26 protein-coding genes (2 of these 26 cut by a window edge) are annotated in these 57,671 nt (G+C 73.3%); 18 read left to right on the top strand and 8 right to left on the bottom strand.

What is annotated here, in order from left to right; translation table 11 throughout:
- The 4 genes from argJ to BIV23_RS13550 form a co-directional block, all read right to left on the bottom strand.
- On the bottom strand, positions 1–768 hold the 5' portion of the coding sequence (gene argJ, locus BIV23_RS13565) for a bifunctional glutamate N-acetyltransferase/amino-acid acetyltransferase ArgJ (protein WP_071381066.1). 384 nt of this gene lie to the left of the window's left edge; 768 of the gene's 1,152 nt are visible here — the first part of the coding sequence; its start codon is at positions 766–768; its stop codon lies beyond the left edge, outside the window.
- 28 nt (positions 769–796) lie between these two features.
- Entirely contained in the window at positions 797–1,825 is a 1,029-nt protein-coding gene (gene argC, locus BIV23_RS13560; protein WP_071381065.1) for an N-acetyl-gamma-glutamyl-phosphate reductase, read from the bottom strand.
- A 149-nt stretch (positions 1,826–1,974) separates the two neighbouring features.
- On the bottom strand, positions 1,975–3,156 hold the full coding sequence (locus BIV23_RS13555; protein WP_071381064.1) for a serine hydrolase domain-containing protein: 1,182 nt from the start codon (positions 3,154–3,156) through the stop codon (positions 1,975–1,977).
- 75 nt (positions 3,157–3,231) lie between these two features.
- On the bottom strand, positions 3,232–3,981 hold the full coding sequence (locus tag BIV23_RS13550) for a thioesterase II family protein (protein ID WP_071381063.1): 750 nt from the start codon (positions 3,979–3,981) through the stop codon (positions 3,232–3,234).
- Between the two features lie 473 nt (positions 3,982–4,454).
- Here BIV23_RS13550 and BIV23_RS13545 point away from each other — a divergent pair, with 473 nt between their 5' ends.
- The 10 genes from BIV23_RS13545 to BIV23_RS13500 all read left to right on the top strand — a co-directional run bounded on the left by BIV23_RS13545 (position 4,455) and on the right by BIV23_RS13500 (position 29,948).
- On the top strand, positions 4,455–4,670 hold the full coding sequence (locus BIV23_RS13545; RefSeq protein ID WP_071381062.1) for an MbtH family protein: 216 nt from the start codon (positions 4,455–4,457) through the stop codon (positions 4,668–4,670).
- A gap of 152 nt (positions 4,671–4,822) precedes the next feature.
- Positions 4,823–5,506, top strand: a complete 684-nt coding sequence (locus tag BIV23_RS13540) for an LmbU family transcriptional regulator (protein ID WP_245790515.1) — start codon at positions 4,823–4,825, stop codon at positions 5,504–5,506.
- Positions 5,507–5,658: 152 nt separating this feature from the next.
- Positions 5,659–7,215, top strand: coding sequence for an amino acid adenylation domain-containing protein (locus BIV23_RS13535; protein WP_071381061.1), 1,557 nt, complete (start codon positions 5,659–5,661; stop codon positions 7,213–7,215).
- Between the two features lie 30 nt (positions 7,216–7,245).
- Positions 7,246–7,479: an acyl carrier protein gene (locus tag BIV23_RS13530; protein ID WP_079173129.1), complete on the top strand. Its 234-nt coding sequence runs from the start codon at positions 7,246–7,248 to the stop codon at positions 7,477–7,479.
- A 13-nt stretch (positions 7,480–7,492) separates the two neighbouring features.
- Positions 7,493–8,680, top strand: a complete 1,188-nt coding sequence (locus tag BIV23_RS13525; protein ID WP_071381060.1) for an NAD(P)/FAD-dependent oxidoreductase — start codon at positions 7,493–7,495, stop codon at positions 8,678–8,680.
- 40 nt (positions 8,681–8,720) lie between these two features.
- Positions 8,721–16,487, top strand: a complete 7,767-nt coding sequence (locus BIV23_RS13520; RefSeq protein WP_071381059.1) for a non-ribosomal peptide synthetase — start codon at positions 8,721–8,723, stop codon at positions 16,485–16,487.
- A gap of 10 nt (positions 16,488–16,497) precedes the next feature.
- Positions 16,498–24,285: a non-ribosomal peptide synthetase gene (locus BIV23_RS13515; RefSeq protein ID WP_071381058.1), complete on the top strand. Its 7,788-nt coding sequence runs from the start codon at positions 16,498–16,500 to the stop codon at positions 24,283–24,285.
- A gap of 4 nt (positions 24,286–24,289) precedes the next feature.
- Positions 24,290–28,177, top strand: coding sequence for a non-ribosomal peptide synthetase (locus BIV23_RS13510; protein ID WP_071381057.1), 3,888 nt, complete (start codon positions 24,290–24,292; stop codon positions 28,175–28,177).
- Positions 28,178–28,215: 38 nt separating this feature from the next.
- Complete coding sequence (locus BIV23_RS13505) at positions 28,216–28,950, top strand: thioesterase II family protein (protein WP_071381056.1); 735 nt, start codon at positions 28,216–28,218, stop codon at positions 28,948–28,950.
- A 23-nt stretch (positions 28,951–28,973) separates the two neighbouring features.
- A complete protein-coding gene (locus BIV23_RS13500; protein ID WP_071381055.1) occupies positions 28,974–29,948 on the top strand; it encodes an ATP-binding cassette domain-containing protein in 975 nt (324 codons plus the stop codon).
- A gap of 105 nt (positions 29,949–30,053) precedes the next feature.
- Here BIV23_RS13500 and BIV23_RS13495 read toward each other — a convergent pair whose 3' ends face one another.
- Entirely contained in the window at positions 30,054–31,571 is a 1,518-nt protein-coding gene (locus BIV23_RS13495) for an FAD-dependent monooxygenase (RefSeq protein ID WP_245790514.1), read from the bottom strand.
- A 299-nt stretch (positions 31,572–31,870) separates the two neighbouring features.
- Between BIV23_RS13495 and BIV23_RS13490 the strand changes: the two genes are divergently transcribed.
- The 8 genes from BIV23_RS13490 to BIV23_RS13455 are packed head-to-tail and all read left to right on the top strand — an operon-like array spanning position 31,871 to position 55,959.
- Positions 31,871–32,101: a phosphopantetheine-binding protein gene (locus BIV23_RS13490; RefSeq protein ID WP_079173127.1), complete on the top strand. Its 231-nt coding sequence runs from the start codon at positions 31,871–31,873 to the stop codon at positions 32,099–32,101.
- Complete coding sequence (locus BIV23_RS13485; RefSeq protein WP_071381053.1) at positions 32,098–33,348, top strand: cytochrome P450; 1,251 nt, start codon at positions 32,098–32,100, stop codon at positions 33,346–33,348. Before BIV23_RS13490 ends, BIV23_RS13485 begins: the two co-directional genes overlap by 4 nt.
- Positions 33,345–34,076: a thioesterase II family protein gene (locus tag BIV23_RS13480; RefSeq protein WP_071381052.1), complete on the top strand. Its 732-nt coding sequence runs from the start codon at positions 33,345–33,347 to the stop codon at positions 34,074–34,076. Before BIV23_RS13485 ends, BIV23_RS13480 begins: the two co-directional genes overlap by 4 nt.
- A 52-nt stretch (positions 34,077–34,128) precedes the next feature.
- Positions 34,129–37,233 carry a type I polyketide synthase gene (locus BIV23_RS13475; protein WP_079173126.1) on the top strand — a complete coding sequence of 1,035 codons (3,105 nt, stop codon included), beginning with the start codon at positions 34,129–34,131 and terminating at the stop codon, positions 37,231–37,233.
- Positions 37,224–42,839 (top strand): type I polyketide synthase, encoded by a 5,616-nt coding sequence (locus BIV23_RS13470; protein WP_425443485.1) that lies wholly within the window; start codon positions 37,224–37,226, stop codon positions 42,837–42,839. Before BIV23_RS13475 ends, BIV23_RS13470 begins: the two co-directional genes overlap by 10 nt.
- Positions 42,840–42,847: 8 nt before the next feature.
- A complete protein-coding gene (locus tag BIV23_RS13465; protein ID WP_071381050.1) occupies positions 42,848–49,462 on the top strand; it encodes a type I polyketide synthase in 6,615 nt (2,204 codons plus the stop codon).
- Positions 49,463–49,467: 5 nt separating this feature from the next.
- Positions 49,468–52,650 carry a type I polyketide synthase gene (locus BIV23_RS13460; RefSeq protein ID WP_079173125.1) on the top strand — a complete coding sequence of 1,061 codons (3,183 nt, stop codon included), beginning with the start codon at positions 49,468–49,470 and terminating at the stop codon, positions 52,648–52,650.
- Positions 52,651–52,674: 24 nt separating this feature from the next.
- On the top strand, positions 52,675–55,959 hold the full coding sequence (locus BIV23_RS13455; protein WP_342746364.1) for a non-ribosomal peptide synthetase: 3,285 nt from the start codon (positions 52,675–52,677) through the stop codon (positions 55,957–55,959).
- A gap of 42 nt (positions 55,960–56,001) precedes the next feature.
- Here BIV23_RS13455 and BIV23_RS13450 read toward each other — a convergent pair whose 3' ends face one another.
- The 3 genes in view from BIV23_RS13450 to BIV23_RS13440 are tightly spaced (at most 22 nt apart) and all read right to left on the bottom strand, a layout consistent with a single transcriptional unit that may run on beyond the window.
- On the bottom strand, positions 56,002–56,778 hold the full coding sequence (locus tag BIV23_RS13450; RefSeq protein ID WP_071381049.1) for a MerR family transcriptional regulator: 777 nt from the start codon (positions 56,776–56,778) through the stop codon (positions 56,002–56,004).
- Between the two features lie 2 nt (positions 56,779–56,780).
- A complete protein-coding gene (locus tag BIV23_RS13445) occupies positions 56,781–57,581 on the bottom strand; it encodes an alpha/beta fold hydrolase (RefSeq protein ID WP_071381048.1) in 801 nt (266 codons plus the stop codon).
- 22 nt (positions 57,582–57,603) lie between these two features.
- On the bottom strand, positions 57,604–57,671 hold the 3' end of the coding sequence (locus tag BIV23_RS13440; protein WP_071381047.1) for a thioesterase II family protein. The gene runs 718 nt beyond the window's last position; 68 of the gene's 786 nt are visible here — the last part of the coding sequence; its start codon lies beyond the right edge, outside the window — the gene reads right to left on this strand; the stop codon is at positions 57,604–57,606.

Genomic DNA, 57,671 nt, shown 5'->3' with positions numbered 1-57,671 from the left:
CCCGATGAGCTGCCGGGCCAGATCCGCGCAGACCGTGCGGACGGCCTCGGCGAACTCGGCGTAGTCCGGGGTGAGTCGGGACGCACCGGAGGAGAGCAGCAGCACGGTGTCGTTGGTGGACATGCAGCCGTCGGAGTCGACCCGGTCGAAGGTGACCCGGGTGGCGTCCCGCAGTGCCCGGTCCAGGGCCGCGCTGTCCAGGGCGGCGTCCGTGGTGAGCACGACGAGCATGGTGGCGAGGCCGGGGGCGAGCATCCCGGCGCCCTTGGCCATGCCGCCGACGGTCCAGGCGCCCCGGGTGACGGCGGCCGTCTTGGGCACCGTGTCGGTGGTCATGACGGCCGCCGCCGCGTCCTGGCCGCCGGCGGCGGACAACCGGGTGACGGCGCTCGCGACGCCGTTCAGGACCCGGTCCATGGGCAGCGGTACGCCGATGAGCCCGGTGGAGCAGACCGCCACGTCCGCCGTCGCCAGACCCAGCAGTTCGGCGGTCCGTTCGGCGGTGGCGCAGGTGTCCGTGAAGCCCTGCGGCCCGGTACAGGCGTTGGCGCCACCGGAGTTGAGCACCACGGCGCGGATCCCACCGTCCGCGAGGACCTGCCGGGACCACCGGACGGGGGCCGCCTGCACACGGTTGGCGGTGAAGACGCCCGCCGCGGCGCGGCCCGGCCCGTTGTTGACGACGAGAGCCAGGTCCCGGTCGCCGTTCTGCTTGATTCCCGCGGCGATGCCCGCCGCCGTGAAGCCTCGTGCTGCGGTGACGCTCACTGCATCTCCTTGTGCGCCCGTGGGTCGTTCACGGTGCGACTCCGATCGTGGAAAGCCCCAGCTCCTCGGGGAGGCCGAGCGCGGCGTTCATGCTCTGCACGGCCCCGCCCGCGGTGCCCTTGGTGAGGTTGTCGATGGCGCTGATCGCGATGATCCGGCCGGCCGCCGGGTCGAGGGCCACCTGGATGTGCGCGCAGTTCGCTCCGCGCACGGCCGCGGTGCCGGGCCACTGCCCCTCGGGCAGCAGCCGTACGAACGGTTCGTCGGCCAGCGCCTTCTCGTACGCGGCCCGTACGTCGGCCGCGCCGACCCCGGGCCGTGCCGCGGCGGAGCAGGTGGCGAGGATGCCGCGCGGCATGGGGGCCAGGGTCGGGGTGAAGGAGACGGTGACCGGGCGGCCCGCCACGGCGCTCAGGTGCTGCCTCATCTCGGGAGTGTGCCGGTGGCCGCCTCCCACGCCGTACGCCCGCACGGAGCCCATGACCTCGCTGCCGAGCAGGTCCGCCCTGGGCGCCTTGCCGGCGCCGGACGTGCCGGACGCCGCGACGACCACCGCATCGGGTTCGGCCAGCCCCGCCGCGTACGCGGGAAAGAGGGCCAGCAGGACCGCGGTCGGGTAGCAGCCCGGCACCGCGGCGCGCCGGGTGCCCGCCAACGCGGCGCGGGCGCCGGGCAGTTCGGGCAGGCCGTAGGGCCAGGTGCCCGCGTGCGGCGAGCCGTAGAACGTCTCCCAGTCGGCCGCGTCCGCGAGCCGGAAGTCCGCGCCGCAGTCGATGACGAGCGTCGTGTCTCCCAACTGCTGTGCGACGGCGGCGGACCGGCCGTGCGGCAGGGCGAGGAAGACGACGTCATGGCCCTGGAGGACGTCGGCGGTGGTGGGCCGCACCTCCCGTTCTGCCAGCGGGGTCAGGTGCGGCTGCAGTGTGCCAAGACGCTCTCCCGCGCTGGAACTTCCGGTCAGGGCGCCGATCTCCACTTCGGGGTGGGCCAGGAGCAGGCGGAGAAGCTCGCCACCCGCGTATCCACTCGCTCCCGCCACGGCTGCTCGCACGGTCATAGACCCTCCCGTTGACAGACATGCCGTTCTAGCGCGGTTCGGGGCCTGTCATCAATCGTATATGCCATGCTCATGTCAATCATGTGCGTGACGCGTTCACGGTGCCGGCCGGGCCCGCAGCAAAGGGCGCGGGCCCGGCGTCCTCCGCCTCAGCCCGAGGCGGCAGGCGTGTCGCAGAACTCGGCGTCCAGGACGGGCAGCAGGGTCTCCGCTCCCCAGTCGCCGTTGTAGTTGAAGGTGAGTTGGTGGCTGCCGTCCTCGGTGAAGGCGGCCATCGAGAGCCACCCCGTCGTGCCTCCGTCGCGGAACCAGACGGTGGTGCCGCAGCTCAGCGTGAGCCGCTCGATGTCGAGTCCGTAGGACGCGCCCGGGAAATCCGGGTTGTCGACGGTCGTCGTCAGTTCCTTCAGCTGCCGCGCCGGCAGCAGCTTCCCGCGCATCAGGGCCCCGTAGAACCGGGTCAGGTCGTCCGCGCTGGAGATGATGTCGCCGTTGCCCCAGCTCTGTGACCCGTTCAGCTCGGTGACGTCGTCGATCCGGTCCGGCTGCGACAGGAAGAGCTTGGAGTAGCCGCGACCGCTCGGCCGGGGCAGGCGGATGCCGGTCCCGGGGTTGGAGGTCGCCTTGAGTCCCAGGGGTTCGATGATGCGCTCGCGCACCTCGTCCTCGTACGGCCGGCCGCCGACCTTCTGCACGATCAGCGCCGCCAGGACGTCGTTGGTGTTGGAGAACGAGAACCGGGTACCGGGCGCGAACAGCGGCGCGTGGGCGAGAGCCACCCGCACCCGCCGCTCGGGCGTCAGAGTGTCGTACCGGTGCTGGAGAAAGCCGTCACCCAACGAGTATGTCTCGTAGAAGTCCTGGTCGGCGAGGTAGTCGAACAGGCCGCTGGTGTGGTTGAGGAGCTGCCGTACGGTGATCTTGCGGCCGTCGTTGCCGTTGCCCGTCACCAGGCCGGGCAGGTAGTGCTCCACCGGGTCGTCGAGACCGAGCCTGTTCTCCGCCTCCATCTGCAGCAGGACGGTCGCCACGAACGTGTTGGTGAGGCCGCCGATGCGGAACCTGTCGTTCGTGCCGCGCGGCGCCCCGGTCCGCCGGTCGCCCACGCCCGAGGCCGACTTCCAGACGCCGTCGGCGTCCCGTGCCTCGACGGTGACCCCCGGGACGCCGGCCCCGACGGCCGCGTCGATCGCCCGTTGCGTCGCCTGATGGGCGGCCGCCGTGGGAGCCGCGTCCCGCGCCGCCGCGGCGGGACCCGTGAAGGCGGTGGCCGTGATCGCGACTGCCGCCAGACCGACCACGCCGGCCCTCGGTCTCCTCGGTCTCGTCATTCCTCGCTCCTGACTGTCGTCTGTCCTGCATGGTGATGTCGTGTGTGCGCGGTCCGGCGACGGTGGGCCGTCGGCTCACCGCACCGGCACAGCGGTCGGTTCCGCGGCGAGCGCCGTGGTCACGTCCCGCTCGATCCGCCGCAGCAGCGGTCCGGGATCGTCCTGGAAGTAGAAGTGACCGCCGTCGAAGACCCGCAGACCCAGGAAGCGCTCGGTGTGCTCCGCCCAGCCGGTCATCTGCCGCGGCGAGGCGGAGCCGTCCGCGCCGCCCGCGAAGGCGGACAGCGCCACGGGCAGGGCGGTGGCGCCGGGAGCGGGGCACCAGTTCTCCACCAGGCGCAGGTCGGCCCGGATGACCGGTTCGAACAGGGCCCACAGCTCGGGGTCGTCGAAGACCTCGTCGGGCGTGCCGCCGAGCAGCCTCAGCCGCGTCCGCAGCTCGGCGTCGGACAACTCGTGGTACCGCGTCGGCGGCCCCGCGAGCTGCGGTGCGGATCGCGCCGACAGACCGACCCACACCGGCGGCGGAAGCCCCAGGTCGACGGCCCGCCGGGTGATCTCGTAGGCCACGAGGGCGCCCATGCTGTGCCCGAAGAGGGCGTAGGGGCAGGCCCGTTCGGGCTCCATGTCACGCAACAGGCGGTCCGCGAGGCGGCCGGCGTCCGTGATCTGCGGGAGATCGAGGAGGAGGCCGTGGCCCGGGGCGTCGAGCAGCCGCACGTCCCAGGTGTCCGGCAGCTCGGCCGGCCAGTGGCGGTAGGGCAGATGTGAGCCCCCTGCGTGGTGCAGGACGAACAGACGCAGGTCGGGTCGGATGCCGTCCATCGCTCTCCCTCGGGATCGGGTCGCACACAGCCGGACCAGGGGACGGGGCGCGGCCGGCGGGGCCGGGGCGGACCTCGTGCGGTGTGTGTCCGCTCGGGAGCCCCGGCTCCCCGCAGGCCGACCGCGCCCGCACTCCCTCGCGTCGGCGACAGGACGCAACTGACGTACGCAGGCCTCGACCGGCCTGTCCACGGCCCACGGAGCGGCATCGTGGCACAGGAACCCGGCGGGGTACAGCGGATCCCGGTGGGGTGCGGGTCCGGGCGGACGCCCGGGACGCCGGTGGGCGCGCCGCCCTTGTAGCGCCGACGGCCGAGTCCCTACGGTGACGGCAACGCTGGAGTCGCCGCCGACGCCGGGTGTCCTGTCGACCGGACAACGCCCGTCGTCGCATCCGCGCCCGGTGCCCTCTCGCACCCGGCCCGGCGACTTCCCATCCCGAGTCACTCCGTGACGGTTAAGGACGGTGCCAGTTGAGCACGAACCCCTTCGACGACGAGGACGGCCGCTTCTACGTCGTGGTCAACGACGAGGAGCAGCACTCCCTGTGGCCGGTGTTCGCCGAGGTCCCCGACGGCTGGCGGGTGGTCTTCGGCGAGGCGGCCAGGTCCGAGTGCCTGCAGTACGTCGAGCAGAACTGGACCGACCTGCGGCCCAGGAGCCTGCGGGAGGCCATGGCGGCGGAGTGAACGCCGCGGGAACCGACGTCGGATCGACCCGACGGACCCGGTAGGCACGGTAGGTCGCCGTCCGTCCGCACCGCTGTGGGTGCTCCGGCAGGAGGTCGGTCAATACCCGTGAAGTCAATCTGAGTTGGGAGATGAGGGTGGTGACGGGGGCTGTGAGAACCGCGAGCACGTACAAGGCGAGGCCGGTGGTCGACCGCGGTGAGCCGGCGCCGCGCGATGTGGTCCTGTCCTTCGTGGGGACACAGGCCAAGGTGCAGAAGTCGGGGATGGTCTTCCCGCAGAACCTGCCGGAGCGCTCCTGGGAGCAGATCGGCACCAATCTGCGCGAGCTGGTGAACTCCTCGGCCTGGTGGCTCGCCGACTGGCTGATCTACGGGGAGGCCGCCTACGGCTGGCGGCGGTACAAGGAGGCGATCGAGCGCACCGGACTCGACTACCAGACCCTGCGCAACTACGCGTGGGTGGCCCGGCGGTTCGAGCACCACCGCAGGCGGGACAACCTCAGCTTCGCCCACCACGCCGAGGTGACCCGGCTGTCCCCACCGGAGCAGGACTACTGGCTGCGCAAGGCCGAGCAGCAGAAGTGGTCGCGCAACGAACTGCGCAGGGCGGTCCGCGCCAGCCTGGCCGTGCAGAGCGACACGGACGAGATCGCCCCGGGCGGTGGCGACGAGAAGCGCCGGCAGGAGGTCACCACGCTCACCATCGAGCTGTCCACCGGGCAACTGGAGTACTACGCGAAGGCGGCCGCCGCACACGGTCTGCCCGTCGACAAGTGGGTGACCCGCATGCTCGACACCGCCGATCCGCACATCGCCGACAAGCGCACCGCCTAGACACACATCGCCCGTACACACACATCGCCTGGGCACACATCGCGCGGACACACATCGCTCACAGGCACATCGCCCGCAGGTGCCGGCACGCCCGTTCCCGTGATGTGCCGGCGGCTCGTCCGACCGGACACCTCTCGCATCGGAGTCAGTTGATGATCCTTCAGGGAAAGCGGGTCGCCCTGCCCCCGGCACCCGTCGTCCACCGGCAGTTCGAGGCGCATGCGCGCGCCACCCCCGACGCCGTCGCCGTGCGCTGTGCCGGTGAGCGGGTGACGTACGCGGAACTGGACGCGAGGGCCAACCGGTTCGCGCACTTCCTCGCCGCGCGCGGGCACGGCCGGGGCGCCAGGGTCGGCATCTGTCTCGACTACTCGATCGACCTGCTCGTCGCCGTCCTCGGCACGCTGAAGGCGGGCGCGGCCTACGTACCGTTCGACCCGGCCTATCCGTCGGCGCGGCTCCGGCTGCTGCTCGGCCAGGTCCCCGGCCTCGCCCTGATCGTGGCCTCCCCGGCGACGGCCGCCATGGTCGAGTCGGCGGCCGCCGAGGTCGTCGATCTGCAGCGGCTCTCCGGTCACCTGGCCGGACTCCCGGCGACCTCAGCCGACATCCCGGTCACCGGGGACGACCTGTGCTACGCCGTCTTCACGTCCGGCTCCACCGGTACGCCGAAGCTGACCGCGGTGCGGCACGAGGGCTGGTTCAACCTGATGAACTGGCTGAAGCTCGAGTACGGCCTGCACAGCGGGTCGCACAACCTGGTCGTCAGCGCGTTCGGGTTCGACCTCTCCCAACGTGCCCTGATGACACCGCTGTTCTGCGGCGCCACCCAGCACCTGGTGCCGAGCCGGAACTTCGACGCCATGCTGGCCTACCGCGTCCTGACCGAGCACGAGATACGCGTCGTGCACTGCGCGTCGAGCACCCTGTACGTGCTGGTGGACTGGGAGACCGCCCGCGGCGGCGACGCGCTCACCCGGCTCGACCACGTGCTCTTCGGCGGGGAGGCGCTGAAGGTCGAACGGCTCGCGGACTGGGCGCGGCGCGAGGGCAACACCTGCACCCTCCTGCACCAGTACGGCGTCGCCGAGTGCACGGACGTCGCGACGTCGTACGACCTCGCCGCGTACTGGCGCGGCGAACACGACATCGCACCGGTCGGCAGGCCGGCCCACAACACCGACATCCACCTCCTCGACGAGCGGCTGCGCGGTGTCGGGGCGGGGGAGCAGGGCGAGATCTGCATCTCCGGGGCCGGTGTCGGCGCGGGCTACCTGGGCGGCACGGGCCCCGAGAACGCGAGGTTCACGACGATCGAGGTCGACGGCGCGCCGCGCAGGCTGTACCGCACGGGCGACCGCGGCTACGTGACCGAGGCCGGCGAACTCGTCGTCGTCGGCAGGATGGACGCGCAGGTGAAGGTGCGGGGCATGCGCATCGACCCCACCGATGTCGAGCGCGCGCTCGGCAGGCTGGCCGGGGTCCGGGAAGCCGCCGTGGTGGTCACCTACACCGACTCCGGCGAGGCGGAGCTGACCGCGTTCGTCGTCCCGTCGGGGGCCGATCTCGCCGCGGACGACGTGCGCACCCGCCTCCTGGAGACGCTGCCGCGGAACATGGTCCCGGCCAGGTTCACGAACATTGCGCGGATTCCGCTGAGCCCGCACGGAAAAGTCGACCGCGCGGCGTTGGCCGAGGCCTGTGCCTAGTCGGCGGACGTGATGACAACAGGGAGGAACATGATGATTTCCGAGGCCGTGCACGCTGTCTGGTGCCGGGAACTCCGGCGCGCCGACCTTGCGGACGACGACGACTTCTTCGCCCTGGGCGGGGATTCCGTGGTCATGGTCAGGATCCAGGGCGCGTTCATCGAGGAGTTGGGCGTCGAGGTCCCGATGGACCAGCTGTTCCTCAACCCGACGGTGGCGTCGATCTCCGCGTACATCGAATCCCTGGGTGCGGTCACCCGATAGAAGGAGAGGCGCCATGTACGACGTGATTGTCATCGGTGCCCGTTGTGCGGGTTCGCCGACGGCCATGCTGTTCGCGCGGCAGGGATATCGCGTGCTGCTCCTGGAGAAGGCGCGGTTCCCGCAGGACACGCTGTCCTCGCACTACATCCATCAGCAGGGCGTCGCGCTGCTCCACCGGTGGGGACTGCTCGACAGGCTCCGCGAGGCGGGCTGCCGGCCGATCACCCGCCAGAGCTACGAGGCGCCCGGCGTCCGCATCGAGGGCTTCTCCCTGCCGATCGACGGCCTGCGGACCACCTACGCGCCGCGGCGGTACGTGCTCGACCCGATCCTCGCGGACGGTGCCGTCGCGGCCGGTGTGGAGTTCCGGGAGTCCTGCGCGGTCAACGACCTCGTGTTCGAGGGCGACCGGGTCGTCGGGGTGCGGTACACCACGCCCGGCGGCACCGAGGCGACGGACCGGGCACGCCTGGTCGTCGGCGCGGACGGCATGCGCTCGCTGGTGGCCCGCAAGGCCGGCGCGCGCAACGTCATCGAGCATCCCCGGATGACCTGCACCTACTACAGCTACTGGTCCGGGGTCCCGGCGCACTTCGAGCTGTACGAGCGGCCGGGGCGCTGGATCGGCGTCCTGCCCACCAACGACGACCTGACGCTGCTCATGACCTACTTCCCCCAGGCGGACTTCGGCGAGATCCGCACGGCGGTGGAGCCCGCCTACCTCGAGGCCTTCCGCACGACGGCACCCGAGCTGTGGGAGCGGATGCGGGCGGGCAGGCGCGAGGAGCAGCTGTACGGCACGGGGCACCAGGAGAACTACTTCCGCAAGGCCTACGGGCCCGGGTGGGTCCTGGTCGGGGACGCGGTGAACCACAAGGACTCCATCACCGCCCGCGGCATCACCGAGGCCTTCGTCCAGGCCCAGTCGCTCACCGACCGCATCGGGGAGCGGCTGCACGACGACGACGCGCTCCGGGCGGCGCTGCGGCGCTACGAGAACGACCTGGGCGGCGAGGCGCTCAACCACTACCAGGGCGCGCTCAACGTGGCCGAGCTCAAGCCCGAGGGGCGCACGGACATGCTGCGGAAACTGGTCGGCCACCAGGAGCACATCGACCGGTACTTCTCGACGCTGTCGGGGGCGTGCTCCATCGACGACTTCTACAACGACGAACTCTTGACCCTGCTCGACCAGAGCTGAGTGACGACCCGCTCCCTGGTTCCGCCGATTTGGAGACACAATGATCCCGTTGTCGTTCGCGCAGCGTCGGCTGTGGTTCGTGGACCGGTTCGAAGGCCCTTCGCCGACCTACAACGGCGCGTTCGCCCTGCGGCTGACCGGTGAGCTGGGCGTGGGCGCGCTGCAGGCCGCGTTCCGCGATGTCATCGACCGGCACGAGGTGCTGCGCACGGTGATCGTCGAGGACGACGACGGCGTCCCGCACCAGCAGGTGCTGCCGTCCGGGGACAAGCCGTTCGTGCTGCCGGTCGTCGAGGTCGCGCCGGAGCAGCGGGCGGCGGCGGTCGACGAGACGGCCAGGCAGACCTTCGACCTGGCCGCCGACGCGCCGATCCGCGCCAGGCTGCTGCGGTGCGGACCGCGCGAGCACACCCTGGTGCTGGTGGTGCACCACATCGCGCTGGACGGGGAGTCCCTCGGGCCGCTGCTCCGCGATCTCAGCACCGCGTACTCGGCGCGCAGGCAGGGCGGGGCCCCGGTGTGGGAGCCGCTCCCGGTGCAGTACGCGGACTACACGCTGTGGCAGCAGGACGTGCTCGGCGACGAGTCCGACCCGGACAGCCTGGCCGCCCGGCAACTGGCGTACTGGCGCGAGACCTTGGCCGATCTGACGCAGCCGCTGGCGCTGCCCACGGACCGCCCGCGCCCGAGGACCATGAGCTCCCGCGGCGACCTGGTCCGGTTCCCGATCGCCCCGGACCTGCTCGGGGCGGTGGAGAAGCTGGCCGCGGCACAGGACATCACCGTGTCGATGGTCATGCACTCGGCGCTCGCGGTGCTCCTGCACCACCTCGGGTGCGGCGACGACGTGACCATCGGCGCGCCCATCGCGGGCCGCACCGACGAGGAGCTGCGGGACCTCGTCGGGTTCTTCGTCAACACCTGGGTGCTGCGCGTCGACCTCTCCGGCAACCCGAGCTTCCTGCGGCTGCTGGAGCGGGTACGGGACCGGTCGCTCGGTGCCTACGACCACCAGGACATGCCGTTCGAGCGGCTGGTGGAGCTGCTGAACCCGGACCGCTCCACCGCCTACCACCCGTTCTTCCAGGTGATGCTCGCCTGGCAGGAGCCGCTGGGCGAGCTGGAGTTCGCCGGGCTCGACGTCGAGGCCGAGACGCTGGAGACCAGAACGGCCAAGTTCGACCTGTTCTTCAATATGATCCCGGACGGCTCGGGCGGCGCGGGAGTCCGCCTGGAGTACGCCACCGACCTGTTCGACAGGGACACCGTCGAGGGCCTCGCGCAGCGCTTCGTGCAGGTGCTGGGCCGGCTCGTGGCCGACCCGCGGCGCGGCGTCGGCGGCATCGACGTGCTCGACGAGGCCGAACGCGACCGGCTCCTCACGCGGTTCAACGACACCGCCACGGCGCTGCCCGACCTGACGGTCCCGGAGCTCTTCGAGAGCCAGGTGGCCAGGACCCCGGACGCCCCGGCGCTCGTGTGCGACGGCCGCACCCTGACCTATCGCGAGCTCGACGACCGGGCGAACGGCGTCGCGGGGGAGCTGGTCCGGCGCGGCGCCGGACCGGAGGACCTGGTGGTGCTGGCGCTGCCGCGCACGCAGGACCTGGTCGTCGGCCTGCTGGGGATCCTCAAGTCCGGCGCCGGATACCTGCCGTTGGACCCGCGGTATCTCGCCGGACGGGCACAGAGCGTGCTGTCCGAGGCACGCCCGCGCTTCGTGGTCACCGACACCGCGACATGGGGGGACCTGCCGCAACACGACATGGCGTGCGTCAACCTCGACCACCGCGCCGCGTGGGGTGCGCCCGAGGGGACGCCGGGCGACACCGGCCGCGCCGCGTCGCTCCGTCCGGACAACCTGGCCTACGTGATGTACACGTCCGGCTCCACGGGCCGGCCGAAGGGCGCGGCGATCACCCATCGGAGCGTCGTCAACGGAGTGCGCGAACTGGCGCGCGTCCTCGACACGCCGCCCGGATGGCGGATGCTGGCCGGCACCTCCGTGAACTTCGACGTCTCGGTCTTCGAGCTGCTGACCACCCTGTCCACCGGCGGCACGGCCGAGCTGGTGCCGAACGCGCTGGCGCTCGGCGAGCGGGAGCACTGGGACGGCCAGGTGATCAGCGGGGTCCCCTCGGTGCTCGGGGAACTGGCGGGCCACCTGGGCAAGGCGCCCGACGTGCGCACGGTCGTGCTCGCGGGCGACGTGCTCCCGGCCCGGCTGGTGCGGCAGCTGCGCGAGGCCCTGCCCGGCGCGCGGATCGTCAACTCCTATGGACAGAGCGAGAGTTTCTACGCCACCGCGTTCTCCCTCGCGGCGTCCGAGGAATGGGCGGACGGCGACGTCGCGCCCATCGGCACCCCGCTGGGAAACATGCGAGCCTACGTGCTGGGCCCGGGACTCGCCCCGGTGCCGCAGGGCGTGGTCGGTGAGCTGTACGTGGCCGGGACCTGCCTCGGCCGCGGCTACCACGACCGGCCGGGCCTGACCGCCGAGCGCTTCGTGGCGAACCCGTTCGGCCCCGCGGGCGAGCGGATGTACCGCACCGGCGACCTGGCCCGCTGGAACGCGCGGGGGCTGCTGGAGTGCGTCGGCCGCGGCGACGGCCAGGTGAAGGTGCGCGGCTTCCGCATCGAGACGGCCGAGGTCGAAGGGGCGATCACACAGCACCCCGGGATCAGCGAGGCCGTGGTGATCAGCCGGGAGGTGCCCTCGGGCGGGCGGCGGCTCGTCGCGTACGTGGTGCACACCGGCGAGGGGGCCGTCGGTGACGACGGCGCCGGCGGTATCGGCGACGTGGATGTGCAGTCCGGCGCCTCCGCCGCCGAGTTGCGCACGTTCGTCGCGGCGCGGCTGCCCGACTACATGGTGCCGTCGGCCTTCGTGGCCCTCGGCCGGCTGCCGCTCGGCCCGACCGGCAAGCTGGACCGCAAGGCGCTGCCCGAGCCGGAGTTCCTGGGCGGTGCCTACCGCGAGCCGCGCACCGAGGCAGAGCGGATCATCACCGCGGCGTACGCGGACGTGCTCGGTGTCGACCGGGTCGGTGTCGACGACGACTTCTTCGCGGTGGGCGGGGACAGCCTGCGCTCGATCCAGGTGGTGGCGCGCTCCCGGGCCCGGGGCCTGGAGCTCGGCACACGGGAGATCTTCGAGTGCCGCACGGCGGCCCGTCTCGCCGAGGTGGCCTCCGCCCGCAAGGACCGGGTGCCCGTGCTCGCCGAGCCGGCGGGCGGCGGCGTCGGTCCGATGCCGCTGCAGCCGGTGGCGCGGCATGTGTTCGAGCACGGCGGCGGCACGGACCGGTTCGCCATGTCCATGGTCCTGGAGTTGCCCACGGGCATCGACGCGAGCGGCCTCGCGGCGACGCTGGACGCCGTGTTCGACCGGCACGACCTCCTGCGCGCGCGGCTGGTGCGCGGTGACGAGCCCTCCCTCGTGGTGCGTGAGCGGGGCGCCGTGCGGGCGTCGGACCTGATCCACCGCGTCGACTGCGACGGCCGGTGGGACGAGCCGGCCGCGCTGCGGGCGGCCGGGGCCGAGCTCGACGCCTCGGTCGGCCGACTCGACCCGGAGGCCGGGACCATGGCGGACTTCGTCTGGTTCGCCGCCGAGTCGGGCGCGGGCCGGCTGCTCGTGGTGCTGCACCACCTGGTGGTGGACGGCGTCTCCTGGCGCATCCTCATGTCGGACCTCGCCGAGGCGTGGCAGCGGGTGCGCTCCGGACGGTCGCCCGAGCTGCCCGCGGTCGGCACCTCGGCCCGCCGGTGGGCGTCGGCGCTGTCGAGCGAGGCGCTCTCCCCGGAGCGGGAAGCGGAACTGACGTACTGGCGCGACCTGCTCGAGGCGCCGAACCCCCCGCTGGGCAGCAGGGCGTTCGACCCCGCGGTGGATGTGATGTCCACGCTCGACACCGTGCGGGTGGAGCTGTCCGCCGAGGTCACCGAGGCGGTGCTGACCAGGCTTCCCGCGGCGTTCAGGGGCACCGGGACCGATGTCCTGCTCGCCGCGCTCGCCCTGGCGGTCGACCGCTGGCGCGGTGCCGACTCCTCGACCCTGGTCCGGCTGGAGGGACACGGCCGAGAGGAGGACGTCGTCCCCGGGGCCGATCTCTCCCGGACCATCGGCTGGTTCACCAGCATGTACCCGGCCCGCATCGACGTGCGGGGGGTGGACCTGGCCGACGTGCTGGCCGGCGGCCCCGCGGCCGGCCAGGCGGTCAAGCTGGTCAAGGAGCAGCTGCGCGGGGTTCCGGACAAGGGCCTGGGATACGGGCTGCTGCGCTGGCTGAACCCGGAGACCGGCCCGCAGCTGGCCGAGTACCCGGTGCCGCAGATCGGGTTCAACTACCTCGGCCGGATCTCCGCCAGCGACGTCCCCGAGCAGCTGCGCGCGCACGGGTGGGGACCGGCGCCCTGGACCGCCGAGCTGATCCCGGCGCCCGACCCGGACCTGCCCGCGCTGTCCGCGCTGGAGGTCAACTCGGTCGCCCTGGACACCGCCGACGGCACCCGGTTGCAGGCCGCGTTCATGTTCCCCACCGGGCTGCTGTCCCGCGAGCGGGCCGCCGAACTGGCCGAGCTGTGGGTCGAGGTGCTGCACGGCATGGCCGTACACGCCGCGCACCCGCGAACCGGCGGGCTCACGCCCTCCGACGCCCCGCTGGTCCGGGTGCGCCAGGACGAGATCGAGGTCTGGGAGGAGGAGTACGGCAGGCTGGTCGAGGTGTGGCCGCAGGCCCCGGGCCAGTCCGGCATCCAGTTCCAGGCCGCGCTCGCCGACGGCGCCTTCGACGTCTACCACATGCAGTTCGTGCTGCACCTGTCCGGACACGTCGACCCGGCGCGCATGCGGGCCGCCGGGCAGGCGCTCCTGGAGCGGTATCCGAACCTGCGCTCCGCGTTCCTCACCGCGGCCGGCGGCGATCCGGTGCAGATCGTGGCCGAACACGTCGCCCTGCCCTGGCGGCACCTCGACCTGACCGGCCGCAGCGAAGCCGAACAGGACGCGGCACTCGACCGTGCCCTCGCCGACGACCGGGCCGACCAACTCGACCCCGTCCGCCCGCCGTTGCTCCGCCTGGCCCTGCTCACCTGCGGGCCGCGGCAGGCGAAACTCGTCATCACGGCGCACCACACCCTCTTCGACGGCTGGTCGTCGCCGCTGGTGATCAAGGACCTGGTCCGGCTCTACGCCGGGACCCGCGACCTCGCTCCGGTCCGCGGCTACGGCGACTACCTGGCCTGGCTGGCCACGCGGGACCGGGAGGTGTCGGCCGCCCGGTGGAAGGCCGAGTTCGCCGGTTTCGACCAGCCGACCCTCATGGCCGCGGAGCGCGCCTCCCAGGGGGAGGCGTCCTCCCTCGGGCGGGTCGAGGTACCGCTGTCGATCGACCAGGGGCGGGAACTCGCCCGGCGCGCCGCGGAACTCGGGGTCACCCTGAACACGCTCCTGCAGGGCGCGTGGGCGATCCTGCTCTCGAAGCTGACCGGCAGTCAGGACGTGGTGTTCGGCGCCGCCGTCAACGGCCGCCCGGCGGACCTGCCCGGCTCCGACGAGATGGTCGGCCTGTTCGTCAACACCCTGCCGACCAGGGTGTTCTGCCGGCCGGACCACAGCGTGGGCGACGTCATCACCGAGCTGCAGAACCGCCAGATCACCCTGCTCGACCACCACTACTACGGGCTGGCCGACATCCAGCGCGGCGTCGGGCTGCCCGCCCTGTTCGACACGATCGTCGTGTTCGAGAACTACCCGATCGACCGCGACGGCATCGTCGAGGCGAACGCCTCGGCCGGCTTCACGATCGACGCCATCCGGCCGTTCGCGGGCTCGCACTACCCGCTCACCCTCAACTCCTCCGACCCCTATCTGCGGCTCTCCCTCGACTACCAGCGGGACCTCTTCGACCGCGACGCGGCCGAGACCATCGCCGCCCGGCTCGTCCGGGTGCTGGAGCAGGTGCTCGACGACCCGGCGACGCCCGTCGGCGCCATGGAGGTGCTGTCGGTGCCGGAGCGGGACCGGCTGGTGCGGGGCGTCAACGACACGGCGCACCCGGTGCCCGCGGACACCCTGCCGGGCGCGTTCGAGGCCCAGGTGGAGCGTGACCCCGACCGTGTGGCAGTGATCGGCGAGCAGGAGACGCTGACCTACGGGGAGTTCAACCGGCGTGCCAACCGGCTGGCTCACTGGCTGGTCGAGCGGGGCGCGGGCCCCGAGCGGCTCGTCGCGGTGCGCATCCCGCGTTCCGTCGACCTCATGGTGGCGATCTACGCCGTGGTGAAGGCCGGCGCGGCCTATCTGCCCATCGACCCCGAGCTGCCCGCGGACCGGGTACGGCACGTGCTGGACAGCGCGACGCCGCTGCTGGTGCTCGACGAGACACTGCCGGACGTGTCCGGGTACCCGGCGGGGAACCCGGAGCGCGCCCTGTCGCCGGACAACGCCGCGTACGTCATCTACACCTCGGGCTCCACCGGGGGCCCCAAAGGCGTGCAGGTGGCGCACCGTTCGATCATGAACCGGCTGGCCTGGGGTCTGGCGCACTTCGACGTCGGTGACGAGGACCGGGTGCTGCTGAGCACGACGGCGAGCTTCGACGTGTCGGTGCCGGAGCTGTTCGCGCCGCTGCACGCCGGGGCCGCCGTGGTCGTCGCACGTCCGGACGGGCGCCGGGACCCGGCCTACCTCGCCGGCCTGATCCGGCGCGAGCGGGTGACCGGCGCCGACTTCGTGCCCTCCCTGCTGGAGGCGTTCGTCGCCGAGCCCACGGCCAAGGAATGCGACAGCCTGCGCTGGATCGAGGTCGCGGGCGAGGCGTTCCCCCCGGCGCTGGCCGACCGGGCCGTCGACGTGCTGCCGGCCTGCGGGGTGCACAATCTCTACGGGCCCACCGAGGCATCGGTGGAGGTCACGGTGTGGCAGCACGTGCCGGGCGCGGACCGGGTGCCGATCGGCGCACCGGTGTGGAACACCCAGGTGTACGTGCTGGACGCGGCGCTGCGTCCGGTCGCGCCCGGCGTCGCCGGCGAGCTGTACCTGGCCGGCACCGGGCTCGCCCGGGGCTACCTGGGGCAGCCGGGGCTGACCGCGAACCGGTTCGTCGCCTGCCCCTTCGGCGAGCCGGGAACCCGGATGTACCGCACCGGCGACGTCGTGCGGTGGAACCAGGACGACCAGGTCGAGTACCTCGGGCGGTCCGACTTCCAGGTCAAGGTCCGCGGGTTCCGCATCGAACTCGGGGAGATCGAGCAGGTGCTGACCACGCATCCGGACATCGACAGCGCGGTGGCCGTGGTGCGCGAGGACCGCGCCGACGACCAGCGTCTGGTCGCGTACGTGGTGCCGGCGGGCGGCACGGCGGACCCGGCCGCGCCGGACCTCACCGCCCTGACGGACCTGGTGCGCGAACACCTGCCGGAGTACATGGTTCCCTCGGCGATCGTGCCGCTCGCCGCGTTGCCCACGACACCGAGCGGGAAGCTCGACCGGGGCGCGCTGCCCGCACCCGACCGCACCGAGGCCGCGGCCGGACGAGGGCCGCGCAACCCCGAGGAGGAAGTCCTGTGCCGGCTGTTCGCCGAACTGCTCGGCGTGCCGGAGGTCGGCATCGACGTCGACTTCTTCGGCCACGGCGGGCATTCGCTGCTGGCCACCCGGCTTGTCGGCCGCATACGCAACGAGCTCAACGCCGACGTGAAAGTCACGACAGTGTTCCGCAATCCCACCGTCGCCCAGCTGGCGGCCCGGATCGGGAAGCCGGCCACGTCGAACCGCCCCCAGCTGCGCCCGATGAACGTGTAGGAGTGCGTCGATGATCCCGTTGTCCTTCGCCCAGCGCCGGCTGTGGTTCCTGCACCGGCTGGAGGGTCCGTCCGCGACCTACAACATCCCGTTCGTGCTGCGCCTGGACGGGCCGCTGGACACGGCGGCCCTGGCCGCGGCGGTCAGCGATGTCGTCACGCGGCACGAGAGCCTGCGCACCCTGGTCGCCGAGCACGCGGACGGCACACCGGAGCAGCGGATCCTGCCCCCGCAGGAGGCGGTCCCGCTCTTCCGGGTGGCCGACGTGACCGCGGACGCGGTGGCCGCCGCGCTGCACGAGGCCGCGTGCGAGGGCTTCGACCTGGACACGGAACTCCCCCTGCGGACCACCGTGCTCCGGGTCTCCCCGCAGGAGCACGTGCTGGTGTTCGTGTTCCACCACATCGCCGCGGACGGTGCGTCGATGGCGCCGTTCCTCCGGGATCTGCTGGCGGCGTACGCGGCCCGCCACCGAGGGAGCGCACCGCAGTGGGCGCCGCTCCCGGTGCAGTACAAGGACTACACGCTGTGGCAGCGGCAGCTGCTGGGCGACGAGGAGGACCCGGAGAGCATCGCCGCGGCACAGCTGGACCACTGGCGCACCGAACTCGCCGGTGTCCCGCAGCCGGTGCAGCTGCCGCTGGACAGACCACGGCCGACGGCCGCCGACCACCGTGGCGGCCATGTCGACTTCGAACTGGACGCGGAACTGCTCGCCGGGATCGGGAAGCTGGCCGCGGAGCACGGCGGCACGCCGCCCATGGTCGCCCAGGCCGCGCTCGCGGTGCTCCTGCACCACGTCGGAGCCGGCAACGACCTGACGATCGGCAGCCCCATCGAGGGCCGCGCCGACGAGCAGCTCGACGATCTGATCGGGTTCTTCGCCAACACCTGGGTGCTGCGCGTCGACCTGTCCGGGAACCCCTCGTTCGGCGGCCTGCTGGAGCAGGTGCGGGACCGGGCCCTCGCCGCCTACGACAACCAGGACGTTCCGTTCGAGCGCCTGGTGGAGCTGCTCGGCCCGGACCGCACCACCTCGTACCAGCCGCTGTTCCAGACCATGCTGGCCTGGCAGTTCGAGTGGTCGCGGATCGAGACACCGGGTCTGCGGATCACGCCCGTCCCGGCCGGTACCGGTACCGCGAAGTTCGACCTGTTCTTCAACATCGTCCCGGCCCCGTCCGGGGGTGCGTACGGCCGCCTGGAGTACGCGACGCAACTGTTCGACCACTCCACGGCCGAGCGCCTCGCCGACCGCTATGTGCGCGTACTGCGGCAGGTGACCGCCGATCCCGGCACGCGGCTCGGCGGGGTGGACGTGCTCAGCGAGGCCGAGCGGGACCTGCTGGCGGGGCTGAACGAGACGGCGGCGCCGGTGCCGGGGGTGACGCTGCCGGAGCTGTTCGCCGTCCAGGCGACCCGTACACCGGACGCGACGGCGGTGGTGTCCGGCCGGACCGCGCTGTCGTACCGGGAACTGGACGCCCGCGCGGGCCGGCTGGCCGCGGTGCTGCGGGACCGCGGGGTCGGGCCGGACGTCCTGGTCGCCGTGGCCCTGCCGCGATCCGCGGACCTGGTCGTCGCGCTGCTCGCGGTGCTCAAGGCCGGCGGCGCCTACCTGCCGATCGACCCCGGCTATCCGGCCGCGCGCGTCGACCTCCTGCTGACCGGCGCCGATCCGGCGCTGGTCGTGACCGACTACGCGACGGCGGCGACGGTCGCCAGGAGCCGGCAGCCGCTGCTCCACCTCGACGACCTGTGCCTCGAAGGCCCCTCCGTCCCGGCCCCGGACGTCCGGATCGGCCCGGACAACCTGGCCTACGTGATGTTCACCTCGGGCTCGACCGGCACGCCCAAGGGCGTCGCCGTCACCCATGCCGCCGTGGTCAACGGCGTGCTCGAGCTGCGCCGTACCGTGCACGCCGGGGCCGGGGCCCGGATGCTCGCCGCGACCTCGGTGAACTTCGACGTCTCCGTGTTCGAGGTCTTCACGGCGCTCACGAGCGGAGCGAGCGTCGAGATCGTCCGTGACGTCCTCGAACTCGGCGAACGCGGCCGGTGGTCGGGCACCACCGTCAGCGCGGTGCCCTCGGTGTTCTCCGCGCTGCTCGACCAGATCGGCACCGGCACCCCGGGCAGCCTCGAACTCGACGTGGAAACCGTCGTCCTCGCCGGTGAGGCGCTCTCGGCCGATCTCGTCCGCAGGGTCCGCGACACCCTGCCCGGCGTGCGCGTCGTCAACGCCTACGGGCAGACCGAGAGCTTCTACGCCACCACGTACACGCTCCCGCACGAGCCGCCCGGAACCGGTGCGGTACCGGTCGGTCGGCCCCTGGCCAACCTGCGCGCCTACGTTCTGGGCCCGGAGCTCACCCCGGTCCCGCCGGGAGTGATCGGCGAACTGTACGTCGGCGGACTGCTCGCCCGCGGCTATCACCGAAACGGCGCGGCGAGTGCGGAACGGTTCGTCGCCAGCCCCTTCGGCCCCGCCGGCGCGCGTATGTACCGCACCGGCGACCTGGCCCAGTGGGACGAGAACGGTCGGCTGAAGTACGCCGGACGGGCCGACACGCAGGTGAAGGTGAACGGCATCCGCGTCGAGCCGACCGAGATCGAGACGGTCCTCGCCCGGCATCCCGCGATCGGCCGGGCCGTGGTCACCGTGCACGCGGACCACACCGGCACCGCACGGCTCGTGGGCTATGTGGCACCGGCGCGGACCCCGCACGGCGACGCCGCCCCGGACGTCCGTGTCCCGGACGCGGAGCTGCGCCGGTTCGTGGCCGAGCGGCTGCCGGACTACATGGTGCCCGCCCAGTTCGTCGTGCTGGACCGGCTGCCGCTGAACGCGAACGGCAAGCTGGACCGGTCCGCACTGCCCGAGCCGGAGTTCGCCGGCACCGTGTACCGGGCGCCGCGCAGCGAGGCGGAGCGGATCCTCGCCGAGGTGTACGCCGACGTGCTCGGTGCCGGGCAGGTCGGCATCGACGACGACTTCTTCACCAGCGGCGGGGACAGCATCCGTTCGATCCAGGTCGTCGCGCGGGCCAGGACCCGGGGTGTCCGGGTCAGCACGCGGGAGGTCTTCGAGCACCGTACGGTCGCCCGGCTCGCGGAACTGGCCCAGGGCCGCGGGGAGGACGAGCGCGTGAGCCTGGCGGAGCTGCCGGGCGGCGGCGTGGGCTGGGCCCCGCTGCCGCCGACCGCCGCGCACGTGCTCGCGCTGGGCGGGGGCATCGGCCGGTTCTGCATGTCCGCGATGCTGACGCTGCCCGAGGACATCGACCGGGCCGGCCTGCTCGCCACGGTGCAGTCCGTGCTGGACCGGCACGACGTGCTGCGGTCCCGGCTCGACCGCGCCGGGCAGGGCCTGCGGATGGCACCGGCCGGCAGCGTGGCCGCCGGCCCGCTGGTCCGGGAAGTCCCCTACGGCGACGCCGATGTGCAGGCCGAACTCGACGCGGCCGCGGACCGGCTCGACCCGGACGCGGGCGTCATGGCGCAGTTCGTGTGGTTCACCTCCGACACCGACGCGGACCGCCTGCTGATCGTGCTGCACCACCTGGTCGTCGACGGGGTGTCCTGGCGGATCCTGCTGCCGGACCTGGCGTCCGCCTGGCAGGGTGTCCGCGACGGTCTCACCTCGGCACGGCCTGCGGTGGGCACCTCGCTGCGCCGGTGGGCGCACGCCCTGGCCGACGAGGCGGCAACCCCTGAGCGGGTGGCCGAGCTGCCCGTCTGGCAGGAGGTTCTGCTCGCGGACGAGCCGGTGCTGGGCGCGCGGGAGCTGGACCCCGCCCGCGATGTCACGGACACCGTGGACACGGTGCGCGTCCAGGTGCCGGCGGACGTGACGCAGACCCTGCTGACCACGGTGCCCGCCGTGTTCCGCGGCGGTGTCGACGACGGGCTGCTGGCCGCACTGGCACTGGCACTGGCCCGCTGGCGTGCGGCACGGGGTGTTTCCGCGTCCCAGACGCTGGTGCGGCTGGAAGGACACGGCCGGGAGGAGCACCTGGTGCCCGGCGCGGACCTGTCGGGCACCATCGGCTGGTTCACCGCGATGTACCCGGTGCGGCTGGACCTGGCCGGCATCGACGTGGCCGACGCGTTCGCCGGGGGCGCGGCCGCCGGACGGGCCCTCAAGGCCGTCAAGGAACAACTGCGGGCGGTGCCGGACCACGGCATGGGCTACGGCCTGCTGCGCCACCTCAACGAGGAGACCGCCGCCGCCCTGCGCGGGCAGCGCGCACCGCAGATCGGGTTCAACTACCTGGGCCGCTCCTCCGGTGCGGACATCCCCGAGGACCTGCGCGGCCTGGGCTGGGCGCCGGACACCACGCACCGGGAGCTGATCGCCGCGCCCGACGCGGACATGCCGGTGCTCTCGGCGCTGGAGATCAACGCGGTGGCCGCCGGCGACGGGCTGACCGCCTACTTCGGCTTCCCGACCGGAGTGCTCTCCCGTGCCGAGGTGACCGAGCTGGCCGGGCTCTGGGTCGAGGCGCTGACCGCCCTCGCCCGGCACGCCACGACCCCGGGCGCCGGCGGACTGACCCCGAGCGACGCGCCCCTGGTCGAGGTGGGCCAGGACGAGATCGACACCTGGGAGGCCCGGTTCGGCGAGCTGGCCACGGTGTGGCCGACGACACCGGTGCAGTCCGGGATGCTGTTCCACACGGCGCTGGCCGGATCCTCCTTCGACGCCTACCACATGCAGCTGGTGTTCCACCTGTCCGGCGACGTCGGCCCGGAGCGGATGCACCGGGCCGCGCAGGCCCTCCTGGCGCGTCATGCCGGCCTCCGTGCGGGGTTCGTCGACCGTGCGGACGGCGATGTGGTGCAGGTGGTGCCGCAGGCGGTGTCCCTGCCCTGGCGGTACCTCGACCTGACCGCCGTCGAAGAGGCCGAGCGGACCGGGACGTTCGAGCGGTTCCTCGCCGAGGACCGGGCCGCCCGCTTCGACCTGGCCGACCCGCCGCTGATCCGGCTGGCCCTCGCCGTCCTCGAACCCGGCCGCGCCGAACTCGTGCTCACCGCCCACCACGTGCTGCTCGACGGCTGGTCCACGCCCCTGCTGATGCGGGACCTGCTGCTGCTCTACGCCTCCGACGGCGAGGCGGCCGCGCTGCCCGCGCCCCGCGACTTCGGCGCGTTCCTCGCCTGGCGCGCGCAGCAGGACGAGGCGGAGTCCGCCCGGGTGTGGGCGGCCGAACTCGACGGTGTGGCGGAGCCGACCCTGCTCGCCCCCGGATCCGACGGCGTGGGCGCGGCGGGCGTCGACCAGCTCGACGTCGCGCTCCCGGCCGACGAGGCACGCGAACTGGTGTGGCGCGCCGCCGAGTTGGGAGTCACCGTCAACACCCTGGTGCAGGGCGCCTGGGCGCTGCTGCTCGGTCAGCTCACCGGCCGCCAGGACGTGCTGTTCGGCGCGACCGTCTCCGGGCGCCCGCCCGCCGTGACGGACGTCGACTCGATCGTCGGCATGTTCATCAACACCCTTCCCGTGCGCGTCGCGTACGCACCCGGCGACACCCTCGCCGAGGTCCTCACCCGGCTGCAGAACCGGCAGGCCGGTCTCCTGGAGCACCACTATTACGGGCTCACCGAGATCCAGCAGGCTGCCGGGCTGCCCTCCCTCTTCGACACGCTGGTCGTCTTCGAGTCGTACCCGGTCGACCGGGACGCGCTGAGCGCCGCCTCCGCGGCGGCGGACGGGATCGCCTTCACCGGCCTGCGCCCGTCGACGGCCACCAACTACCCGCTGACCCTGATGGCGGCGGCCGAACCGCACCTGCAACTCGTCCTCCAGTACGCGCGGGGTGTCTTCGACCGGGACACGGTGGAGGGGTTCGCGGCGCGCCTCGTGCGCGTCCTGCGGCAGCTGGCGGCCACCCCCGGGCTGCAGGCCGCGCGGGTCGACATCCTGGCCCCGGCCGAACGAGACCGGCTGCTCGGCGAGTTCAACGACACGGCCGTACCGACGCCGGACGTCACGATCGACCGGCTCGTCGAGGCACAGGCGGCGCGGACCCCGGACGCGGCCGCGGTGGTCGCCGAGGGCGCGTCGCTCACGTACCGCGAACTGGACGCACGGGCGGGTCGCCTGGCGCGCGAACTGACCGCACGCGGGGTGGCCCCGGAGTCGTTGGTCGCGGTGTCCCTGCCGCGGTCGGCGGACCTGGTGGTCGCGCTGCTCGCGGTCCTGAAGGCGGGCGGCGCGTATCTGCCGGTCGACCCCAGGTACCCCGGCCACCGCCTGGCGGCCATCCTCGACGAGGCGCGGCCGTGCCTCGTCCTGACCGGGTCCACGACGGCCGCGGTGCTGCCGGAGCACGACGCCCCGGACGTCCTCCTCGACACGCTCGACCTGTCCGGCGACGGCACCGGGCCCGAAGTACCGCTCCATGCCGGTCAGTTGGCGTACGTGATGTACACCTCCGGCTCCACGGGCAAGCCCAAGGGCGTCGCCATCACCCATGGATGCGTGGTCAACGGCGTGCTGCGGCTCGCCGAACGCGTGGGGGCGGCGCCGGGCGGGCGACTCCTCGCGGGCACGTCGGTCAACTTCGACGTCTCGGCGTTCGAGATCTTCACCACCCTCGCCACCGGGGGCGTCGTCGAGGTGGTCCGGGACGTCCTGGTGCTGGGCGAGCGGAAGGACTGGAGCGGCAGCGTCATCTCCACCGTGCCGTCCGCCTTCGCGGAACTCGTCGACGAGATCTCCGGCCGCACCCGCGTGGAGACCGTCGTCTTCGCCGGCGAGGCCCTGCCCGCGTCGCTCGTCGAGCGGACCCGCAACGCCTTTCCGGGCGTGCGGATCGTCAACGCCTACGGGCAGAGCGAGTCGTTCTACGCCACCGCCTGCACCGTCGACGGCGACCCGCGGGACTGGCCGGGCAGCGCGCCCGTCGGCACCCCGCTCGGCAACATGCGGGCCTACGTCCTCGGCCCCGGCCTGGCTCCGGTGCCGCCGGGCACCGTCGGCGAGCTGTACGTCGGCGGGCACACGGGCCGCGGCTACCACGGCCGGGCCGGCCTGACCGCCGAGCGCTTCGTCGCCGACCCGTTCGGCCCGTCCGGTGCGCGCATGTACCGCACCGGTGACCTGGCCCGCTGGGGCGAAGACGGGCAACTGGAGTACGTGGGCCGCTCGGACGCGCAGGTCAAGGTGCGCGGCTTCCGTGTCGAGCCCGGCGAGGTCGAGGCCGCGCTCACCGCACACCCCGGGGTGGCACAGGCCGTCGTCCTCGCCTGCGACGGGCGCGGCGGCGGCACGGGCAGGCAACTGGTCGCGTACGTCGTGCCCGCCGTCACCGGCGACGGGACGACCACCGGCCTCGCCACCGGCGACCTCCGCCCCGGACTGGAGACGAGCGACCTGCACGGCTTCGTCTCGCAGCGGCTGCCGGACTTCATGGTGCCCGCGGCCTTCGTGGTCCTCGACCGGCTGCCGCTCGCCCCGAACGGCAAGCTGGACCGGGCCGCGCTGCCCGAGCCGCAGTACACCGGCGCCGCCTACCGGGCGCCGCGCACCACCCGCGAGGAGACCCTGGCCACCCTGTTCGCCGAGGTGCTCGGCGTGGACCGGGTCGGTGTCGACGACGGCTTCTTCGAGCTCGGGGGGCACTCCCTGCTCGCCACCCGGCTGATCAGCCGGGCCCGCGCCGAGCTCGGGATAGAGATACCCATCCGCATGATCTTCGACCTGCCGACGGTGGCCGCGCTCGCGGCGTGGTCGGAGGAATCGGCCGCTCCGCGTCGCCCCAGTCTGCGCCAGATGATCGTCAAGGAGTGAAGCGATGATCCCGCTGTCATTTGCCCAACGCCGTATGTGGCTTCTTCACCAACTGGAGCGGGGGGCGGCGACCTACAACATATCGGCGGCGTTCCGGCTGACCGGATCCCTGGACCAGAGCGCCCTCGTCGCGGCGATCCGCGACGTGGTCGACCGGCACGAGATCCTGCGCACCACGTACGCGACGGACGACGGCGGTGAGCCCACCTCGCGCATCCTGCCGGCGGGGCAGGCGGAGCCGCGGGTGCGGGTGGCCGAGGTGGCGCCCGAGGACGTGCCCGGCGCGCTCGAGGAGGCCGTCGCGCACCGCTTCGACCTCGCCGCCGAACTCCCCCTGCGGGCCACCCTGTTGCGCTGCTCCCCGCAGGAACACGTCCTGGTCGTGGTCGTGCACCACATCGCCTCGGACGGCAGCTCGAGCGCGCCGATGATGCGCGACCTGATCGAGGCCTACACCGCCCGCCGGGACGGCCGCGCGCCGCAGTGGGAACCGCTGCCCGTGCAGTACAAGGAGTACGCGCGGTGGCAGCGTGAGGTGCTCGGAGAGGTGAGCGACCCGGAGAGCCTCGCCGCGGCCCAGATCGAGTACTGGCGCAAGGAACTGGCCGGGGTGCCGCAGCCGTTGAGCCTGCCCACGGACCGCCCGAGGCCCGCGCAGGCGAACTCGCACGGCGACACGGTCGCCCTCGCCGTGCCGGCGGAGACGGCGGCCGGGCTGCAGAGGCTCGCCGACGAGCGCGGCGCGACCATGTCGATGGTCCTGCAGGCCGCGCTGGCGGTGCTGCTGCGCACGCTCGGCGGCGGGGACGACGTGACGATCGGCAGTCCGATCGCCGGGCGCACCGACGAGGCGCTGGCCGATCTGATCGGCTTCTTCGTCAACACCCAGGTGCTGCGGGCGGACCTGTCCGGCAACCCGTCCTTCACCGAACTGCTCGCGCAGGTACGGGACAAGGCACTGACGGCCTACGAGTACCAGGACGTGCCGTTCGATCTGCTGGTCGAGGCCATCAATCCCGAACGCTCCGCGTCCTACCAGCCGCTGTTCCAGGTGATGTTCGCCTGGCAGAGCTACCGGAAGCCGGACCTCCGGATCCCCGGGCTCGACGTGCGCTTCGAGCAGGCGATCCCGTCGACCGCCATGGTGGACCTGTTCTTCAGCCTCACCGTGGACGAGTCGGGGGCGCTGCGGGGCGACCTGCAGTACGCGACCCAGTTGTTCGACCGCGACTCGGCCGAGGTGATCGCCGCCCGGCTCGTCCGCGTGCTGGAGCAGCTGGCCGCCGATCCGGGCCTGCGCGTCGGGGACGTCGACGTGCTCGGTGCCGAGGAGCGCAGCCACCTGCTGACCGAGGTGAACGCCGCCGGCGGCGCCATTCCCGAGGCCACCCTGGTCGAGCTGTTCGAGCGGCAGACGGCGCGCCGGCCGGACGCGGTCGCGGTGTCCTGCGACGGCGCCACGCTCACGTACGGCGAGCTGAACGCCCGGGCCAACCGGCTCGCGCGCCACCTCGTCGCGCGCGGCGTGGGACCCGAGTCCCTGGTCGCGGTCTGCCTGGAACGCTCGGCCGAGCTGGTGGTCGCGCTGCTCGGGGTGCTCAAGGCGGGCGGTGCCTACCTGCCGATCGACCCCGACTCCCCGGCCGACCGGATCGCCTACATGGTCCAGGACGCCCGCCCGGTCCTGCTGGTCACCACCGGCGCGACGGCCGCCGCGCAGGACCTGCCCGAGGACCTCCCCCTCGTCCTTCTCGACCGGGCCGAGGCCTTCGCCGGGGAGACGGCCGCCGACCTCACCGACGCCGAGCGGCCGGCGGCCCTGCGCCCCGAGCACCCGGCGTACGTGATCTACACCTCCGGATCGACCGGCCGCCCCAAGGGTGTGCTGATCCCGCACCGCAACGTGGTCGGGCTCTTCACCGCCACGCAGGACTTCGCCTTCGGCGCGGACGACGTGTGGAGCCTCTTCCACTCCTACGCCTTCGACTTCTCGGTGTGGGAGCTGTGGGGGCCGCTGCTGCACGGCGGCCGCCTGGTCGTCGTGCCCTACGACGTCTCCCGTTCCCCGGCCGACTTCCTGCGACTCCTCGCCCGCGAACGCGTCACCGTCCTCAACCAGACACCCTCGGCCTTCTACCAGCTCGTCCAGGCCGACGCCGAGGCCCCCGGCCAGGAACTGGCCCTGCGGTACGTGGTGTTCGGCGGCGAGGCCCTCGACCTGAACCGCCTCGCGGACTGGTACGCGCGCCACCCCTGTGAAGCGCCGGTGCTGGTGAACATGTACGGCATCACCGAGACCACCGTGCACGTCACCCGCGTCGACCTCGACGAGCACTCCGCCGCCCGCTGCCGGGCCAGCGTGATCGGCCCGGCGGTGCCGGGCCTCGCCGCCTACGTCCTGGACGCCGACCTCAGGCCGGTGCCCGTCGGCGTGACCGGCGAGCTGTACGTGGCGGGCTACGGACTGGCCCGCGGCTACCACGGCCGGCCGGAGCTGACCGCGGGACGGTTCGTCGCGTGCCCCTTCGGCGCGGCGGGCGAGCGGATGTACCGCAGCGGCGATCTGGTCCGCTGGAGCAAGAACGGCCGACTGGAGTACGTGGGGCGGGACGACTCCCAGGTGAAGATCCGGGGGTTCCGGATCGAACTGGGGGAGATCGAGCAGACGCTGGCCGGGCATCCGGGCGTGGCGCAGGCCGTCGTCGTGGTGCGCGACTACCAGGAGGGCGACCAGCGCATCGTGGGCTATGTGGTGCCCGAGCCCGACGCCCGGATCGGCGCGGACGAGCTCTCCGCGTACCTGCGCGAGCGCCTGCCGCAGTACATGGTGCCCGCCGCGGTGATCTCGCTGGCGGAGATTCCGCTGACGTCGAACGGAAAGCTCGACCGGCGCGCACTGCCCTCGCAGGACTCGGACACCGCGGGCAGCCGGGAGCCGCGCAACGCCTACGAGGAGAGGCTGTGCGCCCTCTTCGCCGAGCTGCTCGGCCGGGAGCGGGTCGGCGTCGACGACGGCTTCTTCGCGCTCGGCGGGCACTCGCTCCTGGCCACCCGGCTCAGCGTCCGCATCCGCAAGCAGTTCGACATCGACATTCCCATCAGGACGATCATCAAGTACCCCACGGTGGCCGAGCTCGCCGCGCTGATGCTCGCCGGCGGCGTGCCCGCCGACGACGCCGACACGTTCGCGGTCGTGCTGCCGCTGAACGGCGATCCCGGCACGGGCAAGGCGCCGGTGTGGTTCGTCCACGGCGGGGGCGGGCTGGGCTGGGCGTACTACAGTTTCGCGCTGCACCTGCGGGACCGGCCGGCCTATGCCCTGCAGTCCCGCGGCTCCGACGGCGTGGAGACACCGGCGGGCTCCGCGGCGGAGATGATCGACGACTACGTCACCCAGATCCTGAGGATCCAGCCGGAAGGGCCCTTCAACCTGGTCGGCTGGTCCTACGGCGGTACCGTCGTACAGGCCGTGGCGGACGCCCTCGACCGGCGTGGCCACGAGGTCGCCCTCGTGGCCGTCCTGGACGCCCAGCCGGGCGGTCACGGGTTCGGGCAGGTGCACGCCGGCAAGGAGTCGTCGGACTACCGGGCGGAGCTCGAGGACGACTTCAGCCAGTACATCCGCATGGGCGACCGGCAGGGATTCCTGGACACCATGTCGAAGGTCCTGGCCAACAACACGGCCCTGATGACGGAGTTCGAATCGCCGGTCTACCGCGGCGATGTGCTGTATTTCGACGCGGCGCTCGAGGACACGTCGTACGCGCACCTGTGGCGGCCGTACGTCCTCGGTTCGCTCGAGGTGCACGACATGCGCGCCACACATCACGAGATGCACATGCCCGCGCCCGTGGCCGAGTTCTTCGAGGTCGTCCACGACAGGCTGGCGTGACCACCGGACAAGCGAAGAGATGATGGGGGTTGGTCGGGATGACAGTACCCGGCGTGTCCGCGGACCACGGGAACGAGACCGTACTGCTGTGCGTGCCGTTCGCGGGAGCAGGTCCCTCGTTCTTCCACCCGTGGCGGGAGCTGTCCGCCGGCCGGTGGCGCGTGACCTCGGTCGAACTGCCCGGCAGGGAGCGGCGGATCCTGCAGACGCCGTACCGCGATGTCGTCGAGGCGGCCAAGGGCTCGATCGACGACATCGTCGCGGACCTCGGCGAAGGAACGCGGACCGTGCTGTTCGGGCACAGCCTGGGCGCGGTGCTCGCCTACGAGCTGGTGCACCTGCTCAGCAGGCGCGGCGTGGACGTCGAACGGCTGGTCGTCAGCGGTTCGCCGGGGCCGTGGACCCAGCGCGAGCGCCGGGCGGCGGGGCTCCCGGACGACGAGTTCCTCGCCAGGGTCGAGGAGTTCGCGGGCTTCAGGCACGAGGCCCTCGACCACCCGGAGATGCGTGAGGTGATCCTCCCCGCGCTGCAGGCCGACTGCGAGATGCACGAGAGCTACGTACCGAGCACCGACGCACCGGTGTCGGTGCCCGTCTGCTCGCTGCGGGGCGACCGCGACGGCCTGGTCACCGCGGAGGAGGCGCGGCAGTGGCAGGCCGCGACCACCGGCGGGTTCAGCTATGCGGAGTTCCCCGGCGACCACATGTACCTGGTCGACCGGGGCCGGGAGGTGCTCGACGTGATCGAAGCGGAGTGCGCCCGCGGTCGCTGACGGTTCGGAGAGGGGGTGCAGGCATGAGAAGGGCAGCGATCTCGGTGTCCGGGCTGCGCAAGGCGTACGGCGGCCGGCTCGTGCTCGACGGCGTCGGCTTCGGTGTCGCCGAGGGCTCGGTCTTCGCCCTGCTCGGCCCGAAGGGAGCGGGCAAGACGACGACGGTCGACGTCCTGACGACCTTGACCAGGCCCGATGCCGGCACGGTGCGGGTCGCCGGGCACGACGTGCTGACGGCGACCCGGCAGGTGCGGGCGGCCGTCGGGGCGACCGGTCGGCCGGCCGCGGTGGACGATCTGCTGACGGGCCGGGAGAACCTGCGGGTGGTGGCGGACCGCAAGCGGGTGCCCTGCGGTGACCGGGCGGTCGCGCGGCTGCTGGAGCGCTTCGACCTGGTGGAGTCGGCGGACAGGCCGGCGGCGGCCTGCTGCGGCGGTGTGCGCCGGAGGCTGGAGCTGGCGATGACACTCGTCGGGGATCCGCGGATCGTCTTCCTGGACGAGCCCACGACGGGTCTCGACCCGCGTGCCAGGCACGCGATGTGGGGGATCGTCCGCGAGCTGGTGGCCGACGGCACCACCGTCTTCCTGACCACCCGCTACCTGGAGGAGGCGGACCAGCTCGCCGACCAGATCGCGGTGCTCGGCCGCGGCCGGGTGGTCGCCCGGGGCACTCCCGAGGAGCTCAGGCGCCGGATCTCCGGCACCCACGTCCGGCTCCGGTTCGCCGACCTCTACGAACTCGACGCGGCGGCACGGGTCCTGGCCGGGTCCACGCGCAACGACGCGGAGCTGACCCTGCGGGTGCGGGTGCCCGGCGACGCCGAGTCCGGGGCGGCGCTGGCCCTGCTGACCCGGCTCGACGAACACGGGATCGGCGCCCGGGAGTTCTCGGTGCACTCACCGGACCTCGACGACATCGTCCTCGCCCTGACCGGCGAGAGAGGCACCGGGCACGGGGAGGCGGCCGCGCGGCGGTCCGGCGACGGGCGGGCGTGACCTCGACGCTCGGAGCCGACCGCCCGGCGTCCCGTACGACGACGGCGGCCGTCAGGACCACCACCGGGTCCTGACGGCCGCCGTCTTCGTCCGTCCCGTGCCGGATCAGCCCCGCAGGGCCGGGCCGAACCAGGTGGTGAGGGCGGTGCGGAGCCCGGCGGTGTCGGGCGCGGCGCCGGCGTCCGCCGCCCAGGCGACATGGCCGTCCGGGCGGACGAGGAGCGCGGCCGGAGCGGGGATCTCGCCGAGGGCCGGGACGGGCCAGTGGTCGTCCTCGGCACGCGCCTCGACGAGGTCGACGCGATCGGCCCAGCCCCTGGCGACCGCCGTCGGCCCGGTGCCGCCGCGCAGGTCGAGCAGCACGGGGCGGGCGGCGTGCAGCAACTCGTGGACGCGGGTGGCGCCGTCGGCCGTCTTGAGGCCGGCGTCGGGGACCCGGCGGCCCGCCAGCACATGGTCGCTGTCGACCGGGTACCGGATGTCCAGTGCGTTCAGCATGTGGCGCAGATACCGGTTGACGTCGTCGAACACCATGAGCGAGCCGAACACCTCGCGCAGCGCGTCCGTCTGGGGGCCGGGGCGGACCAGGGCCGACTGCGCCCGGGTGTTGTGCAGCACGCGCTCCCCGACGGGGTGGCGCTCGGCGTGGTAGCTGTCCAGCAGACTCTCCGGCGCCCGGCCCCGCACCACCGCGGCGAGCTTCCAGCCGAGGTTGACCGCGTCCTGCACGCCCATGTTCAGACCCTGCCCGCCGGCCGGGAAATGGATGTGCGCCGCGTCGCCCGCGAGCAGCACCCGGCCGTCCCGGTACCGTGCGGCCTGCCGTGCGGCGTCGTTGAACCGGGAGACCCAGCGCGGGTTGCGCATGCCGAAGTCGGTGCCCGCGACCCTGGTCAGCGACTCCCTCAGCCGCTCGAAGGTCACGGGCTCCTCGCGGTCCGCGCCGCGGTCGAACTCGGACGTGATCACCCGGTGCCAGCCCGGCTCGAAGGCGATCGCCGAGTAGTCGCCGCCCGGGGTGCGGCGCACCCAGACGTAGTCCTCGGGCAGATCGGGGAGTTCGACGTCGCCGATCAGCGCGGTCATCGTCGCCTCGGTGCCCGGGAAGTCGATGCCCGCCAGCTTGCGCACCGTGCTGCGTCCGCCGTCGCAGCCCACCAGCCAGGGGGCGCGCAGCGTCGCGGGCCGCGCCTGCGCCGTCCGCAGCTCGACCGTCACGCCGGCCGCGTCGCGGCGGATCCCGCTCACCTCGGCCGACCTGCGCACCCGTACCCCGAGCTCGGCGGCCCACTCCTGAAGCAGCCGCTCGATGTCGGACTGCAGAATCATCAGCGGATAGGGGTGGCGGGACTCGGACTCGTCGAATTCCAGATAGAGGCCGGAGAAATGGCCCACCGGCTGCAGTTCGCCGACCGCCAGGAAACGGTCGAGGATTCCGCGCTGGTCCAGCACCTCCAGGGTGCGGGAATGTATTCCGCCGGCCCGCGATTCACCGGTCCGTTCGGCGAGTTTCTCGACGACCGTCACGTCGACGCCCGCCAGCCGCAGTTCGCAGGCGAGCATCAAGCCCGTCGGGCCGGCGCCCGCGATCACCACGTCGGTGTCCATGCCGGTGTGTCCCACGTCCGTACCCCCTCGATCCACTGGGTCTCTCACGTCGTTCGGCCGTCGGACTCTCCGTGTCCCGTCGGATCTCCGTGTCCCGCCGGCGGGACGGTCCGCCGGCACGGGCCCTGCGACGGCGTCAGCATGCGGGCTCCCGGGCACGCGCTCAACCCCACCGGCCGGCGCGCACCGGACACCGTCGACCCGGTAGGCGCGGACGGTCGGTCACGCGACACTCGAATCGGCCATGCAATGAGTCCGTCTCGCCGGCGGGACGGCGCGTGGAACCCGGTCTGCGGAGGAAGGAGCGATGGGCAATGGAATTCGGGCAGGAAATCGCCGCGCTGTGGGGGGAATACTTCGAGTCCCGCGAGATCGGCGTCGATGACGACTTCTTCGCGCTCGGCGGGAATTCGCTGACCGGGATCAAGATCATCGACCGGGTGGCGCAGGACTACGGCGTCCGGCTGTCCGTGCGCGACTTCTACCTGGCGCAGACCCCGGCCCGGGTCGCCGAGCTCATCGAGCAGGGGAGGGCGGCCGCGTGAGGCTGACGCCGGGTGCCGCGCGCGACGTCGACCTCGACCGGGTCGACCTGTTCGACCTGGACCTGTACGCCTCGGGCGATCCGCACCCGATCTGGGACGTGATGCGGGCGAAGGCGCCCCTGCACCACCAAGTCCTGCCGGACGGCCGGGAGCTCTGGTCGGTGACCCGCTACGAGGACGTGTGCCGGGTGCTCGGCGACCACCGGGAGTTCACCTCCGAGCGCGGCACGGTCTGCACCCACCTGGGCCAGGACGACGTCGCGGCGGGCAAGCTGCTGACGTCCACCGACCCGCCGCGGCACACCCAGGTCCGCAGGGCGATCGGCGCGAGGCTCACCGCGCGGGCGGTGGCGCCCTGGGAGGACCGGATCCGGCGGACGATCGTGCGCTTCCTCGAACCGGCGCTGGCCGGGGGCACGTTCGACCTGGCCGAACGGGCGCTGCTCCTCCCGGCGATGGTCACGGGCCCGCTGCTCGGGATCCCGGAGCGGGACTGGGCCGAACTCGTGCAGCTGACCGCGATGGTGACGGCCCCCTCGGACCCGCACTTCCAGCACGGCAGCGAGGCCGCGACGCTGGCCATCGCCCACCACGAGCTCGTCACCTACGTCACCGAGTGGGTCAAGCGGCGGCGGGCGGCCGGCGGCGAGGACGGGAGCCTGCTCGACCACCTCATGAGCGTCCGCCCGGCAGACGCGCCGCTGACCGACGAGGAGATCGCCCTCGACGGCTACAGCATTCTCCTGGGCGCCAACGTGACGACACCGCACACCGTGTCCGGCACGGTGCACGCGCTCATCGAGCGGCCCGAGCAGTTCGAGAAGGCGCAGGCGGACCCGTCGCTGGTCCCCAACCTGGTCGAGGAAGGGCTGCGCTGGTCGTCGGCCGCGTGCAACTTCATGCGGTACGCGGTGGACGACGTCCGGATCGGCGGGGGCACGATCCCGGCCCGCGCAGCGGTCGTCGCATGGATCGGGTCGGCCAACCGGGACGCGGCCCGGTTCGCCGACCCGCACACGTTCGACATCACGCGGAGCAACGCCAAGCGCCAGGTCGCGTTCGGGTTCGGGCCGCACTTCTGCATCGGCGCGCCGCTGGCCCGGCTGACCCTGCGTGTCTTCTTCGAGGAACTGCTCCGGCGGTGCGGACCGATCGAGCTCGCCGGCGAACCGCGGCACCTGCGCTCGTACTTCATCGCCGGGATGACCCACCTCCCCGTCGTCGTCCAGAAACGAGAGACGCCATGACATCCGGCACCGCCGCCGCGCCGCCGTGGTTCGTCCGGCCGCTCTCGGACCGTCCCGCCCGGCTCTTCTGCTTCCCCTTCTCCGGGTCCGGGGCGTCGGCCTTCAGCGCCTGGCCGGCCGCGCTCGACGACATCGAGGTCTGCCCGGTGCAGTTCCCCGGCCGCGAGAACCGGCTGGGCCACCCGCACTACGGCACCTACGAGAACCTCGCCGCCGACCTGGTCGAATCCCTGGCACCGCTGCTCGACCGGCCGTTCGCGTTCTTCGCGCACTGCGCGGGCGCGCTGCCCGCGTACGAGACCGTGCTCCGGCTCGCCGCACGCGGCCTGCCCGCACCGGACCGCCTGTTCGTGTCGGGCCAGCCGGCGCCGCACGACGCCGCGCGCGACCGGATGCTCACCATGACCGAGCCCGAACTGCGCGCCGAGGTCGAGTCGTTCATCCGCGGCCGTGGCATCGAGCCGCGCCCGGACATGGTCGAGCTGGGCCTGACCGTGCTGCTGCGCGACCACGCCGCGGCGGCGGCCTACCGGCGGGCGGAGCCGGTCGCCGTGCCGTGCCCCGTCGTCGTACTGCACTGGCGGGACGACCCCGACGTGCGCCCGGTCGATCTGCGGGGGTGGCGCGCCTACGCGGACTCGGTCGACTTCCGGGTCCTCGACGGCGGCCACTACGACTTCATGGACGCGCCGGACGCACTGCGGACGTTGCTGACCGGCTGGCGGTGAGAGCCGTGCAGCCCGCACGAGCCGTGTGCCGAGGGAACCGGAAGGGGTTCGTATGAGGGACGCAGCCACCGGTGTGGCCGTCATCGGGATGTCGTGCCGCTTCCCCGGTGTGCACAACCCGGACGAGTTCTGGCGCCTGTTGCGTGACGGGAAGTCGACCATCGGCACCTTTCCCGGGCACCGGGCGGAGGGTCCGCACCGCACGTCCCACCCGGACGCCGCCACGGTGAACGCGGGCTCGTTCCTCGACTCCGTCGACGGCTTCGACGCCGAGTTCTTCGGTACGGCGCCGGCGGAGGCGGCCGCCATGGACCCCGTGCAGCGGCTGGGGCTGGAGCTGGCCTGGGAAGCCGTCGAGGACGCCCGGATGCCGGCGAGCGCGCTCGCCGGCCGCGAGAGCGACGTCGTGGTCGGTGCCGCGCCCTCCGGGTACGAACTGCTGCGCAAGCTGTCCGGCAGCGACCGGGAGGACCACTACGCCGCGCTCGGTTCGAGCGGTGCCTTGATCGCGAACCGCGTCTCCCACCTGCTCGACCTGCGCGGCATGAGCTTCTGCGCGGACTCGGGCCAGTCCTCGTCCCTCGTGTCGCTGGCGCTGGCCTGCGAACGGATACGCAGCGGCGCGGTCGACACGGCGCTCGCGGGCGGTGTGCACCTGATCGTCGATCCGGAGGCGGGACTCGGCCTGGCGAACCTGGGCGCCCTGTCCCCGGACGGCACCTGTTTCCCCTTCGACGCGCGGGCCAATGGCTTCGTCCGCGGTGAGGGCGGGGCGTTCGTCCTGCTCAAACGGCTCGACCTCGCCGTCGCCGACGGCGATCACATCTACGCCGTGGTGCGCGGCTGGGGCGTCGCCAGCGCGGGCGCGTCCTCCCGGATGCCGGATCCCAGTCCCGGCGCGCAGGCGGCGGCGGTGCTGGCCGCTCTGCGGTGCGCGGATGTCGCGTTCGACGACGTCGACTACGTCGAGGCCCACGGCACCGGCACCCGACTCGGCGATCCCGCCGAACTGGCGGGTCTGCGCGAGGTGTTCCGGGAGACCGGCCGCAGCCGGCCCCTGACGATCGGCTCGGTGAAGGCGAACGTCGGCCACCTGGAGCCGGCCGCCGGGATCGTCGGCCTCGTGAAGGCGGCGCTCTGCCTGGACCGCGCCCGGCTGGTCCCCCAGCCGAACTTCCGCACCCCGAACCCCGCCGTCCCGGACTTCCCGGCGGACTTCGAGGTCCTCCCCGCCGCGCGGCCCTGGCCGGGCGCGCCGGGCCGGACGCTCCGGGCCGGGGTGTCGGCGGTCGGGATGGGCGGTACCACCGCGCATGTGGTCCTGGAGCAGGCGCCCGAGCGGGATCGAGCCGAACTCCGCACCAGAGACGAGGAGTCGACCTCGACGGGCGCCCTCGCAGTGGTGCCGTGGGTGCTGTCCGCACGGTCGGAGCCCGCCCTGCGGGAGCAGGCGGCGCGGTTGCGGGAACTCGTGGCCGCGGACACCTCGCTGTCGGCGGCCGACGTGGGACATTCACTGGTGTCGACACGGTCGTCGTTCGCCCACCGGGCGGTGGTGCTGGGCGGCGGCCGCGAGGAGGCGCTGGCCGGTCTCGAACTGCTGGCGGCGGGCGGTGACACCGCACGGACGGTGCGCGGGGTGGCCACGGAGCCGGCGGGGCCCGTCGTCTTCGTGTTCCCCGGCCAGGGGTCGCAGTGGCTGGGCATGGGCAGGCGGCTGTACGCGGAGTCGGAGGTCTTCGCCCGCGCGATCGACGCGTGCGGGCGGGCTCTGGAGCCCTGGCTGGACTGGTCGTTGGCGGACCTGGTGACCGGCGCGCAGGCGGCGCCGTCGCCGGCGGACGGGGACGCCGTGGTCCAGCCGGCGCTGTTCGCGATGATGGTGTCCCTGGCACGGCTGTGGCGGTCGCTGGGTGTGGTCCCCGACGCGGTGGTGGGGCACTCGCAGGGAGAGATCGCCGCGGCGTGCGTGTCGGGCGCGCTGTCCCTCCGGGACGCGGCGCGGATCGTCGCCCTGCGCAGCCGGGCCCTGACCGAACTGGCCGGCCTGGGCGGGATGACCGCGGTGGCCGCGCCCCGCGCATGGGTCGAGGACCGGCTGGAACAGTGGTCCGGGCGGCTCTGTGTGGCCACGGTCAACGGGCCGGCGTCCGTGGTGATCTCCGGGGACCCGGAACCACTGGACGAGTTCGCCGCGCTCGCGGCCCGTGACGGTGTCCGGGTGCGCCGGCTCGACGTCGCGTACGCGTCCCACTCCCACCAGGTCGAACGCATCCGTGACCAGGTCCTCGAGGCCGCCGCGGGCGTCTCGCCGAGGCGGACGGCGGTGGAGTTCCACTCCACGGTCACCGGGGGAGCGCTCGACACGCGGCTGCTCGGCGGCTCGTACTGGTACGACAACCTGCGCTCGACGGTGCGTTTCGGCGAGGTCGTCGAAACCCTGATGCGCGAGCGCGGCGGCGTGTTCGTGGAAGTCAGTCCGCATCCCGTGCTCCGGGTGGCGATGGAGGAGACCGCGGACGCGCTCGCGAATGCGCCCGTGGTGGTGAGCACCCTGCACCGGGACGACGGCAGCGCGGGCGAGGTCCTGGCGTCGCTGGCCGAACTGCACGTACGGGGTGTGCCGGTGGACTGGCGGGCGGTGTTCGCCGCGCACCGGCCGCGCCGTATCGCCCTGCCGACCTACGCGTTCCAGCGGCGGCGGTACTGGCTGACGGCACCGGATGACACCGCCATGACGGACCCCGGCCCCACCGGGCACACGAGCGAGGCGGGCCCGGGCACCCGGACCGCGCGCCTGGACTCGGAATCGGCGGTCCTCGACCTCGTGTGCGCCGAGACGGCGGTGCTGCTGAGCGTGCGGGACGCGGACCTGACGGGCCCCGATCTCGTGGCGAGGTCGATCGAGACCTTCAAGGACCTCGGTTTCGACTCCCCGACGGCGGTGGGGTTGCGCAACCGGCTCACCGCGGCGGCCGGCGTGCGGCTCCCGGCCACCGTCGCCTTCACCTACCCGACCCCGCAGCGGCTCGCCCGCCATCTCTTCTCGCTCCTCGAGCCGACGACGCCCGACGAGCCGCGCACGGCGGACGGACCGGCCCCGGAAAGCCGCAGCGATGACGATCTGTACGCCTTGATCGACCGCGGATACGTGTAGCCGCACCCGTTTCTTCTGAGCAACCGTTGGGGGAGGCCCTGGTGGAGGATGTCGACAAGCTCCGGTCCTACTTGCGACGTGCCGTCGGCGACGCGCAGGAACTGCGCGAGCGCGTGCGCGAGCTGGAGGAGTCCGCTCGCGAGCCCATCGCGGTCGTGGGCGTGGGATGTCGCTTCCCGGGTGGGGTGACGTCCCCCGAGGGGCTCTGGGCAGTCGTGTCCGACGCGGTGGACGCGATCGGCGACTTCCCGCGCGACCGCGGGTGGGACCTGGAGGCGCTGTACGACCCGGATCCCGAGGCACCCGGGGCGACGTACACGCGCTCAGGTGGATTCCTGCACCAACTCGCCGACTTCGACGCCGAGTTCTTCGGGATCAGCCCGCGCGAGGCGCTGGCGATGGATCCGCAGCAGCGGTTGATGCTGGAGACGTCGTGGGAGGCGCTGGAGCGGGCGGGCATCGACCCGCAGACCCTGCGGGGTTCGGCGACCGGGGTCTTCACCGGTCTCTACGCCGTCGACTACGGCCCGCGCACGGGCGGCGCGGCGGCCGGCGAGGTGGAGGGGTTCGCGAGCACCGGGACGTACACCAGCGTGGCCTCGGGCCGGGTGGCGTACGTCCTGGGTCTGCAGGGCCCGGCCGTGTCCACCGACACCGCCTGCTCGTCGTCCCTCGTCGCCGTCCACCAGGCCATGCGGTCCCTGCGTGCCGGGGAGTGCACGCTGGCGCTGGCCGGCGGGGTGTCGACGCTGTCGACCCCGGGGCTGCTCGTGGACCTCGGCAGGCAGCGGGGGCTGTCGGTCGACGGCCGGTGCAAGGCGTTCGCGGACGCGGCGGACGGCACCGGGTTCTCCGAGGGCGCCGGTGTGCTGGTGCTGGAGCGGCTCTCGGACGCGCGGCGGCACGGGCGGCGGATCTGGGCGGTGGTCCGGGGCTCGGCGGTCAACCAGGACGGGGCCTCCAACGGCCTGACCGCGCCCAACGAACTGGCGCAGCGACGCGTCATCCGGGCCGCCCTGGCCGATGCCGGGCTGCGGGCGGGCGAGGTGGACGTGGTGGAGGGGCACGGGACCGGTACCAGGCTGGGTGATCCCATCGAGGTGGAGGCGTTGCTGGCCACCTATGGGCAGGAGCGGGAGCCGGGCAGGCCGTTGTGGCTGGGGTCGTTGAAGTCGAACATCGGTCATGCGCAGGCGGCGGCGGGTGTCGGCGGGATGATCAAGATGATCATGGCGATGCGGCACGGGGTGCTGCCGCGGACGCTGCACGTGGACCGTCCGTCGACGCATGTGGACTGGTCGGCGGGGGCGGTGGAGCTGCTGACCGAGGCCAGGGAGTGGACCGGGACGCCGGGGCGGCCCCGGCGGGCCGGCGTCTCGGCCTTCGGCATCAGCGGCACCAACGCGCACCTGATCCTGGAGGAGGCTCCCGGGGAGGAGGCGGCGCCCGACACCGCCCGCGCTGTCCCGGACGGCGCCGGGACGCCGGTGCCGTGGGTGCTCTCGGCACGCTCGGAGCAGGCACTGCGCGAGCAGGCGCTGCGGCTGCGCGACCGCGTGGCCGCGGACGCGGACCTGCCGGTCGCGGGCGTGGGGCGGGCGCTGCTGACGACGCGCGCGCTGTTCGAGCACCGCCAGGTGGTCATCGGCGCCGACCGCGACGAACTGCTCGCCGGCCTCGCCGCCGTCGCCGCGGGCGACGACAGTGCTCCCGCCGCCGGGGTGTCCGCAGTCGCGAAGCCCCTGGGCAGGACGGTGTTCGTGTTCCCCGGCCAGGGATCGCAGTGGGCCGGGATGGGCCAGGAACTGAGCGCGTCCTCCCCGGTGTTCGCGCGGCGGATGCGGGAGTGCGCCGACGCCCTCGCGCCCCACGTGGACTGGTCCCTCTTCGACGTGCTCGATGACGCCGAGGCGCTGGAGCGGGTCGATGTCGTACAGCCCGTGCTGTGGGCCGTGATGGTGTCGCTGGCCGAGGTCTGGCGCTCGTACGGGATCGAGCCCGAGGCCGTCGTGGGCCACTCGCAGGGCGAGATCGCCGCCGCGTGCGTCGCGGGTGCCCTGTCGGTCGAGGACGCCGCGCGCGTGGTCGCCCTGCGGTCCAAGGTGATCCTGGCGCTGTCGGGACGCGGCGGCATGGTGTCGGTGGCGCTGCCGGAGGCGGACGTACGGGCGCGGCTGACCGACGGGCTGTCGGTCGCGGCCGTCAACGGACCCGCGTCCGTGGTGGTGTCCGGCGACGCCGCCGAGCTGGACGCGCTGCTCGCCGCCTGCGAGGCGGACGAGGTACGGGCTCGCCGCATCCCGGTCGACTACGCCTCCCACTGCGCGCACGTGGCTGCCGTCCACGACGAACTGACCCGTGTTCTCACGGGACTTGAACCGCGCCCGGCAAAGGTGCCGTTCTTCTCGACGGTGACGGCGGACTGGCTGGACACGACGGGGCTGGACGCCGAGTACTGGTACACCAACCTGCGCCGGACGGTCCGCTTCGAGGAGGCGACCCGGGCACTGGCCGAGCAGGGCTTCCGGTGCTTCGTCGAGGCGTCGGCCCACCCGGTGCTGACCGTCGGTGTGGCACAGACCCTGGACGGCGCCGGTGCCGAGGCCACCGTCGTGGGCACGCTGCGGCGCGGCGAGGGCGGGCTCGCGCGGCTGCACCGGTCGGCGGCCGAGCTCTTCGTGGCGGGCGCCGCCGTGTCCTGGGAGGCGGCGCTGCCGGACCGGCACGGCCCGTGGGTCGAGTTGCCCACCTACGCCTTCCAACGGCAGCGCTACTGGCTGAACGCGCCCGACGAGACCACCACCCGGAGCACCTCGGACCACCCGCTGCTCGATGCCGTGATCGACCTGCCCGAGGACCCCGACGCCATGGAGCACGGCGCGTGGGCGGGCAGCGGGCGCTGGTCCCTGGAACGCCACCCGTGGCTCGCCGGCCACACGGTCCACGGCGCCGCCCTGGTGCCCGCTACGGTGCTGCTGGAGATCGCCGCATGGGCGGCGCACCAGGTGGGATGCGACGTCGTCGACGAACTCACCCTGGAGGCACCGCTGGTGCTGTCCCGGGCGGCCGATCGCGAGATCCGTGTCGTGATCGACGGCAAGCGGGTGATCAGCGTCCACTCACGGGGCGAGGGCGCGTCCGCGTGGACGCGGAACGCCGTCGGGGTCGTCGGGACCGGCGCAGCGGGAACCCCCGCGGAGGAAGGTCTCGCCTCATGGCCGCCCGCGGGCGCGGTCGGGGTGCCCTTCGAGGACGAGTACGCCAGGCTGTCCGCCCTCGGGTTCGGCCACGGGCCCCTCTTCCGTGGTCTGAAGGAGGTGTGGCGCCGGGACGACACCCTGTTCGCGGAGGTGGAGCTGCCCGCCCTCGACGGCGCGGACCGGGGTGGGTTCCGGATCCACCCGGCGCTGCTCCACGCGGCGTTGCTCCCCATCGGCCTGGGACCCGTCGTCGACACCTCCCGGCCCGAGGGCTGGCTGCCGTTGCGGTGCACGGGCCTTCGCGTGCACCGCGCCGAGCCGACCGCGCTGCGCGTCCGGCTCGCCCCCGCGGGGGAGAACACGCTGTCCCTGACCCTCGCGGACCGGCACGGCACACCTGTCGGCGGCATCGCGTCGCTGAGCCTGCGGCCCGTTGACGCCGAGAAGCTGACCGAGTTGGGTTTCGACCACCGCGACGCGCTGTTCCGGGTGGACTGGGCCGCCCGCCCGGTCCCCGCCGCTCCCGTCACCGGCCGGTACGCCGTGCTGGGCGTGCCCGGCGCGGTCGCCACGCCCCCCGCGCAGGGCGGATCGGTCCACGCCGATCTCGAGGAACTCGCCGCCTCCGGCGGGGAGATACCCCCCGTCGTCATCGCCGCCGTCGATCCGCCGAACCCGGACGGCGGTGACGGCGCCGACACCCCCGCCGTCGTCGAACGCGCCGTCCACCGTGTGCTGCGGTGGACGCGGGACTGGCTCCGCGACGACCGGTTCGCCGACTCCCGCCTGGTCATCGTGACGCGGGCCGCGATCCACGACGACCAGGTGCCCCACCCCGACCCCGCGGCGGCCGCGGTCTGGGGGTTCGTCCGCAGCGCGCAGACCGAGAACCCGGGCCGGTTCACGCTCGTGGACACCGACGGCCGGCCCGCGTCCCTGGCCTGGCTGCCCGCCGCGGCCGCAACCGGGGAAGCCCAGCTCAAGATCCGCGCCGGCACCGTCACCACCCCCCGGCTCGCCCGCGCCCACGACACGTCCGCCGCGCGGGAGACCCCCGAACCGGCGACGCCGGCGCCCGCTCTCGGATCGGGCACGGTGCTGATCACGGGAGGCACCGGGGGCCTGGGAGCGACGCTGGCCCGGCACCTCGTGGCCCGGCACGGAGCGCGCCGGCTGGTGCTGGCCGGCAGGCGCGGGCCGGCGGCCCCCGCAGCGGCGGCGCTGCGCGAGGAGCTGACCGGGGCAGGGGCCGAGGTCGACGTCGTGGCCTGCGATGTCACCAGCCGTGCGTCCGTCGCCGAGCTGATCGCCACGGTCCCGTCCGAGCACCCGCTGACAGCGGTGATCCACTGCGCGGGCGCGCTCGACGACGGGATCGTCGAGGCGCTGACCGAGGACCGCGTCGACGCGGTCCTCGCGCCGAAGGTGCGCGGTGCCTGGCACCTGCACGAGCTGACCGGCCATCTGGACCTGTCCGCGTTCGTGCTGTTCTCCTCGGTCGCGAGCGTGCTCGGGACGGCGGGGCAGGCCAACTACGCGGCGGCCAACGCCTTCCTCAACGGCCTCGCCGAAGCCCGCCGGGCCGCGGGACGGCCGGCCGCCTCGCTGTGCTGGGGCCTGTGGACCGAACGCAGTGAGATGGTCGCCGACCTCGGCGACGCGGACGTCGTACGGCTGCAACGGCAGGGCGTGCTGCCGATGTCGTCGCGTGACGGGCTCGCGCTCTTCGACGCGGCCCTCGCACGGGACGAACCGGTCCTGGTGCCCGCACGACTGCACCTCTCGGCGCCGGACGCGGCCTCGCCGCTGCTGCGCGGACTGACCGGAGAGCTCGCCGGACCCGTCGGCCCGGGGAACCGGGAGCCCGCCGACGCCGGACTCGCCCGGCGGCTGAGCGAGCTGCCGCCGGCCGAGGCGGAGGCGGCGCTGCTCGACGCCGTACGCGCGCAGACCGCGCTCGTCCTCGGCCACGCCGACACCCGGCGGATCGGTCCCGCCGAGACCTTCAGGAAGCTCGGCATCGACTCGCTCACGGCACTGGAGCTGCGGAACAGGCTGGCGGCGGTGACCGGACTGAAGCTGCCCGCCACGCTCGTGTTCGACCATCCGAACCCGAGCGCCCTCGCACGGTTCCTGACCGCGCGCGTCGCCCCCGGCTCCGCCGCCGGGGCGGGGTCCTCGGCCGAGCGCCTGGTCAAGGAGATCGAAGGACTCGGCGCCCGGCTCGACGGCGCGTTCCGTGAGCTGGCCGAAGACGACCGGGCCACCATTTCCACTCTGCTCGGCGAACTGCAGGGCCGAGTCCGTTCGATGACGGGCGCCGGAGCACCGGCCGGCCTCGTCGACCAGATCAGTTCGGCCTCGGCGGGAGAGCTGCTCTCGCTGCTGGACAAAGAGCTCGGCTAGGGGAAGCGATGACGAACGACAACAACGCCGATGTTCTCGACTACCTCAAGCGGACATCGATCGAGCTGATCGAGACACGCAAACGGCTGCAGGAGCTGACGGAGGCCGCCGCCGAACCCATCGCGGTGGTGGGCGTCGCCTGCCGCTTCCCGGGCGGGGCGGCGTCCCCGGAGGCACTGTGGGAGCTGGTGCGGACGGGCGCGGACGTCGTGTCGGACTTCCCCGACGACCGCTACTGGGACCTGGAGAACCTGTACGACCCGGATCCGGACCGGCCGGGCACCTGCTCCACGCGCTCGGGCGGATTCCTGTACGACGCGGGCGACTTCGACGCCGAGTTCTTCGGGATCAGCCCGCGCGAGGCGCTGGCGATGGATCCGCAGCAGCGGCTGCTCCTGGAGACGTCGTGGGAGTCCCTGGAACGGGCCGGTATCGACCCGCAGACCCTGCGCGGCAGCGACACCGGCGTGTTCGCCGGCCTCGCGTACTTCGGGTACGGGAACCACTTCTCCACCCCCGAGAGCATCGCGGGCTACGCGCAGACCGGTTCCCTGCTGAGCGTGGCGTCCGGGCGCGTGGCGTACACGCTGGGTCTGGAGGGGCCCGCGGTGTCGACCGACACCGCTTGCTCGTCGTCGCTGGTGGCGGTGCACCAGGCGGTGCAGTCGCTGCGGCAGGGCGAGTGCGGGCTCGCCCTGGCCGGCGGCGTCACGGTCGTGGGGATGCCGCAGGTGTTCCGGGAGTTCGCGCGGCAGCGGGGTCTTGCGGCGGACGGCCGGTGCAAGGCGTTCGCGGACGCGGCGGACGGCACCGGGTTCTCCGAGGGCGCCGGTGTGCTGGTGCTGGAGCGGCTCTCGGACGCGCGGCGGCACGGGCGGCGGATCTGGGCGGTGGTCCGGGGCTCGGCGGTCAACCAGGACGGGGCCTCCAACGGCCTGACCGCGCCGAGCGGCCCGGCGCAGCGACGCGTCATCCGGGCGGCGCTGGCGAACGCCCGGCTGCGGGCGGGCGAGGTGGACGTGGTGGAGGGGCACGGGACCGGTACCAGGCTGGGTGATCCCATCGAGGCGGAGGCGTTGCTGGCCACCTATGGGCAGGAGCGGGAGCCGGGCAGTCCGTTGTGGCTAGGGTCGTTGAAGTCGAACATCGGTCATGCGCAGGCGGCGGCGGGTGTCGGCGGGATGATCAAGATGATCATGGCGATGCGGCACGGGGTGCTGCCGCGGACGCTGCACGTGGACCGTCCGTCGACGCATGTGGACTGGTCGGCGGGGGCGGTGGAGCTGCTGACCGAGGCCAGGGAGTGGACCGGGACGCCGGGGCGGCCCCGGCGGGCCGGCGTCTCCTCCTTCGGGGCCAGCGGCACCAACGCGCACCTGATCCTGGAGGAGGCTCCCGGGGAGGAGGCGGCGCCCGACACCGCCCGCGCTGTCCCGGACGGCGCCGGGACGCCGGTGCCGTGGGTGCTCTCGGCACGCTCGGAGCAGGCACTGCGCGAGCAGGCGGAGAAGCTGCGTCATGCCACCGCCGCCGACGCGGGCCCGGACATCGCCGATGTCGGTTGGTCACTGGTGTCGAGCCGGGCGCGGTTCGAGCACCGTGCCGTGGTGCTGGGGCACGACCGGGACGAGCTGCGACACGGCCTGGCGGCGCTGAGCGACGGCGCGGAGTCCGCCGGGGTGGTGCGCGGTGTCGCGGGGGAACTCGGCGGCCGCGTCTTCATGTTCCCGGGCCAGGGCGCGCAGTGGGCCGGTGCGGCACGGCCGTTGTACGACGCCTTCCCGGTCTTCGCGCAGAGCCTCGACGAGGTCTGCGCACGCTTCGACGCGCATCTCCCCTTCGCCCTGAAGCCCCTGCTCCTCGCCGACGAGCCCGCGGACCGCGAGCGGACGGACATCGCGCAGCCGGCTCTGTTCGCCCTGCAGGTCGCCCTGTACCGGCTCATGACCCGGTACGTTCCGCCACCGGACCACCTGATCGGCCACTCCGTCGGCGAGATCGCCGCCGCGCACGTGTCCGGCGTCCTCGACCTGGACAGCGCGACCCGGCTCGTCGCCGCTCGCGGACGGGTCATGCAGACGGTCGCGGAGCCCGGCGCCATGCTGGCGGTCCGCGCCTCGGAAGCCGAGGTGAACGCGCTGCTCGACGCGTACGACCGCGTCGGCGTCGCCGCCGTCAACGGCCCCGGATCGGTGGTGGTCTCGGGCCTGCGCGACCAGGTCCACGAGATCCGGGACCGGCTCGTCGCCGACGGCACCTCGGCAAAGCTGGTCCCGGTCGACCACGCGTTCCACTCCCCGCTCATGGACCCGGTCCTCGGCGCGTTCGCCGACGCGATCGGCGGGCTGTCCGCCGGCGGGATGACGATCCCGGTCGTCTCGACCCGGCTCGGCCGCGAGGCCACGCTCGGGGAACTGGCGTCCGTCGGGCACTGGGTGGACCACGTCCGCGAGCCCGTCCGCTTCCACGACGCGGTGGAGTGCGCCCGCGCGGCCGGTGCGGACGTCTTCCTCGAGGTGGGGCCGGGCGCGACGCTCGCGAGCATCACCAAGGAGGCCTTCGCCGCCGCGGGCGTGCACGACGCGGCGGTCGTGTCGGCGTCGCGGCAGGACCGCGGGGCGGCGCAGGCACTGACCGGTGCGCTCGCCGAACTGCACGTCCGCGGCGGGTCCGTGGACTGGGACGCGCTGTTGGGGACGCGCCGGCGGGTGGATCTGCCGACGTACGCGTTCCAGCGGCAGCGGTACTGGCTGGACTTCCAGGCAGGGACGCGGGCGCCGGACGTGGCCTCCGCCGGGCTGTCGGCCGCCGGACACCCGCTGCTGGGCGCCGTGGTGGACCACCCCGGCACCGACGAGGTGGCGTTCACCGGCCTGTGGTCCCTGCGGACCCACGACTGGCTGGCCGATCACACCGTGTTCGGCGCGGTCGTCGTACCGGCGACGGCCTACCTGGACCTGGCGCTGTCGGTCGGCGACCACGTCGGATGCACCGCGCTGGAGGAACTCACCCTGGAAGTCCCCCTGGTCCTTCCCGACGCGGGCGACGTGCGGGTGCGCATCGTCGTCGGCGCGGCGGACGAGAGCGGACGCCGCGGCCTGGAGGTGTACTCGCGTCCCGGCGACAACGCCCGGACGGCGGGCGGCTGGACCCGTCACGCGCGGGGGAACCTGGCACCGGGCACGGCGCGGGCGGCCGCGCGGTCCGACGACGCGCCCTCGCTCTCCGACGACGCGCCCTCGCTCTCCGTGTGGCCGCCGGCCGGGGCGCGGCGGCTCGGCATCGACGGTCTCTACGACTCCTTCGCGGACGCGGGTTTCGACTACGGTCCCACGTTCCGCGGGCTGCGCGAGGTCTGGCGGCAGGGCGAGGACCTCTACGCCCGCGCCACCCTGCCCGACACCGCCGAGGGCTCGGCCGGCGGCCGGTTCGCACTGCACCCGGCCCTGATCGACACCGTGCTGCACGCGGCGGTGGCCGGTGGTGTCGTGGCGGTGACGGGCGAGCAGGGCTGGATGCCCTTCGCGTGGTCCGGGGTGGACCTGGCCGGGGAGTGCGGCCCGAGCGTGCGGGTCCGGCTCTCCCCGTCCGGCGAGGGCGTCGTGTCGCTGGCGATCGCCGACGAGCACGGCCGCGGGGTCGCGCGCGTCGAGGCGCTGACGTTCCGGCCGGCGAGCGCCGAGCAGGTGCGCTCGGCGCGCGTCGGGCAGGAGCAGTCGCTGTACGAGGTGCGCTGGCGACCGGTCCGGCAGAGCGGGTCGCAGGCCCACCGCGGACGGTGGGGCGTGCTCGGCGCGGAGAACGGCCTGGCCGCCAGGCTGGCCGCGGCGGGCGACGGGAGCGTCGTGCGCCACGCCACCCTGGACGACGTCCTGACCGGGGAGGCACCCGGCCACCTCGTCCTGTGCCTGGACGACGTCGTCGCCGCCGGCTCCGGGCAGCTCGCCGCGGTCGGCGAGGCGGGCGAACGCGTGCTGGACCTGGTCCAGCGGTTCCTCGCCGAGGACGCGCTCGCCGGGTCCACGCTGGTGGTGCTCACCCGCCTGGCCCAGGACACCGGTGGCGGGGAGAGCGTGGAGAGCCTGCCCGGCGCGTCCGTGTGGGGCCTGATCCGGTCCGCGCGGACGGAGCACCCCGGCAGGTTCCGGCTGGTGGACATCGACGACGAGGAGACGTCCTGGGCCCGCTTCCCGGACGCGCTCGCCCTCGCCGAGGACCAACTGGCGCTGCGCGACGGCGCGTTCCTCGTCCCCCGCCTGACGCCGGCCGCACCCGCGGACCATCGGATCGAGCCCCCGGCGGCCGACGCCCACCGGCTGGGCATCCCGAGCAGGGGGACGCTGGAGAACCTGACCTGGGTGCCGTGCCCCGAGGTGGAGGCGCCCCTGACGAGTGGACAGGTCCGCATCGCCGTGCAGGCCGCGGGACTCAACTTCCGGGACGTCACGATCGCCCTGGGACTGGTGGACAGAACGGCCATCGACGCCGGGCTCGGCAGCGAGGGCGCCGGTGTCGTGCTGGAGGTGGCCGACGACGTGACCCGGTTCGCGCCGGGTGACCGGGTGACCGGCATCTTCTCCGGCGCCTTCGGCCGCGTGGCCGTGGCCGATCACCGCATGCTGATGCCCGTCCCCGACGGGTGGAGCCACGCGGAGGCGGCGTCCGTGCCCTGCGCCTTCCTCACCGCCTACTACGCGCTCTTCCACGCGACCGGGCTCCGCACGGGGCAGCGGATCCTCATCCACGCCGCGGCCGGCGGAGTCGGGATGGCCGCCGTCCAGCTGGCCCGGCACGTCGGCGCCGAGATATACGCGACCGCGAGCCCGGCCAAGTGGCCCACCCTGCGCGCCCTGGGCCTGGACGACGCGCACCTGGCGTCGTCGCGCGACCTGGAGTTCGCCGAGAAGTTCCTGGACTCCTCCGACGGCCGCGGTGTGGACGTCGTACTGAACTCCCTCGCGCACTCCTTCGTCGACGCCTCGCTGACACTGCTCCCCGAGGGCGGGGACTTCGTCGAGATGGGAAAGACGGACATCCGCGATCCCCAGCGGGTGGCAGCCGATCACCCCGGGGTCGCCTACCAGGCCTTCGACCTCTACGCGACGGGCCCGGACACCATCCACGAGATGTTCCGGGCCGTCATGGAGCTGTTCGCCGCCGGGCGGCTGCGGCTGAACCCGGTCTCCGTGCGCGACGTCCGCGACGCGCGCGGGACGTTCCGCGAGATGAGCCGGGGCCGCCACGTCGGCAAGCTGGTCCTCGACGTCGGCGGCGGCTTCGGCGGCGGCACCGTGCTGGTCACCGGCGGGACCGGGGGAGTGGGGTCGCTCGTGGCGCGGCACCTCGTCGCCGAACACGGTGTGCGCAGCCTGCTCCTGGCGAGCCGCCGGGGAGCGGCCGCCGAGGGGGCTGCCGAACTGGTCGCGGACCTGGAGGGCGCGGGCGCCGCCGTCCGCGTCGTGCAGTGCGATGTCGCGGACCGGGCCGCGGTGGCCGACCTGTTCGCGGACCTGCCCGGCCGGTATCCGCTGACGGCGGTCGTGCACGCGGCCGGTGTGCTGGCCGACGGCACCGTCGAGTCGCTGACCGCGCAGAGCCTCGGCCACGTGCTGAGCGCGAAGGCCGGTGGTGCGCTCCATCTCCACGAGCTGACCCGGCGGCACACCCTCTCGGCGTTCATCCAGTTCTCCGCCCTCGCGGGCACCCTCGGCACCGCGGGGCAGGCGAACTACGCCGCGGCCAACGCCTTCCTGGACGGCCTGGCGGCACAGCGCCGGGCATCCGGCCTGGTCGGCACCTCACTGGCCTGGGGCTGGTGGGAGCAGAGCAGCGGCATGACCGGGGAACTGGACCGGGCCGACCTCTCCCGGCTCAGGCGCACGGGCCTGGCCGCGATGCCGACACCCGAGGCACTGGCCCTGTTCGACGCGGCGTGCGCGCTGGACAAGCCGGTCCTCGTCCCGGCCCGTGTGGACGTCGCCGCGCTGCGCAACAGGACCGGTGACGAGCTGCCGCCGCTCCTGCGCGAGCTCGTCGACGGCGGCCGGCCACGCCGCGACCGGACCGGCACGGCGCACGACGGCGGCTCTCCCGGACTGTCCGCCCGGCTGGCCGGCCTGTCGGCGGACGAGGCGGCGGCCGTCGTCCTGGACTGGGTCCGCGACCAGGTCGCCCTCGTGCTCGGACACCCCTCCGGCGCGGTCGTCGACGCCGACCAGGCGTTCACCCAGCTCGGCTTCGACTCGCTGACGTCGGTCGAACTCTGCAACCGCCTGGCCGCCGCGACCGGACTGCGCCTGCCGACCACCCTCGTCTTCAGCTACCCGACACCGCGCGAGCTGGGCGAGCACCTCGCCGGCCGCCTGACTCCGGCACCCGGCACGGGCGCGGTCGAGGACACCGAGATCCGTGAAGTGCTGCGGAACGTCTCGATCGACAGCCTGCGCAGCGCGGGCCTCCTGGAGCTGGTCCTGGCGTGCGCCGACCCGGCCCGGTCGAGCGGCGGCGGACCGGCGGCAGAGGCGGACACCGGCGTGGACAGCGGTGCGGACACCGCTGCGGACGGACTGTCGGACCTGGATCTGGAAGCACTGGTCGACCTGGCTCTGGATGAGAAGAGGTGAGTGACATGACCGACTCCGCGGATCGCACGCAGGAGGGCGCGGACCGGGTCCAGCGGGCCCTGCGCGCACTGCTGGAGGAGCGCGACCGGCTCCGTCGGGAGAACGAGGCCCTGAAAGCCGGCCGCGGCGAGCCGATCGCCGTGGTGTCCATGGCGTGCCGCTATCCGGGAGGTGTCGCGTCGCCGGAGGACCTGTGGGGAGTGGTCCGCGGCGGCCTGGACGTCGTGGGCGAGTTCCCGAAGGACCGCGGCTGGCGGGACGTGTACGACCCGGACCCCGACGCCGTCGGCCGTTCGTACACGCGTCAGGGCGGCTTCCTGACGGACGTGGCCGGTTTTGACGCCGAGTTCTTCGGCATCAGTCCGCGTGAGGCGCTGGCGGTCGATCCCCACCACCGTCTGCTGCTGGAGACGTCGTGGGAGGTCTTCGAGCGGGCCGGGATCGTCCCCGCCGACCTGCGCGGGACCGATGTCGGCGTCTTCACCGGGGTGAGTTCGTCCGAGTACGGCTGGCGTTTCCTGGAAGGGAGCCCGAAGGAGCTGGAGGGCTACCTGCTGTACGGCAGCGCGCTGAGCGTCGCCTCCGGCCGGGTGGCGTACGAGCTGGGGCTGACCGGGCCGGCGGTGTCCATGGACACGGCGTGTTCGTCGTCGCTGGTGGCCCTGCACACGGCGGCGCAGTCCCTGCGTTCGGGGGAGTGCTCGCTCGCGCTGGCGGGCGGGGCGTCGGTGATGCCGACGCCCGCGATGTTCGTGGAGTTCTCCCGGCAGGGCGCCCTGTCGGCCGGTGGCCGCTGCAAGGCCTTCGCGGACGGGGCGGACGGGACCGGCTGGGCCGAGGGAGTGGGCGTGCTGCTGCTGGAGCGGCTGTCCGACGCCCGCCGCAACGGCCACCCGGTGCTCGCCGTCCTGCGCGGCAGCGCGGTGAACCAGGACGGGGCCAGCAACGGGCTGACCGCTCCCAACGGCCGCGCCCAGGAGCGGGTGATCCGCACAGCGCTGGCGAACGCGGGGGTCTCGCCCTGCGACGTGGACCTGGTCGAGGCCCACGGCACCGGAACCGTGCTGGGCGACCCCATCGAGGCCGGTGCCCTGCTGGCGACCTACGGGCAGGGCCGGGCCGAGGACCGGCCGCTCTGGCTGGGCTCCCTGAAGTCGAACATCGGTCACTCCATGGCCGCCGCGGGGGTCGGCGGAGTCATCAAGGCGGTGCTGGCCCTGCGCCACGGGTACCTGCCGAAGACGCTGCACGTGGATGCGCCCTCCCGGCACGTGGACTGGTCCTCCGGCGCGGTCGAACTCCTGGTGGAGGGGCGTGAGTGGACCCGGGCGGACGGTCCCCGGCGGGCCGGGGTGTCCTCCTTCGGGGTCAGCGGCACCAACGCCCACGTGATCCTGGAAGAGGCACCACCGCACGAGCGGACGCAGGAGCGGGGGGACGGGCGCGGTCCGGACTCGGGCGTGGTCGGCGGCCTCGTACCGTGGGTGGTGTCCGGCAAGAGCGCGGCCGCGCTGGAGCGGCAGGCGGGCAGGCTGCGCGACGTCGCCGCCGCCGACCCGGACTCCGATCTCGCCGATGTGGGCTGGTCGTTGGTGTCGAGCCGGTCGCGGTTCCCGCACCGTGCGGTGGTGCTGGGCCGCGACCAGGACGAGTTGCGACGCGGTCTGACGGCACTGGGCGACGGCGTGGAGTCCGCCGGGGTGGTGCGTGGGGTCGCCGGGAACCTCGGCGGCGTCGTCTTCATGTTTCCCGGACAGGGGTCGCAGTGGGCCGGCATGGGCCGGCAGCTCTACGACGCCTTCCCGGTCTTCGCGCGCAGCCTCGACGCGTGCGCGGACGCACTGGCCGAGTGGGTCGACTGGTCGCTGCTGGACGTGGTGCGCGGCGTGGCGGGGGCACCGGCCCTGGACCGGGTGGACGTGGTGCAGCCGGCCCTGTTCTCCGTGATGGTGTCCCTGGCCGCCCTGTGGCGGTCCTGGGGCGTGGAACCGGCCGCGGTGGTGGGACACAGCCAGGGCGAGATCGCCGCCGCCCACGTGTGCGGTGCGCTGTCACTGCGGGACGCCACCAGGGTCGTGGCGCTGCGCAGCAAGGCCCTGGTGGACCTGAAGGGGCACGGGGGGATGGCATCGGTGGCCCAGTCCGCGCAGGTCGTCGCGGAACGCCTCGTCCCCTGGAGCGACCGGTTGAGCATCGCCGTCGTCAACGGCCCCCGCTCCGTGGTGGTCTCCGGGGAGTCCGGCGCACTCGACGAGTTCGTCGAGAAGATGAAGGCCGAGGACGTCCAGGCCCGGCGGATCCCCGTCGACTACGCCTCCCATTCACCCCAGGTGACCCGGGTCCGCGCGCAGGTGACCGGCTCGCTGTCCGACGTGAGCCCGCGGACGTCGGCCCTGCCCTTCTGCTCGACCCTGTACGGCGAGGTCATCGACACCGCGCGGCTGAACGGCGAGTACTGGTACGACAACCTGCGCGAAAAGGTCCTCTTCGAGACGTCCGTCCGGCGCCTGGCCGAGGACGGATTCCGGGTGTTCGTCGAGATGAGCCCGCACCCCGTGCTGACCGTCCCGGTGCAGGAGATCGTCGAGGACGTGGACGACGCCCTGGTCCTCGCGTCGACCCGGCGGGACCGGGACGAGGTGGCGTCCGTGGTCGGCTCGCTGGCCCAGTTCCACGTCCGGGGCGGGACGGTGGACTGGGGCGCCCTGTTCGGCACGCGCCGGCGCGTCGACCTTCCGACGTACGCCTTCCAGCGGCAGCGGTACTGGCTGGCCTCCTCGGCGACGGCGGTGGCGGCGCAGGTGCCCCCGGCGGATCCGCCCGCGGACGACGACCGCCTCGTCCCCGTGCCGGACCGGCTCTCCGCTCTCTGCGCCGACGACGCGCAGGCCTTCGTCCTCGACCACGTCCTGGAGAAGGTCGCCGTCGTGCTCGGTCTGCCCTCCGGCGAATCCGTCGACCCCGACCAGGAGTTCAAGGAGCTCGGATTCGACTCGATGCTGTCGATGGACCTGAGCAAACGGCTGACCGCGTCGACCGGACTCGGGCTGAGGGCGAACATGGTGCTGCGGCACCCGACACCGAGACGGATCGCCGGGCACATCATGTCCTCGCTGCGGGACCGTCCCGCCGGCGGGACGCCGCAAGCTCGACAGCGGTCCGTCCCGCCTGTTGCCAAGGTGTCTTGAAAGGGCTGACCCACTCCCCTGAAGGTGGGGGTGATCCGCGAATTCCTCCGGTTCCCGGGCCTGTTTGCTGAGGGGTTGATCTCTGTGCGTTCGTTCGGTGCGTCGTCTGCGCATAAAGGACTGTGGCTGGCGGAGGACATGTCTGCCGACACGCTGAACCATGCGCTGACCATGTGGGATGTGGCCGGTGAACTGGACGCGGCGGTCATGGAGTCCGCGTTCCTGCACGTGCTGGGCGAGGCGGAGGTGCTGCGCGTCACCTTCGCCGACGACGGCGGCGGACTGCGGCTGACGCCACGGGAGTTGGGGGACTGGCGGCCGTTCTTCCTGGATCTCGCCGCCGCGGCCGATCCCGAGCAGGCGGCGCGCGACGCGCTGGCCGACCTGGTGCGCAGGCCGTTCGACCTGGGGCGGGATCTGCTGTTCCGGATGGGGGTGGTCAGACTCGCCGCGGACCGCTCCCTCGTGGTGATCGCCTACCACCACCTCGTCTCGGACGGGTTCGGCACCGGCGGCCTGCTGTCGCGGCGCCTGGCCGAGGTGTACACGGCGCTGGCCCGCGGGGAGCGGGTACCCGGGCTGCCGCACCCGTGGGACGCCGAGTCGTTCGCGGCCGAGGCGACGGAGTACCTCGCCTCCGAGAGGTTCACCGAGGACAGGGAGTTCTGGCGCGCGTACCTGGCGGACGCGCCCGCGCCCGCGCAGGTACCCCGCGTCGCCCTGTCCGACGCGACGCGGTCCGCGCTGTCCGAGCCGATGAGCGACGTCGACCGCTGGGGGGAACTGACCGAGCCCATCGGCATGGTCAGCCGCACCCTGACCGTCCCGCGTGCCGAGGCGGACGCGTGGACCGAGGCCGCCGAGTCCCTCGGCGTGTGGATGTCCTCGATGCTGACCGCGGCCGCGGCGGTGTTCCTCCGGCACCGCTGCGACCGCCCGGAGTTCCTCGTCTCGCTGGCCGCGGGCAACCGGACCGGGGTGGCGAGCAGGACGCCCGGCCTGGCCGTGAACGTGGTGCCGGTGCGGGTGAGGGTTCCGCTCACCGCGACCTTCGCCGAGATCGCCGACGCGATGGTCGACGAGACGTACGAGGTGTTCGGGCACACCGCCTGCCACTACTCCGACATCCAGCGCGCGAGCGAGACCGTCCTGAGCGACCGCGGCAGCTTCGGTGCCGTCATGAACGTCGTGGACTTCGTGGAGCGGCTCCACTTCGCCGGCCACCCGGCGCGCTACCTCGGCGGGACGACGGGCGCCTTCGACGAACTGTCCATCGGCGTCTACACCGACGGCAGCGCCGACAGCGACCTGTACATCCGGCTCGATGCCCCCGCGAGCCTCTACGACCGCGCGGAGCTGCGCTTCATCGGCGAGGAACTGGTCGCGTACGTCCGCGCCGTGGTGGCCGCCGACGCGCGGCCGGTCGGCGCGCTGGACGTGCTCGGCGGTGCCGAGCGGGACCGGGTACCGACGGCACCGGACGACACGCACGCGCCGGACCCGCAACCGACCGTGCCGCAGTTGTTCGCCCGGCAGGTGGAGCGGGATCCCGATGCCGTCGCGCTGGTGTCCGGCGACGCGGCGGTCTCGTACCGGGAGCTGGACGAGCGGTCGAACCGGCTGGCCGAGGCGCTGCGCCGGCGCCACGTCGGACCCGAGACGGTCGTCGCGGTGGCGCTGCCCCGGTCGGTGGACCTCGTCGTCGCCCTGCTGGCCGTGGTGAAGGCAGGCGGTGCCTACCTGCCGGTCGACCCGGCGTTCCCGGTGGAGCGGATCAGGCCGGTGGCCGACGACTGCCCGGTCCGCTTCCTGCTCACCGACGCGGCGACGGCCGAAGCGCTCTCCCCGGCCCTGGACGTTCCGGCGATCGTGTTCGACGACATCCGCTCGGACACCGCCGCCGACGGCAGCGCCGGTGCACGGAAGGTCCCGGTCCCGGTGCACCAGGACAGCCTGCTGGCGGTGACGTACGGCTGCGCCACGACCGGCGCGGCGACGGGCGTCGCCGTGACGCACCGGAACGTACGGCGCCTCGTCCTGGACCGCAGCCTGCGGGAGGCCGGTCACGGCACGGTGCTGTGGCACGCGCCGCACACCTCCGACGCGTTCCCCCTCGAGGTGTGGGTGCCGTTGCTCAACGGCGGCCGGGTGGTCGTGGCCCCCGCGGGCGAGCCGGGCGTCGACGCGCTGACCGAGCTGTGCGCGGTACACGGGATCACCACGCTGCGGCTGCCCGCCGGCCTGTTCACGGCGATCGCCGCCGAACGCCCCGAGCGCGTCGCCGGGTTGCGCGAGGTGTGGACCGCAGGCGAGCGCGTGCCCGCGGCCGCGGTGCGCCGGCTGCGGGAGGCCTGCCCCGGGCTGACGGTCGTGACCGGCCACGGTCCGGCGGAGACGACCGGGTTCGCCGCGTCCCACCGCCTGGCCGCGGACGAACCGGCGCACCACGCGGGCGCGGTCGGCCGCTCGGCGGACGACACCGCCCTGTACGTGCTCGGGCCGGGCCTGGCGCCGGTCCCCGAGGGCGTGACCGGCGAGCTGTACGTGGCCGGGCCCGGCGTGGCCCGTGGATATCCCGGGCGGCCCGGTCCGACCGCGGAGCGTTTCGTGCCCTGCCCGTTCGGACCGGCCGGCGCTCTCATGCACCGGACCGGGGACCGGGTGCGGTGGGGTGCCGGCGGCCTGCTGGAGTACGTGGGCCGGGCCGACGCCCGGGCCGATGTCCGCGGCGTCCGGATCGAGTTGGCCGAGATCGAGGAGGCGCTGTCCGAGCACACCGGGCTGGCGCGGTCGGCCGTGGCCGTCAGGGCGGACGGCGCCGGACAGCAGCGGCTGGTGGCCTATGCGGTCCCGGCGGGCGGCCGCACCGTGTCGGCCGAGGAGCTGCGCCGGTTCGCCGCGCGGCGGCTGCCGGAGTCCATGGTGCCGTCCGTCTTCACGCTGCTGGAACGTCTGCCGGTCACGGCGGGCGGGAGGACGGACCGGGCGTCGCTGCCGGACCCCGAGTTCGACGACGGGACGTACCGGGCACCGCGCAACGACACGGAGCGGGTGCTGGCCGCTGCCTTCGCCGACGTGCTCGAACTGGACCGGGTGGGCATCGACGAGGACTTCTTCGACCTCGGCGGCAACTCGCTGCGGGCGATCCGGCTGGTCGGCCTGATCCGGGCGGAGCTGAGCCAGGAGGTGTCGATCCGCCAGCTCTTCGCGGCGCGCACCATCACCGGACTGTCGGACATGTGGAAGGACCTCGCCCGGTCCAGCCGGCCGACGCTGCGCCGCAGGACGAAGGAGGGCGCGGTCCTCTGAACGGTGACGCCGGTCACCCCGGGCGGGCCTGCACCGCGGCCGTCACTGGTGCGGTACGTCGACGCCGGCCGAGCGCAGGTTCGCCTCCAGCAGTTCGTTCAGCCGGGCGGCCGCCGGTGCCTGGTCCTCCCGGTGGTGGTTGATCAGCCCGTAGCGGGTGGCGGCGTCGGGACGGGAGCGGAACTCGGCGGGCATCGCCAGCAGTTCGCGGTTGGCCAGCAGCTTGGCGGACAGGGCGGACGCGAGCTCGTCGAGCCGCGGGTCGTCCGGATCCCATGACTCGGCGTGCCGGCAGCGCTTCATCAGCTCGACGTACTCGGGGTCGTCGAGCTGACGCTCGATCTGGGCCAGGAAGCTGTCGAAGACCTCGGGTACCAGCGCACGGGCCAGTATCAGGGCCTCCTGCCGGACGGCCACGTACTCGGCGCCGAAGCCGAGTTCGCCGAGCCGGTCCAGGGCCGCGCAGGCGCGCTCGGGCAGCAGGAGCCGGTCGCCGGCGGTGAGCCGGTGCAGCACCGTGCGCCGCGCGATCAGCTCCTCGATCCGCTCGGTGAGCCGCCGTTCGACGTCCTTCAGGGCGGCGGCGAACCGCTCGGGATCGGCGTCGAGCAGAGTTCCGATCTCGGCCAGCGGCACGCCCGCGCCGGCGAGCGTGCGCACCTGGACCAGCCGCAGCATCTCGGACGATCCGTACCGGCGATAACCGGAGACGTCGCGCTCCGGTTCGTCGACCAGGCCGAGCCGGTGGTAGTGGCGGACCGTCTTCACCGTGACGTCGGCGAAGGCGGCCGCCTGACCGATGGTGAGTCCGTAGTTCATGCTCAGGGGGTCCTCTGGTCGTCAGCGGCCGCGGTCTGGCGTACGGCCTCGGCCACGGCCCGGAAGTCCTTGCGCAGGATGTGCGAGTGGTTGCTCGGGACCTTCGCGCTCACCCTGATGTCCGGGTTCCGGGCGAGGACCGGATCGAGTGCGGCCCGCATCAGCTCCATCTCCTCCTGGCCCCCGCCCAGGCTGGCGCCGGTGGCGAGAACGTACCGCACCGGGCAGGTCACGCGGTCGAGGACCGGGGCGATGGCGGCGTTGATCTCATTGGCCTCGATGTTGATGTCGGCATGCTGGTCGGCGGTCATCCGCGCCGCCTTGCCCAGCGGGCGCACCAGGGGCAGCAGCAACCGCATCCGGCGGAACAGGCGCCGGATCCGCTCACGGCCCTCCTCGCCGGTCAGACCGTACGGAATGGCGCCGTCCACGGCCACCACCCCCACGACGCGGTCCGGATTCCGGTCGGCCCAGTGCGCCGCGAGCGCCGCGCCGTAGGACCAGCCGACGAGCAGCGGGCGGTCCACCCCGGTCGCCGCCAGGACGGCGTCGATGTCCCGGACGCATGCCTCGAACGAGTAGTCCGCCGACCGCCTGGAGCGGCCGCGGGCCCGTTCGTCGTACGTGATGTGCCGCCAGCCGGCGCCGAGTTCGGCGATCACGGGCTGCCAGGGCCGATGGTCGGCGTAGGAGCCGTTCAGATAGACGACGGGGCGGCCGGGGCCGCGCGTGTCGGTGAGGTACAGGGCGGTGTCGTCGACGGGAAGCATGCCGGTGCGGGGGGAGGTGGCGGAAGCAGTCATGCACTCAGCGTCCCCCCTGACCTTAGGGCAGGGTCAACCGGCGAGTTTGAGCCGGAATCGTGGCGAGCAGCCCCTCGGTGACGGCGGCGG

This window comes from Streptomyces monashensis (assembly GCF_001866665.1).
GTDB classification, from domain to species: domain Bacteria; phylum Actinomycetota; class Actinomycetes; order Streptomycetales; family Streptomycetaceae; genus Streptomyces; species Streptomyces monashensis.
This window is presented reverse-complemented; position numbering and strand designations above follow the sequence as displayed.

Excerpts from the sequence above, each read along its gene's own strand:
- argC (WP_071381065.1), bottom strand. The coding sequence starts at position 1,825 with ATGACCGTGCGAGCAGCCGTGGCGGGAGCGAGTGGATACGCGGGTGGC.
- BIV23_RS13555 (WP_071381064.1), bottom strand. The coding sequence starts at position 3,156 with ATGACGAGACCGAGGAGACCGAGGGCCGGCGTGGTCGGTCTGGCGGCA.
- BIV23_RS13550 (WP_071381063.1), bottom strand. The coding sequence starts at position 3,981 with ATGGACGGCATCCGACCCGACCTGCGTCTGTTCGTCCTGCACCACGCA.
- BIV23_RS13535 (WP_071381061.1), top strand. The coding sequence starts at position 5,659 with ATGATCCTTCAGGGAAAGCGGGTCGCCCTGCCCCCGGCACCCGTCGTC.
- BIV23_RS13530 (WP_079173129.1), top strand. The coding sequence starts at position 7,246 with ATGATGATTTCCGAGGCCGTGCACGCTGTCTGGTGCCGGGAACTCCGG.
- BIV23_RS13525 (WP_071381060.1), top strand. The coding sequence starts at position 7,493 with ATGTACGACGTGATTGTCATCGGTGCCCGTTGTGCGGGTTCGCCGACG.
- BIV23_RS13520 (WP_071381059.1), top strand. The coding sequence starts at position 8,721 with ATGATCCCGTTGTCGTTCGCGCAGCGTCGGCTGTGGTTCGTGGACCGG.
- BIV23_RS13515 (WP_071381058.1), top strand. The coding sequence starts at position 16,498 with ATGATCCCGTTGTCCTTCGCCCAGCGCCGGCTGTGGTTCCTGCACCGG.
- BIV23_RS13510 (WP_071381057.1), top strand. The coding sequence starts at position 24,290 with ATGATCCCGCTGTCATTTGCCCAACGCCGTATGTGGCTTCTTCACCAA.
- BIV23_RS13505 (WP_071381056.1), top strand. The coding sequence starts at position 28,216 with ATGACAGTACCCGGCGTGTCCGCGGACCACGGGAACGAGACCGTACTG.
- BIV23_RS13500 (WP_071381055.1), top strand. The coding sequence starts at position 28,974 with ATGAGAAGGGCAGCGATCTCGGTGTCCGGGCTGCGCAAGGCGTACGGC.
- BIV23_RS13490 (WP_079173127.1), top strand. The coding sequence starts at position 31,871 with ATGGAATTCGGGCAGGAAATCGCCGCGCTGTGGGGGGAATACTTCGAG.
- BIV23_RS13480 (WP_071381052.1), top strand. The coding sequence starts at position 33,345 with ATGACATCCGGCACCGCCGCCGCGCCGCCGTGGTTCGTCCGGCCGCTC.
- BIV23_RS13475 (WP_079173126.1), top strand. The coding sequence starts at position 34,129 with ATGAGGGACGCAGCCACCGGTGTGGCCGTCATCGGGATGTCGTGCCGC.
- BIV23_RS13465 (WP_071381050.1), top strand. The coding sequence starts at position 42,848 with ATGACGAACGACAACAACGCCGATGTTCTCGACTACCTCAAGCGGACA.
- BIV23_RS13460 (WP_079173125.1), top strand. The coding sequence starts at position 49,468 with ATGACCGACTCCGCGGATCGCACGCAGGAGGGCGCGGACCGGGTCCAG.
- BIV23_RS13450 (WP_071381049.1), bottom strand. The coding sequence starts at position 56,778 with ATGAACTACGGACTCACCATCGGTCAGGCGGCCGCCTTCGCCGACGTC.
- BIV23_RS13445 (WP_071381048.1), bottom strand. The coding sequence starts at position 57,581 with ATGACTGCTTCCGCCACCTCCCCCCGCACCGGCATGCTTCCCGTCGAC.